The sequence below is a fragment of the Amycolatopsis sp. NPDC114478 genome (assembly GCF_055633805.1).
Map to the genome: position 1 here is coordinate 57672 of NZ_JBVKDO010000018.1, position 55423 is coordinate 113094.

Sequence of the window (55423 nt, forward strand, 5' to 3'; positions counted from 1 at the left end):
AAGCTGCCCAGGAACTCCTTGGCCTCGGCGTAGGGGCCGTCGGTGATCACCGGCGTCCCGTCGGTGACCCGGACCATCTTGGTGTTCACCTCGTCGGCGACGCCGTAGGCGCCGATCAGCTCGCCGGACTCGTACAGCTCCTGGTTGAGGGCGTCGGTCTCGCGGATGATTTCGGCGAGGGTTTCCGCGCCCACCGAGGTGAAGGCTTCTTCGTTGCCGTAGATCAGCAGCATGTACTTCACGGGTCGTTCCTCTCTCACTGCCCGGCCGACGCGACCAGGTCGCCGCTGGCGCCGCGGTCGTCCAGCACCAGCTTCGACCGCCCGCTGACGGTATAGCGGATGTGGGTGACCCCGGGCGCCTCGACGACCCGAGCCGGGACCAGCTCGATGCCGTCGTCCGCGCCGAGCCGGAGGCTCGAGTCGAACAGGCGCTGGCCCTCACCCAGCAGCACCGGGCTGATGTGCAGCTCGAGCTGGTCGAGCAGCCCGGCGGCCAGCACCTGGCGCAGCAGCTCCCCGCCACCGGCCACCGCCACATCCTTGCCGCCGGCGGCGTCCCGGGCCAGTTCGACGGCCCGTTCGACGCCCTTGGTGACGAAGGTGAAGGAGGTGCCACCCGCACGTTCGAGCACCTCCCGCGGGCGGTGGGTGACGACGAACACCGGGGCCTGGAACGGCGGCTCGTCGCCCCAGGGGACCTCGCCGGCGTCGAACATGCGCCGGCCCATGACGTAGGCCCCGGCGGCCGCGAACGTCTCCGCGACGATCTCGGAGTCGACCGAGCGCTCACCGCCGGCGAAGCCCTGCCGCTCGCGCCAGGCCATGGCGTCGACGGCCCAGCGGGTGACCCGGAAGAACCCGGGTGCTTCGGGGCCCCGCATCCAGCCGCTCATGTCGTCGGGGGCGTGCCTGTCCCGCGGTCCGGTGTAGAAGCCGTCGAGGGACACCGACATCTGCGCGGTCACCTTGGTCATCGTTCGTGCTCCAGTCGTGCCGGGCGGCCCCTTTCGGCCGCCGATGCCCCTCAGTCGGAGCCGACCGTCCGTTCTCGACACACGCGGGGAAACCTGTTTTTTCGTCAGCGGGCCGATGAGCGCTCGTCGTACTCGTTCTGCGCGGCCACGACGTCGCCGCTGTGCTCGATCGTCCACCTGAGCAGGCAGATGAACGGCCCGCGGAAAGACTCGCCCAGGGGCGTGAGGGAGTACTCCACGCCGACCGGCGACGTCTCGAGCACCCGGCGCCGGATCAGGCCGTTGCGTTCCAGGCGGCGCAGCGTCTGGGTGAGCACCCGCTGCGTCACGCCGTCCAGCTGCCGCTTGATCTCGTTGAACCGCGTCGACTGTTCCAGCACCTCCATGGTCATCATCGACCACTTGTCCGAGATCTGGTCGAGGATCGGGCGGCTCGGGCAGTCGGCGCTGAACCGCGGCGCTTCGGGGGGCGAGGTGGTGTCCATGGGGATCCTTGGTTCTCCAAAAGTGCGTTATTGATCATTCTCGACGCCTGGACCAGTGTGGGTATGCATCGCAAACCTACTGGCTCATCGACAACCTTGGGGACCCCCGTGGACCTGGACACGTACTCGACGCTCGCCGTCACCATCGACGCGGGCGTCGCCTGGATCGTGCTGGACAACCCTCCCGTCAACGTCCTCGGCGGGACGTTGATCCGCGAACTGCACGAGGTGCTCGGCGCGCTGCGCGACGACCGGCGGGTCCGCGTCGTCGTGTTCTCCAGCGCCAACCCGGAGTTCTTCCTGGCCCACGTCGACATCCACATCCTCGACGAGATGGATCAGCTACAGGAGATCGCGGACCGGAACCCGGACGCCAACCTGTTCCAGGGTGTCGGTGAACTGCTCCGGCACCAGCCGCAGGTCACGATCGTCAAGCTCGCCGGCAAGGCCCGTGCCGGCGGCGCCGAGTTCGTCGCGGCGGCCGATCTGACCTTCGCCGCGAGGGAGACCGCGGGCCTCGGTCAGACCGAGGTGCTGATGGGCATCGTCCCGGGTGGCGGGGGAACGCAGTACCTGCGCGACCGGGTCGGCCGCAACCGCGCTCTCGAACTGCTGCTCACCGGGGACCTGGTGGACGCCGACACGGCCGCCGCCTACGGCTGGATCAACCGCGTTGTGCCCGCGGCCGAGCTCGACGAAGTCGTCGACCAGGTGGCGAAGAAGATCGCCGCGCTCTCCCCGGAGCTCATCGCCGCGGCGAAGCGGCTGGTCCCGCCGACGGACCTGGCGGACGGCCTGAAGGCGGAGCACGACGCGTGGGCCGAGCTGGTGAGCGGGCCGCTGCCCGCCCAGCTCATGACGCGCGCCCTGGAACGCGGCGTGCAGACACCGGAAGGCGAGCGCGACCTCGAGTCGGTCATGCGCGGCATCAGCGCCACTCTCCAGCCCACCTCGGAGACCACGAAGCAATGAAGGCAGCTTTCTTCACCACCAACGGCCCCGCGAAAACCGTGCTGCGGGTGCTCGACGTCGCACGGCCGGAACCCGGCCCCGGCGAGGTGCGTGTCCGCGTCACGCTCTCGGCGATCAACCCCGGCGACATGTGGATGCGGACGAACTCCGCACCGGAGGACTTCGGCGCCGTCGGCGAGCACCGCGGCCGCATCCCGCACCAGGACGGAACGGGCGTGGTCGACGCCGTCGGCGCGGGCGTCGGCCCGAGCCGGATCGGCGAACGCGTGTGGCTCTGGATGGCCGGTTCCGGCACGCCGTGGGGCACCGCCGCCGAGTGGACCGTGGTGCCGTCCGACCAGGCGGTCCGGTTGCCGGAGGGGACGTCCGACGAACTGGGCGCCAGTCTGGGCATTCCGGCGATGACCGCGCACTGGTGCCTGCACGCCGACGGCTCACCGAAAGACCGCACCGTGCTCGTCGCGGCCGGAGCGGGCGCCGTCGGCCACTACGCGATCGAACTCGGCAAGCTCGCCGGCGCGCGGATCGTGACCACCGTCAGCGGACCCGGGAAGGCGGCGCTCGCCCGTGCCGCGGGCGCGGACCTCGTCGTGAACTACCGCGACGCCGACGCCGCCCGGCAGATCCTCGACGGAGCCGGTCCCGTCGACCGGATCGTCGAGGTCGCCCTGACCGACAACCTCGAGCTGGACCTGGCCGTCGCTGCCCCGGGGGCGACGATCGTGACCTACGCGGCGCAGCCGGTGGACCCGACCCTGCCGGTGTTCCGGCTGATGTGGCCGAACCTCGTGCTGAGGTTCGCGTTGTTCCTCACCGAACCGCGGGAGGCACTCCTGCGCGCGGCCACGGAGATCACCGCGGCGCTGGAACAGAAGCTGCTCTCGCCCCTGCCCGTGCACTCCTTCGCCCTCGACGACGTGGCGGCCGCGCACGAAGCGGTCGAGAGCGGCATCACCGGCAAGGTCGTGCTCGACCTGCGCTGACGATCCTTTCCACACCAAGCAGGTCTCAGAAAGCGGTGAAGTCCAGGACGAGACGGCCGCGGACGCCGCCCTCGGCCAGCCGGCGGTGGGCGTCCGCGGCCCGGTCGGCCGGCAGCACGTCGGCCACCCGCAGCGTCAGCTCCCCCGCCGCTGCCTGATCGCGCAGCCGAAGCAAGCGGGTGTGATCGGTCGCCGCATCGGCGACGAAGACCTTGCGCAGCCGGACATCGCGGCCGACCGGGCCGTCCCAGCCGCGGACGACGGCCAGCCCGCCGCCGTCGCGGACCGCCGCGACGATCAGTTGGTGCTGCGCCGCGCCGTCGATCACGGCGTCCACGCCGTCGGGCGCGAGCGCGCGAAACCGGGCGGCGGCGTCGTCGCCCCGGGGCACGACCTCGTCGGCGCCCAATTTCCGCACCAGCCCGACGTCGGCCTCCGAGGCGTCCGCGAACACCCGCAGTCCCTCGGTCTTGGCCAGCTGCACCGCGTACCCGCCGAGGGCGCCGGCCGCTCCGGTCACCGCGACGGTGCCGCCGGCCGGCACGGCGACCGAATCCAGCGCGAGCCGGGCGGCCAGGGCGTTCATCAATAGCGTGCACGCGGCGGGGAAGTCCACGCAGGAGGGCATCGGGACCACCGATTCCACCGGCGCCACGACGAGTTCGGCGTAGGCGCCGCCGCGGGGACCGTAGGCCTGCACGATCGCGATCACCGGCTCCCCGGCCCGGAGCGAGGTGTCGGTGTCCGGGCCGATCGCGTCGACCACGCCGGCCGCGTCCATACCGGGCACGTAGGGGCCGGGGCGGCCCTCGAACCAGGCTTTCACGACACCGGCGCGCAGCATGGTGTCGGTGGGGTTGACCGCCGCGGCGTGCACGCGGACGCGCACCTCACCGGGGCCCGGGACAGGGTCGGGCAAGTCGATCACCCGCAGCACCTCGGGGCCGCCGAACTCGGTCAGGCCGATCGCCCGCATGAGCAGTCCTCAATTCCCGATCGCGGTTGCGGCGGGGATCCTGGCGGCCGCGGGATTGCCCACCGACCAGCGCGAGCTGACCCGGTTGCGGCGGACCAGCCAGACGTGGTCGTGATCGCGGACGAGCTCGGTCTCGAACCGGTTGCCCAGCAGGAGGTGGTCCTGGAACTCGACCGACGGCCCTTCGCCGCTCCGGTGGTGCTGCCCGATCAGGTAGCAGGTCAGCGCGGCGGTGTCGCCGTCCACCCACACCCGGATGTTGGCCAAGGCGTGGAAGGTGTCCATCGCGGTTCCCACGGTCCGCATCAGCGTCTCGACGACCTGTTCGCGGCCGACGTAGGGCTCGAACACGTGGATGCTGTGGTCGATGCCCCCGAGGTCGAACACGGCGTCCTCGGTGAAGGCGGACCGCAGCAGCTCCTCGTCGCCGAAGTCGATTCCCTCGACGATCCGCGTGACCGCGTCCACGACGCCGTCCCGGTCGGTGTAAGCCGTCGCTTCACTCGGCTTCATCGGCAGTCTCCTGTCTCGCATTGCGCCAACGCCAACGTTGGTGTTGGTTCTAACGTAACACCGCGCTGTCGCCAACGGCAACGTTGGCGTCGGTGTTAACCTCCGGGCATGAAGCGAACCGTCGACGACACGCGCCGCCTGCTGCGGGAAGCCGCGATGGTCGAGTTCGCCGCGCACGGGTCCGACGGCACCACCGTGACCCGCATCGCCGCCCGCGCCGGCGTCAACAAGGAACGGCTCTACGCCTACTTCGGCGACAAGGACGCCCTCTTCGACGAGGTGCTCACCGAAGCGCTGGAGGAACTTTCCCGCGTCGTCACGCCGGAGGGCGTGGATTTCGGCGACATGGGCGAAGTCGCCGGACGCACCTTCGACTACTACGGCAGCCACCCCGAACTGGCGCGCCTGCTGCTGTGGGAAGGTCTGCGCGGCGCGCCGCCGGTCAACGCCACCGCGCGCGTCGAGCACTACAGCCGCAAGGTCGCCGCCACCGCCCAGGCCCAAGCCGACGGGTCCGTCGCCGGCGGCATCGACGCCGGCCACCTCATGTTCATGGTCATCGGGCTCGCGGCGTGGTGGTTCAGCGTCCCGCAGCTCGCCACCATGCTGACCGGCGCCGAGGCCGACGACCCCGACGAGCGAGCCCGCAGGCGAGCCTTCGTCGTGGAGGCGGCACGGCGCCTGACCCGGTCACAGACCGACGTCACGGCTCCCTGAGGGAGGTTCGGCCGGGTCCACGAGCGTGACCTCCTCGATCGTCTCGAACCTGCCGTCCGGCGCGAACTTGCCGAACACATAGGACTCCCGCACCTGCCGGGTACCGTCGCGCATCTCGATCGTGAGCACGTGGCGGTCGGCGTAGGCGGCTCCGCGGACCACCTCGTCCAGCAGGTCGATCTTCACCGAGCGAACCATCGTGCGGACGTGCGCGAGGTTCCGCGCGATCGCCGGCCACTCGGCCCAGACACCGCCGGTCCGCTGCCGGTAGGCGGGGGTGAAATGCCTGGCCATCACCTCTTCCACCGGAGTGTCCCGCTCGTTGAGCAGCTCCTCGAGCACGATCGCCATGCTCCTCATCGGTTTCCTCCCTCGGTGGTGCACGCCGGACCTGACGACTGAACCACCGCCGGACGCGCAGGACCATTCGCGATCGGCTCGGTTCCATACGCGTCCGGGCCGAATCGGGTCCCAAGTCCCGCTGAAAGGACCTGCGCTTCCGACTGCGGAAGTACCCGGTCGCCGAGATCCGCAGGGTGTTCGAGGATGGGCCGCATGACCCGGACTGGCTCGCCGACGAGACCGGCTCACTCCCGGGACTCGTCCACGGCCGCGAACACGATCCGGTCGACCAGGCCCCAGTACGCGTCGGCGACGTCCGTCCGGTCGGCCGGCACGCCGCTCGTGACCTCCATCTCGGGACCGAACTCCGACAGGGTCGCCGTGAGGCTGACCATCATGTAGTGGAAGAGGATCGGCTCGACCTCGGGCAGCAGGCCGTGGTCCTGGGCGGCCGCGATCTGCGGCAGTAGCCGGTCGAGCAGGGGCTTGAGGACCGTGTCGGCGGCCCACCGCAGGCGCGGGTTGTGGGTGGACGCCTCCTGACGCATGAAGCGGTGGAAATCAGGGAACCGGACCGTGTGGCGGAACAGCACCCCGTACTCCGCGCGCAGTCGCTCCAGCGGGTCCAGGCCCGCGTCGCGGACGGCCTGTTCGTCCCACTCTTGCCTGATCCGCGCGAAGGTCGCCTCGGCCGTCGCGCGCCACAGGAGGTCCTTGCTCGGGAAGTGGTACGTGATCAACGGGTGCTGCACGCCCGCGCGGTCGGCGATGCCGCGGATGCTGGCCGTCTCGAAGCCCTTCTCGGCGAACTCGGCGAAGGCCGCGGAGAGGATCGTCTCGCGCGTGGCCTGCGATCGCTGCTGCTCCGCGCGCCGGCGCGGTCGTCCGGCCTCCGTCGAAGCGCCCTGCTCCGGCCGCTTCCCGGCGGCGGACGTGCTTCTCGATGCCATGCCGAACCCTAACACCGCGGGCCCGGTGGCCCGGGGCGCGAGTTCGTCGCCGTCGACCATTGTGGACACACCCAGGAGCGACCTTTCCGTTGTCCCGGCACCTACCTGCCGGCGAACTCGATCTCGGGTGGCTCGACGCCGGCGTCGAAAGCCTGGGCCGTGTTCACGAAACCGCGCTGGACGTCCGCGCCGTCGTACAGCTCCATGGCCACGTCGAGAACCACTTCGTCAGCGGCCGCGACACCCCCGCCGGACCAGACCTTGAGCAACGTCCGGGTGGCGACGTACGAGCGCGTCGGCCCGACGGCGAGGCGTCGCACGAGTGCGTCGGCCTCGGCGTCGAGCCGCGGCTCGGGGACCACGTGGGTGGCGATCCCGAGCTCCCCCGCCGAGGTCCCGGGGATGGGCTCGCCGAGGGTGGCGAAGCGGTGGGCACGCGCCCGGCCCACGCGTTCGGCCAGCCGCTGGACGCCGCCGGCGACCGGCAGCATGCCCGTGGTGACTTCCACGCACCGGAACACCGCGGTGTCGGCGGCCACGAGGAAGTCGCAGGCGAGCGCCAGCTCGAAGCCGCCGCCGAACGCGAGGCCCCGCACGACCGCCACGGTCGGCACGCGTAAGGCCTCGATCGCCCGGTACGACGTGGCGACCTCGCGGACGAACGTGCGGAACCAGTTGCCGTCCTTGCCCGGCCACTCGCGGACGTCACCGCCCAGGCTGAAGTTCGGTCCTTCCGCGACGACGGCGAGCACGCGGATATCGCTCTCACCGGCGGCGTGCACGGCGTCGCGCAGGTCGGTGGCGTACCGGGTTCCGACGCGGTTGTGGGGCGGATCCGCGAGCAGGATCCGGCCGATGCCGCCCTGCTGCTCGAATCGAACGCTGCCCATGCTGCTCTCCTTCACTGGGTTCTCAGGCCGCTTCGGGAATGACGGGGAGCAGGAGGTGCGACGGCCGGTCGGCGTCGTGGTAGATGCGGTGGGTCACGGTCTCGCTGCTGGTGACGTGGTAGGGGATGTACTCCACGCCGCTCATGGCGCCGGTTCCGGTCGGGACGTCCGCGCTGGTGATCTCCAGGCAGATCCGGTGCCCGGTCCGGAACGTGTTGGCGGTCGCGAGGATCTGGATCCGGTACTCGGTGACTGCTCCCGGTTCGACCGGGGCGATGGAGTCGCGGGTCAGTTCGTGGAAAGGCTCCCAGGGCGTGGACCTTTCCTCGTCCAGCGCGCGGTACGACGCCTTGAGCCAGCCGCGGGTGAGCTCCCGTTCGGGGAGATCGGCGGGCAGGTCGCGTTCCCCTTCACGCGCCGTCCGCACGGACACGTCCGGACCCACGTCCTTCAGGACGACGATCCAGTTCGTGTCGGGCTTGTCGATCTCGGCGTGGAGGGTGAGGCTGATCGGACCCACCACCGTCAGGTCGTGCGGCAGCGGCTCGCTGAGGTAGCGCAGGCGTTCGACCGTCTTCGTCCTGGTGAGCGGCATCTGCGTGAAGACGTCGGGCTTCCGCGCGGACTCGCCCGTCTCGGCGGCGGGCCGCGGGGGCTCGACGCTCAGGGACTCCCAGGCGCCGAGGTGGAACTTCGTCCACTCCGTCCGCGGCAGCGGCCAGTCCTCACCGGTGCGCCACTCGTTGCGGCCCATGAGCCAGTAGCGCACCGGCGGTTCGGACATGATGCCGGTGTCGACGCCCTTGAGCCAGTGGTCGTACCACCGGATGATCTCGTCGTGGTACTGGTGGAACGGCCGCTCGACGTGGGCCGGTCCGGTGAAGATCAGCTTCTTCGGCTGGTCGACGTTCCGGAAGTAGTGCTGTGCGCCCAGCCAGTGGAGCTTGTACGTGTACGCGTAGGCCCCTGAGCCGGTGTAGAACGGGATTTTGATCTTCTCGAAGATTTCCTCGGCCTGCTCGACCACGCCGTCCGCCTCCCACGGATGGGTCAGGGCGTGGTACATGACGAAAGTGCGCTGGCCCTTCTGGGTCAGGATGTTGTACAGGTTGACGTACTGCTTGAAGTCGGGGTTCGCCATGGCCTTCCGCCACAGCGCCTCCTCTTCGTCCGGCAGTGGGCCGGGCCGGTCCCGCGGCTCGTGCACGGTGCTGAACACGTCGAGCAGGTACGGGAACGTGTGCAGCACCCCGCCGGGGTGCAGGTCGCGGAACCCGAACATCCCGCCGTACGCACTGCAGGCGTCGTAAGGGAAAATGGCCTTGAGCGCGGGATGACCCTGCGCCGCGGCGCGCCACTGCTCCCCCGCGTAGCCGGAGATACCGACCATCCCGACGTTGCCGTCGGACCACGGCTGCTGCGTGATCCACTCGATCAGGTCGTAGTGGTCGGTGTCCTCGTCGCCGTAGTGCCCCTCGGACTTCGCCGATCCGCGCGGCTGCGCGATGACGTGCACGTAGCCGTCGGCGACGAACCGCCGCGTGTCCCCGGCCTCGATCGGCCCGAACCACAGGGGCGCGTGCGCCGGCTGGGGCGGAAGCACGTCCGCGACGTCGGGACCTTGGATGTCCTTGTTGTGCAACGCACTCGCGTAGAGAACGGGGTGCCCGCCCGGCGCGTCCGGGCGGTAGACGTCCACCGCCAGCCGCGTGCCGTCCCGCATGGTGACCAGGATGTCGCGTTCCTCGATCATGCTCCGAATTCCCTTCAGCGGGGCGCCGACGCAGGTCGTTAACCTTTACGGTCGTAAAGTATATGACCGCGACCGGGTCCGCAAGGGGCGCACCCCGCGTCCCGCCGGAGCCTCAGCCCCCGTCGTGGATGCGGGCGACCAGGCCGGTTTCGATCTTGCGCAGAGTGGCGATCGCGGCGTCGACCTCGCCATCGTCGGCAACGGTCCCCTCGAGCAGCTGGCTCCAGGCGGTACGCAACCGCCGCAGGTTCTCCCCTGCTTTCTCGGTGGGGTAAAGGCGAACGCGCCGGGCGTCGTGCCGGTCGACGTCCCGCCGCACGAGACCTGCCGCCTCGAGTCCGCGCACCGCCCGGCTGAAGTTGCTCGAGATCAGCTGAGTGGCCTCGGCGGCCGCACTGGCCGTGGTTCCCGGGTTGCGGTCGATGTAGCGCATCACCGCTCCCTGGAGCGGGGTTCCCGACTCGATCTCGGCCCCCTTGGCCGCCGCGATGTGCCGGCCCACGGCGAGGACCAGGTCGGCGAGTTCGAACAGCCTCGACGCTTGCTCGTCGTCCATCCCGTCAGAACCTCCGGTCGCGGTGGATCGCTGTCACATGAATGCTATCACTTGACAGGTAACTGCTTGAGTCGTAGCTTTGCTGTCATCTGATAGGCATCCGTGCGGCCTTGCCGGACAAGGCCCTGACCTGCGCAAAGGATCGACCGTGACTCTCGTCGCCATCGAGGAGCATTGGATCTCCCCGGCTCTCACCACCGCGCTCGAAGCCATGCCGCACCCGGACGAGAGCCTGGCCTTCAACGAGCTGGGCGACCATTCGCAGCGCCTGACGGACCTGGACGAGGGCCGCATCGCCGCCATGGACGCCCAAGGCATCGACGTCTCCGTCCTCGCCCTGACCCCTCCGGGAACCCAGTCGCTACCGCCCGGGGAAGCCGTGCGGTTGAGCCGCACCGCGAACGACCTCGCCGCGGCGGCCGTCGGCAGGAATCCGGCGCGATTCCGGGCGCTGTCGACCCTGCCCATGTCCTCTCCGGAGCACGTCGTCGACGAACTCGTGCGGGCGAAGAGCCTCGGCCACGTCGGGACCATGGTCTACGGCCGCTCCGGCAAGCGCTTTCTCGACGATCCGGCCTACGACGAGTTCTTCGCCGCGGCGGCCGACCTCGGCCAGCCGGTGTTCATCCACCCCCAGATTCCCTCGGACAGCGTCCGCGACGCCTCTTACCGAGGTCTTGGCGACCTGACCGATCTCGCGCTGGCCACCTTCGGGTGGGGCTGGCACGTCGACACCGCGACCGCGGCACTCCGGCTCATCCTGCGCGGCACCTTCGACCGCCACCCCGCGCTGCAGGTCGTACTGGGTCACTGGGGAGAGATGCTGCTGTTCTGGCTGGACCGCGCAGACAGCCTCGCGCGCGTCGCCGACCTTCAGCATCCGGTCTCGCACTACATCCGGACGAACTTCCACATCACCGCCTCCGGCATGCTCAACCCGGCTTTGCTGCGCCACGCCCTCTCCGTGACGACCGTCGACCGGGTGCTCTTCTCCACCGACTACCCCTTCCAGCACCCGAGCCGGGACGAGATCGGCTCCTTCCTCGACCACTTCGACTCCGACGAAGACCGGCGAAAGTTCTCCTCCGCCAACGCGGCGGCGCTCTACGGCCTCGCGCTCTGAATCCCTCCCCTCAAGGACGAAATGGCTTCCTCACGGTTTGGTTCACCCACGCGCTCCCTGGTGCTCGGCGGAGGCGGCGCCGTCGGCGTCGGTTGGCAGATCGGCTTTCTGACGGGACTGCGCAAGTCCGGTATCGACTTGGCCGGAGCCGAGACGATCGTGGGCACTTCCGCCGGCGCTCTCGTCGGCGCGCTCCTGGCCGGCGGCCGCGAGGTCACCGACGCCCTCGCCGGCCTCGCCGCACTCGGGCAGGGCGTCGCCCCCGACCTCCTCGCGTCGGGCAACGCGGCTTTCTTGAACGCGTTGCGCCAAGCGAACTTCGGGAACGATCCGCGGCAGGCGCTCAGGCTCATCGGCCGTGCGGCGCAGGAGGCGAACACGCTCTCCCGCGATGCCTACAACGCGCTGTTCAGCTCGCTGGACGACATCACGTGGCCGGCCGGCTTCCGATGCACGTCGATCGACATCGAGACCGGCGATCTCTTTGTGTGGGGCCAAGAATCCGGGGTCGCGCTGCGGAATGCCGTGGCCGCCAGCTGTTCCGTACCCTTGCTGTTCCCCACCGTCGTCATCGAGGGACGCCACCACATGGACGGTGGCGTTCTCAGCCACCTGAACCTCCCGGCCGCCCCGCCGTCCGATGTGGTCGTCGTGCTTTCGTGTCACCCACTGGGGTCGCCGGGTGACAGCGCTCTGGCCACCTCCATCGCCGGGGCGAACGAGGAACTGGCCCGGCTGCGTGACACCGCGCGGGTGCTGGCGATCGAAGCGGACTTCAGTGAAATCGAAGCTCCGGCGGACATGTTGATGGACCCGAACCTCGCCGTGTACGCCCTTCAGATCGGTGAGCGGCAGGCTTCGCGCGAGTTCGAGACGATCCGGTCCGCCTGGAACTCCTGAGCCCGTCCCCTCTTCCTATGCGCGGCTGTGAAGTGTGACGGCGTAACCATCGGGATCACGGAAGGTGAACATCGGCCCGAATGGACTGAGCGACGGCGGCGCCACGATCGGCACCCCGGACTCGGCGAGCCGATCATGAGCCTGCTGGACGTCGTCGACTTCCAACCACAGCACCACACCCGCTCCCGGCGACGGCTGGGCAGCCGCCGGGTCGAAGCCGGGAAGCGGTTCCCTGACCGCGAAGGGAAGGGGTGAGGTGTCGAAGACGACGGCGTGCGGTGGCCCGCCGCCGGCCCGGACGAGACCGAGCCGGTCCTCGTAGAAAGCGGCCGACGCCTGGAGATCCGCGACCTGAAGTGCGATGAAGCTGGGGCCGGTGGCGCGCATGCTGTTCTCCGTCTCTGTATATCAGGACCCTGATATAGCCAGCCTATGTCAGGATCCTGATATCGTGCAAGAGGTGAGCGGGAAACCCTTGAACGACGACCTCGGCTACGTGCTGAAGCAGGCGCAGACGGCACTGAACGCCGCGATGGACAGCGCCCTGCGGCCCTGCGGGCTGACGGTGCCGCAGTACTCGTGCCTGGAACTCCTCCACCGCGAACCGGCGCAGACGAACGCGCAGCTCGCGAGGGGCGTGTTCGTGACGGCGCAGTCGATGAACGACGTGCTGCGCGGGCTGCAGCGCCGGGGTCTCGTGGAGCGGTCCGCCACCGCCACGAGTGGACGGGCCCGTCCGGCTCACCTCACGGAGCGCGGAGAGCAAGCGGTTCTCGAGGCACGGCGATCGCTCGAGCCGGTCCAGTTCGCCATGGAAGCGATCGCGAAAGCTCCCGAGCACTCGCAGCTGCTCAACAGCCTGCACGCGATCGTCGACACCCTCGAGGGCGAGGACTGACCACGCAACCCCGCCCCCGGCGCGGCAATCTCCACGGTACTGATCCGGGCGCATTTCCGCCGTCCGTGTCGGCTGTCGTGCGCTACCCTTCACGGGTAATCACATGACGCCACAAGAAAGGCATTCTCGTGATTCTGATCACAGGCGCGGGCGGTAACGTGGGATCCGCTCTCGTCACCGAACTGACCGCCGCGGGTGTTCCGTTTCGCGCCGCGTACCACTCGCCGGAAGCGGCTCGCAAAGCGGCCGCCGACGGCATCGACGCGGTCACCGTCGAGCTGGCCGACCCGGACAGCATCGCTGCCGCTTTGCCTGGCGTGTCAAGGGTTTTCCTGCTCGGCGCGATGAGTCCGGAGCAGACCCGGCAGGAGTCGAACGTCGTCCGGGCCGCCGTCGACGCGGGGGTCGACCACATCGTCAAGCAGTCGTTGTGGCGGGCGGACGAAGAATTGACGCCGATCGCCCGACTGCACCGCCCGGTCGAACGCATGCTGGAAGAATCCCCGGTCGACTGGACCTTCCTGCGCGCGAATTTCTACATGCAGACCTTCTCGCGAAACTGGGCCGTAAGCATCCGTTCGGCGAATTCGTTCGCCAGTCCACTCATCCGCGGTCCGATCGCTTTCGTCGACGTCCGCGACGTGGCCCGCGTCGCCGTGCGCGCGCTCACCGAAGACGGCCACGCCGGCCAGGCCTACGCCCTCACCGGCCCGGAGGCGCTGACCTACGAGGACGCGGCGGGGGTGCTGTCGGACGTGCTCGGGCGGCCGATCACCTACACCGGCCTGTCCAACGAACAGGCGCTCACCCTGCTCCCCCAGTTCGGCGTGCCGGCCTTCGAGGCCGAAGCCCTCGTCGGGGTGTGCAACTTCTACCTCGACGGCGGCGCCGAGACCGTGACACCGACGGTCGAGACGCTCACCGGACGACCGCCCGTCAGCTTCCGCGAGTTCGCCGTCGACCATCGCGAGGTCTTCGGCTGACGACTCCCGGGGTGGCCCCGCCGCCGGGGCCACCCCGGCGGAGGAAAAGCCGCACAAAGTGCGCAGGAAAAAACTCCGGCGAACACCGGACGACGATTCTCTCGGACCGCAACGAGGTGTCGACGAATCGACCGTTCCGCGAATCTCCGGTGGTGATCACCCGACCCACGTTTGCGGCGCGGACAATAGCAGCTTTCAAAGCGGTTCATCGCCGGACAATCGACGTTGCGTGAACGTACGCCGCACTGTGCACTTTCGGCCCGAAATTCGGGTCGATTCACGGCACGGCCGAAAAGGCAGGACAGGGCCGGAAATCACCCCGGGTCGCATGCAGCGCCCGAAGTGCCCGAGGCGCTCTCGAGCGGACCGGATCACCTCCATGCGTTCGATTACCGAACCAATGTTGTCTCTTGTGACAAGACTATAGCGGTGCGGCCGCCCCGGCAAGGTGGTGACCGGGCTCAGCCGACGTACATCTCCACGGCCTCCTCCTGGAGGAGCGAGGGCAGCTTCGCCGCCGTCGACTCGTCGGCGGGCATGCAGGTGAACAGGCGGATTTCGGGCGAGTCCAGCGCGGCCATGCGCACGTAGTCCACGGTCAGCAGCCCCAGCCGCGGGTGGTCGAACTCCCACCGGGTGGACCCGAAACCGCCGACGTCGTGGCTGTCCCACATCGCGCGGAAGATCTCGCTGGTCGCGCACAGCTCGTTGCTGAGCTGGTCGAACCGCGGATCGCCGACGTACTTGCCCGCGTCCACGCGGAACTGCCCGAGCAGGCTCGCCGCCTGCACGCGCCAGTTCACCAGGAGCCGGCGCAGCGAGGTGTCGGCGAACATCATCCGGATGATGTTGCGCTCGGCCTCCGGGAGCCGTTCCGGGTCGCCGATCAGGCCGACCTCGGCGTCGTTCCAGGCCAGCAGGTCCCAACTCGGGCTGACCAGGTAGGCCGGGTGGGGGTTCAGGACCTCGAGCAGCCGGCGCAGGCTGGCGCTCGGTGAAGTCGTTTGCTGGCTCAGCGGAAGCGGGGTCGCGGCCAGGGCGAACAGGTGCTGACGCTCGACTTCGTCGAGCTGGAGGCCGGTGGCGAGGCTGTCGAGGACCTGGCGGCTGACGGTGATGTTGCGCGCCTGCTCGAGCCAGGTGTACCAGGTCACGCTCACGCCGGTGAGCTGCGAGACCTCCTCCCTCCGAAGCCCCGGTGTGCGCCGCCGCCCGCCACTCGGGATGCCGACGTCGGCCGGCTTGAGGCGGTTGCGGCGGGCCCGCAAGAACGCCGCGAGCTCCTGTCGGTGCGCCTGGTCTGCCATCGCTGCCCCTCGATCGAAAACCATGAGTTCGTGTCCGTTTTACGCCCGATAACCGCGTCGCCCATTAGCCGCGAAGCCTTGAGGTTAACTGTTGCCGTACGTCGGATGGATTCACCGCCCCGCGCGGTGATTCGGTGTGACGAATGCGGACGATGTGGCTAGCTAACATGGTGCTGCGAGAACCAGCATAACTTCTTCCATATTCCGCCGCGTTCACTCCTGTAAGAATGCTCGGGTAGGCGCAGCAAGTTGGTTCCAATGGCGGGACTGGCCCCACCTCGGATCCGGCCTCGGGCGACCACTCACCCGCGCCGCCGCCCCCGAACCGGCGAACGCGCCTTCCACCCGGCAACCACCGCCACGCCGCGCGGACACTGCCGATCGGACACGGGAGCCCTGATTGCGAACGTTGCTTCTGGACAACCACGACTCGTACACCTTCAACCTCTTCCAGCTGATCGCCGAGGTCAACGGCACCGAGCCGACGGTCGTCGTCAACGACGACCCGGCGCTGGCCAGCTTGCGGCTGGCGGACTTCGACAACGTCGTCATCTCGCCCGGACCGGGCCGGCCGCAGAACCCGCGGGACGTCGGGCTCGTCGCCGACCTCCTGCGCCGCACCACGCTGCCGGTCCTCGGCGTGTGCCTCGGGCACCAGATCATCGGCCACGTGGCCGGCGCCGACGTCGTCGCCGCGCCCGAGCCGCGGCACGGTCACCTGGCCAAGATCACGCACACCGGAGACGACCTGTTCGCCGGGATCCCGGCCGAGTTCGTCGCCGTCCGCTACCACTCGCTGTGCGTGGCCGAGCCCCTGCCGCCGGAACTGGACGTCACCGCCACCGCCGACGACGGCGTCGTGATGGCGATGCGGCACCGGACCCGGCCGCGCTGGGGCGTGCAGTTCCACCCCGAGTCGATCGCCTCCGGCTTCGGACGCGAGCTCGTCCGCAACTTCGCCGAGCTGACCCGCCGCCACCGCACGACGGCCACCCCGGCCGGCACCGAAGCCGCCCGGGCCGCGGTCGAACCGGACGGCGCCCCGGTGGCGGACCTCCGCCTGCTGAGCACGGTCGTCCCGACCGAGGCCGACGCGGAAGCGATCTTCGGCGCGCTGTTCGCGGACTCGCCGAACTGCTACTGGCTCGACAGCAGCCGGGTGGAACCCGGGCTGTCCCGGTTCTCCTTCCTGGGCGACACCTCGGGCCCGCTCAGCGAAGTCCTGACCTACCGGCTCGGCTCCGGCGCGGTCAAGGTGCGCGACGCCGACGGCGTCCGGGTCGCCGCCGGCACCATCTTCGACGTCCTGGAAGACCGCCTGCGGCTCCGCCGGCTGCCCGAGACCCACCTGCCGTTCGACCTGACGGGCGGTTACGTCGGTTACTTCGGTTACGAGCTGAAGGCGGAGTGCGGCGGCAACGTCCGGCACACGGCGCCGACCCCGGACGCCGCCTGGATCTTCGCCGACCGGCTGGTGGCGATCGACCACGAGGAAGGCATCACCTACGTCGTGGCCGTGCACGACCAGGCGGGCCGCGACGACGCGGTGGCCTGGCTGGACCGGACCGCGGCGCGCCTGATCGACCTGCCGGCCGCCGCCGCGCCCGAGCCGGCCGAGGTGACCACCGGGGAGACCGAAGCCGCCGACCACCTCGTGCGCGGGCAGGACCGGTACGAAGCGGACATCGAGGAGTGCCGCCGCCAGCTGATCCGGGGCGAGAGCTACGAAATCTGCCTCACCAACCAGCTCACGGTCCCCTTCAACGAGGACGACGCGTCGTTCTACCGCAGGCTGCGACGCGTGAACCCGGCGCCCTACTCGGCGTTCCTGCGCGTGGAAGACGTCTCCGTCTTCTGCTCCTCGCCCGAGCGCTTCCTCAAGATCGAGCGGGATCGCAATGTGCAGAGCAAGCCGATCAAGGGCACCGCGCCGCGGCACCCGGACCCGGAGCAGGACGCCCGGATCGCCGCCGAGCTCGCCGCGAGCGCCAAGACGCAGGCCGAGAACCTGATGATCGTGGACCTGCTGCGCAACGACCTCGGCCAGGTGTGCGAGATCGGCACGGTGCACGTCGACCCGTTCATGGCGGTGGAGAGCTACCAGACGGTGCACCAGCTCGTCTCGACCGTGCGCGGGGTGCTCAAGCCGGACGTCACGCCGATGGCGACCGTGCGGCACTGCTTCCCCGGCGGCTCGATGACGGGGGCGCCGAAGCAGCGCACGATGGAGATCATCGACCGGCTGGAGACCGAGGCCCGGGGCGTCTACTCGGGCACGCTCGGGTTCTTCGGGCTCACCGGCGGGACGGACCTCAACATCGTCATCCGCACCGCGGTCCGCCAGGGCGACCGGCTGACCATCGGCGCGGGCGGGGCGATCGTGCTGGATTCCGACACCCGCGAGGAGTACGAGGAAATGCTCCTCAAGGCGATGGCGCCGCTGCGGGCCTACCGGGCACCCGCCGTGTCGTCGGACCCCGGGACCACCTCGTGACCAGCACCTGGCGGTGGCTGCCCGGACCCGGTCGGCTGACGCCCACCGACCGGCCGGCCGAGGTCGAAGTCGTCGACTCCTGGCTGGTCGAGGACGGCCGGGCACGCGGTCTCGCCGAGCACCGGCGGCGGTTCTCCGCGTCCTGCCGGCGGTTCGGGCCGTCGGACGGCGACGTCGGCCGGTTCTTCGACGCCGCCGTCCGGACGATCCCGTACCCCGGCCGCTGGTTCCCGCGCGTGGAACTCGTCCGGGAAAACGGCGAACCCGGTTTCCGCCTGCTCGTGCGGCAGGCGCCGCCGCGCACCGCCGTGGTGCGCCTGTGGGCGTGCGCCGACCGGCGGCGGGAGCCGGGCGTCAAGGGTCCCGACCTGCCGTGGCTGGCCGAGGTGCGCGTGGCCGCGCGAGCCGCGGGCGCGGACGAAGCGGCGCTCGTCTCGCCGTCGGGCCACGTGCTCGAAGGCGGCACGACCAGCCTCGTCTGGTGGCGGGCGGACACGCTCTGCGTGCCGCCCGCGGAAACCGTGCTGCCCGGGGTGACCCGGCGGCTGCTGGTGGCCGCCGCCGAGGCGGCGGGGACCCCCGTGGCGGAGGCGGAGGCCACGCCCGCGGAGCTGGCGGACCTCCCGGTCTGGGCGGTCAACGCCCTGCACGGCATCCGGCCGGTGACCGGCTGGGCCGGGCTCGCCGAAGCGCCACCGGTCCGGCCGCCGGGCCGGTGGCAGCGGCACCTGGACGACCTCTCTGTCCCCCTGACCGAAGGAAGCGGTACCGATGCCCATCGAGTCCACCACTGAGCGCCCCGCGTTCGAACGCGACCTGCTCGGCGAGCTGGCCCGGCGCTGGAGCCGCCGGGTCGCGGTGAAGAAGGACGAACTCGACCTCGACGGCCACTTCGACCCCGGGATGCCGGACTTCCCGGAGCACCTCGTCCCGGTGCTCGACCTGCCCGGCGCCGAGAAGCTCGAGCACGACGACCGGCGCCGGATCCTGGCCGCCTCCTGGATCGCCTACAACGCGAAGACCGCGGCGATCGAGGACGAGGTCATCCTCCCGGCCTGCCGGCTCATGCTGACCGGGCGCCTGCCCGTGCGCGGCGACGACAACGCGGTCGCGGCCCTGCACCAGACGATCATCGACGAGCACTACCACATCCTGATGTGCCACAACGCCGTCGGCGTGACGCGCCGCCGCCGTGACCTCGAGGACCTCGAGTTCGACCCGAAGAGCTGGTCGGTGGTCCGCGGCCTCGAAGAAGCGCGGGCCGGCACGTCCGGGTTCGAGCGGGACCTCGTCGAGATCGCCTTCTCGCTGGCGGCCGAGACGACGATCAGCGGGTTCCTCTCGACGCTGGCGTCGGCCGAGGACATCCAGCCGATGAACCGGATCACCACCGACCTGCACCGGCGGGACGAGAGCGGGCACGCGGTCGTGTTCCGCGAACTGTGCGGCTCGCTCTACCGCGGTCTCGACGCGGCCGACCAGGACCTGTTCCGGGACGCGCTGGTGCGCGGCCTGACGGCCTTCCGCGCGGCGGACTTCGAGCCGTGGGTGCTGGTCGCCGCCGAGGGCGGGCTCGGCATCGGCCCGGACGACCTGGCCGCCTGGGCCGCGGACCGCCCGGCACCGGCCCGCGACACCGGGCCGCTGCAGCTGCTCCTGAACGACCTCGGGATCAGCGACGACCTCGTGGACCTGACCCGCCAGCGGAAGCAGCCCGGCGATGCCCGTGCTCACTGACGACCAGCTGGCGATCGCCAGGACCGCGGAGCAGTTCGCCGCCGAATACCTCGCGCCGCAGGCGGTCGAGTGGGACGAGCACCACACGTTCCCGGTCGACGTCCTGCGCAAGGCGGCCCAGCTGGGCATGGGCGGGATCTACGTCCGCGAAGACGCGGGCGGCAGCGGACTGTCCAGGATGGACGGTCTGCTCGTCTTCGAGGCGCTCGCCGCGGGCTGTCCGTCCGTCGCCGCCTACCTGTCCATCCACAACATGGTCGCCTGGGTCGTCGACGCCTACGGCGACCGCGCCCAGCGCGACCGCTACCTGCCGCACCTGTGCTCGATGCAGTTCCTGTCGAGCTACTGCCTCACCGAACCCGGGGCGGGCTCGGACGCGGCGGCCCTGCGCACCTCCGCCCGCCGCGACGGCGACCACTACGTCCTCAACGGCACCAAGCAGTTCATCTCCGGGGCCGGCACGTCGGACGTCTACCTCGTCATGGCCCGCACCGGCGCTCCCGGTCCCGGCGGGATCTCCGCCGTGCTCGTCGAACGCGACGACCCGGGGCTGTCCTTCGGGCCGGAAGAACGCAAGATGGGCTGGAAGGCCCAGCCGACGCGGCAGGTGGTCTTCGAGGACGTCCGGGTGCCGGTCACCCGGCGGCTCGGGCCGGAGGGCGCCGGGTTCCGGATCGCGATGAGCGGGCTCAACGGCGGCCGGCTCAACATCGGAGCCTGCTCGCTGGGCGGCGGCGCGGAAGCGCTGCGCCGGACCGTCGCCTACCTGACCGACCGCAGTGCCTTCGGGCACCCGCTGATCGAGGCGCAGGCACTGCAGTTCCGGCTGGCGGACATGGCCACCGAGCTGGAGTCCGCGCGCTCGCTGCTGTGGCGGGCGGCGCGCGCCCTCGACGACGGGGACGAGGACGCGCTCCGGTTGTGCGCCATGGCCAAGCGGGTGGCCACCGACGCGGGGTTCGCCGTCGCCGACGGCGCGCTCCAGCTGCACGGCGGCTACGGCTACCTGGCCGAGTACGGCATCGAGAAGATCGTCCGGGACCTGCGCGTGCACCGGATCCTCGAAGGCACGAACGAGATCATGCGCCTGATCGTGGCCCGCACCCTCCGGGAGGGAACCCGATGAGAACCGTCATCTTCGACAGCGGCTCCGAACACGAGCAGGTCGTGTTCTGCCAAGACGTCCGCAGCGGCCTCAAGGCCATCATCGCCGTCCACTCGACGACGCTCGGCCCGGCGCTGGGCGGCACCCGGTTCCACCCCTACGAGTCCGAAGAGGACGCGCTGGCCGACGTTCTCGCACTCTCGCGCGGGATGGCCTACAAGAGCGCGCTGGCCGGCCTCGACCTCGGCGGCGGCAAGGCCGTCATCATCGGGGATCCGGCGAAGGACAAGTCCGAAGCGCTGCTGCGCGCCTACGGCGCCTTCGTCGCCAGCCTCGGCGGGCGCTACATCACCGCCTGCGACGTCGGGACGTTCCCCGCGGACATGGACGTCGTGGCGCGGGAGTGCGCCTACGTGACCGGCCGGTCGCCGGAGTTCGGCGGCGCCGGCGACTCCTCGATCCTCACGGCGTACGGCGTCCTGCAGGCACTGTTCGCCGCGGCCGAACACCGGTGGGGCAACCCCGCCCTCTACGGCCGCCGCGTCGGCGTCGAAGGCGTCGGCAAGGTCGGCGCCCGGCTGGTCGGCCTGCTCGTGGAAAACGGGGCGACCGTCGTCGTGTCCGATGTGGACAGTGCGGCGCTCGAGCGGGTGCAGGCCGCCCACCCGGGCGTCGAAGCCGTGGCGGGACGCGCCGAGCTGGCCGCCGCCGATCTCGACGTCTACGCGCCCTGCGCGCTCGGCGGCGTGCTGACGCCGGCGCTCGTGGAAGCGCTGTCGGCGTCCGTCGTGTGCGGCGCGGCCAACAACCAGCTCGCCGACGACGGCGTGGCGAAGCTCCTCCACGACCGCGGAATCCTCTACGCGCCCGACTACGTCGTCAACTCCGGCGGTCTGGTCCAGGTGGCGGACGAGCTGTCCGGGTTCGACTTCACCCGGGCCGAAGCGCGGGTCCGCGGCATCCGCGACACGACCTCGCGGATCTTCCGGATCGCCGGCGAACGGGCGGTCCCGCCGGCGACCGCCGCGGACCTGCTCGCCGAGGAGCGGATGCGGGAGGTCGGCGCGGTCCGGTCCCTGCGCTCCCGGCTGGCGACGCCGGTGACCACGACGGGCGGTGCCCGGTGACCAAGTCCCTCCAGCTCCCCGGACCGGCGCTGCAGCAACCGGACTGGCCCGACGGCGACCTGCTCGCGGCCGTGCTCGACGACCTCGGCGAGGTACCGGGCCTGGTGGCGCCGGGCGAATGCGACCAGCTGACCGGCCGGCTCGCCGCGGTGGCCCGCGGGGAGGCGTTCCTGCTGCAGGGCGGCGACTGCGCCGAGCGGTTCGGCAGCTCGTCGGCCGGTGACGTGCACCGGAAGATGCGGCTGCTGCTGCAGATGGCCGTGATCCTCACCTACGCGTCGGCGCTGCCGGTGGTCAAGGTCGGCCGGATCGCCGGGCAGTACGCCAAGCCGCGGTCGAAACCCACCGAGACGCGGAACGGGGTGACCCTGCCCGCCTACCGCGGCGACGCGGTCAACGGCTTCGAGTTCACCGAAGCCGCCCGGACGCCCGACCCGCGGCGGCTGCGGCGGATGTACGACTGCTCGGCGGAAACGCTGCGGGCGCTGCGCTCGTTCGCCGACGGCGGCGGCGCGGACCTGGCGCGGGCCCACGAGTCGAACCGCGACTTCGTCTTCCGCTCCCCCGCCGGGCGGCGCTACGAGCACCTCGCGCGCCGGATCGACCAGGCGATGTCGTTCATGCACGCCTGCGGCGTCGACCCGGCGGAGCTGCACAGCACCCAGCTGTTCGCCAGCCACGAAGGACTGCTGCTCGACTACGAGAAGGCGCTCACCCGCCGGGACCCGCGGACCGGCCGCGACTACGCCGGCAGCGGGCACATGCTGTGGATCGGCGAGCGGACCCGGGACGTCGACGGCGCGCACGTGGCCTACTTCTCCTCGATCGCCAACCCGATCGGCGTCAAGCTCGGGCCGGCGACCACGCCCGAAACGGCGCTGCGGCTCATCGACCGGCTCGACCCCGACCGCCGGCCGGGCCGGCTGACCTTCATCGTCCGGATGGGGGCCGGCCGCGTCCGCGACCGGCTGCCCGACCTCGTGGAGCGGGTGACCGGCACCGGCGCGCAGGTCGTGTGGACGTGCGATCCCATGCACGGCAACACCTTCGAGGCACCGAGCGGGCACAAGACCCGGCGGTTCACCGACATCCTCGACGAGGTGTCCGGCTTCTTCGAGGTGCACAAGGCGCTGGGGACCCACCCCGGCGGCATCCACGTCGAACTCACCGGCGACGACGTGACCGAGTGCCTCGGCGGCGGGGACGAGCTGGGCTTCGACGACCTGCTGAAGAGCTACGAGTCCGCCTGCGACCCGCGGCTCAGCCGGAGCCAGGCGCTCGACCTCGCGTTCCTGGTGGCCGAGATGATCCACCCGGAACCGGTGCCCGCGGGGCGGCGGAAGCCGTGGTGAGCCCGGCCGTGCCGCTGTCCTTCGACCCGATCGCGCGGGCCGCCGAGCTCTGGGGCGGCCGGATCGGCGACCCGACGGCGATGGCGGCGGTCACCAACGTGATGCGCGTCCAGCAGATCCTGCAGCGCGAGGTGGACGCGGCCCTGGCCCGCCACGGCATCACCTTCGCCCGGTACGAGGCGCTGGTCCTGCTGTCCTTCGCCCGCACCGGCCGGCTCGCCATGTCGGTGATGGGGCGGCGGCTGCAGCTGCACCCGACCAGCGTCACCAACATCGTCGACCGGCTGGAGGGCGACGACCTGGTCCGGCGCGTCCCCGACGCCGGCGACCGGCGCACCACGCTGGTCGAACTGACCGCGGCGGGCCACGACGTCCTGGCCGCCGCGACCACCACCGTGATCGGCATCCGGTTCGGTCTCGCGGGTCTCACGCCCGCGCAGGCCCGGACGCTGACCGACCTGCTCACCAAGGTGCGCAGGGCCGCCGGCGACTTCCGGCCGGCACCCACCCACGACCACCACCACCAGGAGGAAAGGCGCAATGTCGCTCGCTGCTGATGTGACGGAGATCCTCGACCACCCCGCCGACCGCGTCCCGGGCGCCGACGAGTACGTGCAGGCCGCGATGCAGTGGCACTTCGGCCCGGAGACGGGGTCGCCCTACTGGCTCGAAAAGGCCAAGTCCCTGGAGTTCGACCCGCGCACGGACGTCCGCGGCGTCGCCGACCTGACGCTGTTCCCCAACGTCGTCAACGAGCTGCGCGACGTACCGGTCGAGGAGCTGGTGCCCCGCGGGTACGGCGAGGGCGTCAAGCCGTTCGGCGTGTACGAGAGCGGCGGCACCACGGGCGCCCCGAAGCGGGTCGTCTGCATGGCCGACTGGATGGACCGCTGGGTCGCGTTCTGGACGGCGAAGATGGCCGAGCGCGGCTGCCCGGCCGACGCGAACATCCTGGCCGTCATGCCCACCGGCCCGCACATCTACGGCACCGTGATGCAGCTGTGGGCCCAGCGCAACCGCGGCACGCTGTTCACCGTGGACATGGACCCGCGCTGGGTCAAGAAGTGCATCGCCCAAGGCCGCGCCGACGAGGCCGGCCGCTACGCCGAGCACCTCATCGGCCAGGCGGAGTTCGTCCTGCGCACCCAGGACGTCGGCGTGCTCGTCGCGACGCCGCCGCTGCTGGAGCGGATCAGCCGCAACGACGAGCTGGTCGCGCTGATCAACGAGAAGGTGCGGTTCATCCAGTGGGGCGGCGCCCACATGGACGCCGACACGCGGCACCTCTTCCGCACCGAGATCTTCCCCGGCGCGAAGCTCCAGGGGTCCTACGGCAGCACGATGATCCTCTGCGGCACGGTCGAGCGGACGGGGCTCGGCGAGGACGACTGCGTCTTCGACACCTTCGCCCCGCACGTCTCGTTCTCGGTCGTCGATCCGGCGACCCGTGAACCCGTTCCGTACGGCCGGCGCGGCCAGGTGGTCATGAACCACGTCAGCAAGGGCATGCTGCTGCCGAACAACCTCGAGCGCGACATGGCCACGCGGCTGGCGGCGCCCGAGGGGCACCCCGGCGACTCGGTCGCGGCGATCGGGCCGGTCGAGACGTTCGAGGACGAGACCGTCATCGAAGGCGTCTACTGATGCGGCTGATCCCGGCGCTCGGCCCGCGCGGGCCGTTCGCCGCCCGCAACCGCCAGGACGTCCCGGACGTGACCGGGGCGGCGGTGGCCGAACTGAGCCTGGTGCCCGGGCTGTACGTCCACCGCGCGACGACGGCGTTGCGCAAGGCGGCCCCGCTCGCCCCGGAAGACCGTGCGGACGCCCTGGCCCGGGCCGCCGAGCTGTTCGCCTCCGGCACCTTCGGCGAGCTGACGCACGAGGAGTACCTCCGTTCGGTCAGCCGGGTCTCGGGCATGCCGATCACCTACGTCCGGGCCGCCGCTTCGGTGATCACGTCGGCGGCCGCCGACGCCCCGAAGACCGTCGAGCACGCCCGGCCGCTGGGCGCCGTCACGCGGTGGCGGGACCCGGTGGTCCGGCAGGGGCACGCCTTGTGGGCGCGCCGCGGTGACGTGTTCGCCGTGCACGCGGCCGGCAACCACCCGGGGATCCACGCGGTGTGGCTGGAGGCGCTCGCGCTCGGCTACCGGGTCGCCGTCCGCCCGTCGCGCCGCGAGCCGTTCACGCCGTTCCGGCTCGTCTCGGCGCTGCGCGCGGCCGGGTTCGGGGACGACCACGTCGTCTTCCTGCCCACCGAGCACGCGGTCGCGGGCGACGTCATCGCGGGCGCCGACCTGGCGATGGTCTACGGCGGCGACGACGTCGTCGCCAAGTACGGCACCAGCACCGACGTGCTGCCCCAGGGACCGGGCCGGTCGAAGATCCTGCTGGCCGACGGCGAGGACCACCTCGACACGGTGCTCAGCTCGATCAGCTCCGAGGGCGGGATGGCCTGCGTGAACACCACCGCGGTGTTCGTCCGGGGCGATCCCCGGCCGGTCGCCGAGGCCATCGCCGAGCGGCTGGCCGCGTTGCCGAGCGTGCCGCCGGACGACGAGACCGCCCGGTTGCCGGTGCTGCAGCTGGCGGCCGCGCAGAGGATCGAGCGCGCGGTCACCGCCGCGGCGCGCGGGGCCGAGACCCTGACGGGCGGAATCGCGGACCTGGGCGACGGCAGCGCGGTGCTCCGGCCCGCGGTGCACGTGCTCGACCGGGCGGACGCGCCGCAGGCCGCGGTGGAGATGGGCTTCCCCTGCGTCTGGGTCGCCCCGTGGACCCCCGAGGACGGGGTCGCCCCGCTGCGCGACACGCTGGTGCTGACCGCCTTCACCGACGACGAGGCGCTGGTGGACCGGCTGGTGGAGGAGCCGTCGATCAGCAACGTCTACGTCGGCGAGCACCCCACGCACTGGATGCGTCCGCACGTCCCGCACGACGGGTTCCTCGCGGAGTTCCTGATGCGGACCAAGGGCGTGGTGCGGGACTGAGCCGGGGCCGCCGGTGCGGGAACCGATCCCGCACCGGCGGCCCCGAATGTATGATTACCGAACTTCTGTTCGCCCGAGTGCCGGAAGGACTCTGTTGCCGAGGCTCAACCCCGACGACGCCGCGCGCCGCGAAGAGCGCACCCTCACCTCCGGCGCCAACCCCGCCGACTTCTCGGAGGCGCTGGCCCGCGGCATCTCCGTCCTCCGCGCGTTCACCGCGGACCGGCGGGAGATGACGCTCGCCGACGTGGCCCGCGAAGTCGGGCTTTCGCGTGCGACCGTGCGGCGCTCACTGACCACCCTGGTCCACCTCGGCTACCTCGAGCTGCGCGGCCGCCAGTACACGCTGACGGTCCGCGTGCTCGAGCTGGCGTCCGCCTACCTGGGGGCGAGCCCGACCGGGGTGGTCGCGCAGTCGTTGTGCGAACGCCTGTGCCGCGAGACGCACCTCGCGTGCAGCACGGCCGTGCTCGACGACGACCACGCGGTGATGGTCGCCCGCGCGGCACCGCAGCAGGTCTTCTACTACGGCGCCGGCGTCGGGTTCCGCCTCCCGGCGTGGCACACCGCGCTCGGCCGGGTCCTGCTGGCCGCGCTGCCCGACGACGAGCTGGACGCCCGGCTGGACAAGCTCGACCTCGTCCGGCACACGGAGCATTCGACGGCGGCCAAGAAGGAGCTGCGCGAGCACATCCTGACGGCCCGGTCGGACGGTTACGCCTACGTCGTCCAGGAAGCGGACTCGACGATCCATTCGGTCGCGGTGCCGCTGCGCCGCTGGGACGGCCAGGTGGTGGCGGCCGTCAACGCGGGCGCGCAGATCGGCGCCACCGACGCCACGACGATGACCGGGCCGGTCCTGGAACGACTCCGCGCGGCGGCGCGGGACACCGCACCGCTGTTGGTCTGACTGGGCAGGACTGCGCCGCCGTCGGCAACACGCGAGGTCCGCGGCAAGCCCCGGTCAGAGCCGCGGCCGCGAGCACCAGCCGCCAGCGACACGCGAACTCCGCCGCCCCCGGTCAGAGCCGCGCGACCGCGAGCACCGGCCGCCAGCACCACCCGAACTCCGCCGCCAGCCCCCGTCAGAGCCGCGCAGTCGCCGCACCGACCGCCCGCAACACGCCAGCTCCACCGCAAGCCCCGGTCAGAGCCGCGCGGTCGCCGCACCGGCCGCCAGCAGCGCCGCGATCTCCTCCTCGGTCTTCCCCAGCACCCGCCGCAGCACTTCGGCCGTGTCGGCGCCCAGGCAGGGGGCCGGCCGGTGCACCCGGCCGGGTGTCGCCGACAGCCGGTAGGGCAGGCCCTGGTAGCGGCGCTTGCCGACCTCCGGGTGGTCGAGGGTCTGGTAGAAACCGATCGCCTCCAGGTGCGGGTCGTCCGCGAGGTCCGCGCCCGAACACACCGGCGCCGCGGCGATCCCGTTCTCCTGCAACACATCCGCGGCTTCGCGCTTGTCCGGCTGCCGGCTCCACGCCGCGACGGCGGCCTCCAGCTCCGCCCGGTGCCGGAGCCGGCCGTCGAGCGTCGCCAGCTCCGGGCGGTCGCCGACGCCGATGACCGCGCGCAGCCGCGCCCACTGCTCGTCGTCGTAGGCCGCGACGGCGAGCCACTCGTCCGTTCCCGCGGCGGGGAAGATCCCGTGCGGACACGCTCGCGGCGCCGGCTCGGCCGGGTCGCCCCGCAGGAACTCGCCGAGCAGCTGCAGGCCGACGCCGCGCAGGTTCAGCTCCAGGTGGTGCCCGCGTCCGGTCGCGAGAGCGGCGAGGACGAGCCCGGTGCCCAGCAGGCCGGAAAGCGGATCGAGGTACGCGCTGCCGCTGTTGTACGGCACGCCGTCGCCGTAGCCGATCAGGGACATCGCGCCGGTCGTCGCCTCCACCGTGGGACCGACCCCGACGTGGGAAGCCAGCGGGCTGGTGACGCCGAACCCGTTGATCTCCAGGAAAACGAGGTCGGGCCGCAAGGACCGCAGCGTGGTGTAGTCCAGGCCGAGCCGGTGCAGCGCGCCGGGCGCGAGGTTGCAGACGAAGACGTCGCTGGCCGCGACCAGCTCGTGCATCGCGGCCATCCCGGCCGGGTGCTTGAGGTCGAGCTCGACCGAGAGCTTGTCGCTGTTCTCGGTGTTGAACCACGAGCTCCGGTTGTAGGGCCGGTCGCCCGGCGTGAGGTCGGGGTACCGGCGGACGTCGCCGCCGGTGGTCGCGCCGCGCCACGAGTCGATGTTGCGGAACGACTCGACCTTGATCACCTCGGCGCCGAGGAAACCCAGTGACCGCCCGGTCAACGGGCCGGCCCACGCGGTCGTCATCTCCAGCACCCGTTTGCCCGCCAGGGGCCGCCGGCGCGGTTCGGCGGGAGCCGGGAGCACGGCGACCGGCACGGGTCCGGAGCGCGGCAGCGGACCGGGAGCCAGCGCGCCGTCGATCTCCTCCGCCCAGAAACCGGCGTTCCCCCGGTTCGGGTCGGCGGCGAGGGTGGGCAGGTCGAGGACGGCTTCCACGGCGAGGCGGTGTTCCTCGCCCATGCCGACGACGGAAGCGACGTCGAGTTCCCGGAGCCGGCCCGCGAGGAGCGCGGACGCCGCGGCCCAGTTGCGGTTGAGCGCCTTCGGGGTGGCGAACCGTTCGTCATCCACCAGGGCGTCGAGACCGAGCGCGGCGCACGTCGCCTGCCACCGTCCACTGAGGACGAACATGACCACCCAGCCGTCCCGGCAGCGGTAGGTGTCGACCAGGCCGGGGTACGCGCCGCGCCGCGGGTAGGTGCCGTTGTAGTCGTACTGCGCGATGAGGCTGGGGCTGGTCGTGGCCGCCACTTCGTCGACCGCGACCCCGACCCGCTGCCCGAGCCCCGAGCGCTGCCGCTCCACGACGGCGGCCATCGCCGTCGCGAACGCCGCCGCGCCGGCGGCGTAGTAGGCGCGGTGCCCGAACCCGTAAAGCGGCGGTCTGTCCGCCGCGCCGGTCGCGTGCGCCAGGCCGGACAAGGCCTGGTGCACCAGTTCGCCGCCGTGCCAGCCGGCCCGCGGCCCGGCGGCGCCGAACTCGGTCACCCGGCACAGCACGGTGCGCGCGGTCACCGGCGGGTCCGCGTCTTCCCCGTCGGTGACGACGACATCGGCGCGGCGGACCAGGTCGCCGACGGCTTCACCGCCGATCGGCCGCTTGCCCGCGTCCAGGTGGGCCGCCAGGCCCGGTGCCCAGCCGGGATCCGGGACCGCCAGGACGACGTCCGCGCCGTGGTCGGCGAAGCGGCGGGCGCAGAACCGGCCCGCCGGCGATCGCGAGAGGTCCGCGACGGTGAGGAAGCCGAGGTCGAGCACGGCGGGCGCTCAGACCGCGACGTTGCCGGGGAACATGCCTTCCCGCCAGTAGCGGAACAGGACTTCCGCCACGCACGCGGGCTTTTCCCGGCCTTCGAGCTCGAACGTCGCGGTGTAGGCGACCAGTTCCCCGTCGTCGAATTCCTTCACCGACGCGACTTCCAGCCCGAGCCGGATCCGGCCGCCTTCGGCCGGCACCGGGGACGTGATCCGGACTTTGTTCATCCCGTAGAACAGCAAGAGCGATTTCTGATCCACGACGACGATCTGGTTCCAGAAGTGCATGAACAGGGAAAGAACGAAAAAACCGTGCGCGACGGTGCCGCCGATCGGGCTGTTCCGCGACCGCTCGACGTCGACGTGCGGCCAGCCGTGGTCGTCGGTCAGATCCGCGAACTGGTCGGTCTTCGCTTGGGTGAACTCGAACCAGTCGCTGAAGCCGAGGTGCTGCCCGAGGTGGTCGGCGAACTTTCCCACAGTGATGGTAGTCGGCATGGGAAGAACCCTAAGCGCACCAAGGGAGAAGAAGGTGGTGCAACTGGCACCAGGCTATCCGACCGGGATTCCGGCAGAATCGATCGGAGTAGCCGTGGATTACGGGAACAGGTGCGCAGTGAGTTTTCTGACCGAATCCGACTGGTCCGGGAACATCCATCTCGGCGGCGGCTGGGTCCCGGGTTCCGCGGCGCCATTTCCGGTCCGGGAACCGGCGACCGGCAAGGAGCTCGGCGTGCTCGGCGCGGCGGGTCCCGAAGACGTCGCCCGGGCCACCGGACAGGCCGTCGCCGCGCAACGCGCGTGGGCGGCAGCGGGGTACCAGCAGCGCGCCGCCGTGCTGCGGCGAGCCGGCGACCGGTGGCTCGACCACGCCGGCGAGATCGAAGACTGGATCGTCCGCGAATCCGGTTCGGTGCGGGCGAAAGCGCGTTCGGAAGTCGAGCGCGCGGCCGACGAATGCTACGAAGCCGCCGCTCTCGCCTCGGAACCGGTCGGTGAGGTGCTCCGGACGGCGTCGCCGCGGCTGAGCTACTCGCGGCAGGTCCCGGCCGGCGTGGTGGGCGTGATCTCCCCGTTCAACTTCCCGGTGATCCTCGCGATCCGCTCGGTCGCCCCGGCGCTGGCGCTCGGCAACGCCGTCGTCCTCAAGCCCGACACGCGCACGGCCGTCTGCGGCGGCGTGGTGCTGGCCCGCGTCTTCGAGGAGGCCGGGCTGCCGCCGGGGGTGCTTTCGGTGCTGCCGGGCGACGCGGCCGTCGGCGAGGCGATCGTCACCGACCCCGCGGTCCGGGTGATCGCGTTCACCGGGTCCACGCGAGCCGGCCGGCGCGTCGGCCAGCTGGCCGGGGCGCACCTCAAACGCGCGCACCTCGAACTGGGCGGGAACTCCGCGCTCGTCGTGCTGCCCGGGGTCGACGTCGCCCGCGCGGCCGAGGCCGGCGCGTTCGGGTCGTTCCACCACCAGGGCCAGATCTGCATGGCGACCGGCCGGCACCTGGTCGCGGCCGAGATCGCCGACGAGTACGTGGCGGCGCTGGCCGAGCGGGCGGCCGGCCTCGTCGTCGGCGACCCGGCCGCCGACGACGTCGCGCTCGGCCCGCTCATCGACGAACGGCAGCGCGACCGGGTCCACTCCCTCGTCACGGCTTCGGTGGCCGCGGGCGCCGAGCTGGCGTGCGGCGGGAACTACACCGGGTTGTTCTACACGCCGACGGTCCTGGCCGGCGCGAGCTCGGCCGCGCCGGCGTACGCGCAGGAGGTGTTCGGCCCGGTCGCGCCGGTGACCCGGTTCTCCTCCCCCGAGGAAGCCGTCGCGCTGGCCACAGCCGGCGACTACGGCCTGTCGCTGGGTGTCCTGACCACCGACGGGCTGGCCGCGCTCGAGCTGTTCCGCGATGTGCCGGCGGGGAAGCTGCACATCAACGACCAGACGGTCGTGGACGAGTCGCCGAGCCCGTTCGGCGGGATGGGGATCTCCGGCAACGGCACGAGGATGGGCGGCACGCGCGCCAACATCGAGGCCTACACCGAAACCCAGTGGGTCACCGCGCAGAGCCGGTTCTCCGCGATGGCCGGCCGGTGAGCGGGCCGGCGGCCCTGCGGGCGCCGCGCTACGCCGGCGATCTGCGGGCCGACCTGATCCGGGCGTCGTTGTCCCTGATCGCGGACGAGGGCCCGCACGGCTTCTCCGTCGCCAAGGTGGCCAAGAACCTGAGTGTCTCCTCCGCGGCGCCGTACCGGCACTTCGCCGACCGGGCCGAGTTGCTCGCCGCGGTCGCGGCGGAGGCGGCCGCGCTCCTGCGCACCGAAATGACGCGCGCGGCGCACGGCGTGGCCGACCCCGCGAAGGCGCTGGCCGCGTCGGCCGGATCGGCGACCCTGTTCCTGATCGAGCACCGCGTCGACCTCGCCCTGATCTTCACGATCGCGCCGCACGGCCTGGAGAGCCAGCGGCGCCTGCTGCTCGCGGACTCGCTGACCCGGTGCCGCCGGGTGGCGGCCGACCCCGAGCGGGCCCGCCGGCTGCTGGGGCGGCTGGCCGCGCACGTGAGCGGCACGGCGTCCCTGTTCCTGTCCGGGCTCCGGACGCCCGGCCACGCGACGGCGGCCGCCGCGGCCCGCAGCGCGGCGAGCACCACCCACGCCCTGATCGAAGCGACTTCCGGCCCCGAGGAGCAAGGATGAACTCCCCCGTCGCCGCCCTGTTCGAAAGCCACCGGCCCGGCACGTCCGCCGCGTCGATCGCCGACGCGGCGGACGTACCGCTCCGCTACCTCCAAGCCTGGCTCGCGCCCGAAACGGCCGGGCGGCCCGCGTCGCCGCCGCCGCGCGGAACGCTCGTCCGCCTCGCGGCCGCACTCGGTGCGGAGCTCCCGGCGGTCCACCGGGCGTTCGCCGCCACCCTCGACGGCGGCTACTGGAGCCACTTCACCGCCGGGGACCAGGTGCTCGTGTTCGGCGAGCCGGACCCGCAGACCGGGCGCTCGCTCGTCCGGCGGGCCACGGTGGCGGCCATCTCCGGCGACCGGATCGGCGTGGACTTCGGCGCCGGCGACGAGGCGGAGTTCACGCCGGCCGACGGCGTTCGGCTGAGCCACGCGAACGGGTCGTGCCGGAGTGTCGTGGCGCTTCCCCAGCTGTGATGCCCAGGGACGTTGTCCCGAGTTGAGGTGACCACTGGCGACCTGTCGTGCAGACAGGTGAAGGCCTCCGGATGTGAACCGGAAGCCTTCGTGTCCCATTCCGCCCCCACGCACCCGACTATGGCCACCCCCGGGGCCCGCCGAAATCCACACCGACGAAACCCAGCGTCCCCGGACGGTTCAGCCCCGTGCCGCGGGGACGGGCTCCGGTGCCACCTCGGAAGCCGCCAGGTCGCGGCCCCGGGTTTCCTTCGCCGACCACACCGCGACCGCGCTGGCCAAGCACGCGGCCGCCATGTACACCGCGACGAGCACCGGGTTTCCGCCACCCAGCGAAAGCAGGCTGACGCCGATCAGCGGGGCCAGCCCGCCCCCGAGCACCGCCGCGACCTGGTACCCGGCGGACACCCCGGTGTAGCGCACGGTGGTGTCGAAGGATTCGGCCAGCAACGCCGCCGAGGGGGCCAGCAGCGCCCCCATGGGCGGGGACGCGAGCAGGCCGAGCGCGATCCACAGCAGCACCGGGTCGCCCGTGCCGATCATCGCGAACACCGGGTAGGCCACCGCCGCGAGCAGCAACGCGGCACCGATGAGCGTGCGGCGCCGGCCGATCCGGTCGGAAAGCGCGGTGGCGACCAGCATCGCGATGGCCGCGCCGGTCCCGTTGAAGACCTGTCCGATGAGGATGTCCGTGCGGCCGATGCCGACGCCGGTCGCGTAGGTCACGGTGAACGCGCTCGTCAGCGCCTGGGTCACGGTGGCACCGAAGACGAAGAAGCACGCTCGCAGCAGCTGGACGGGCCGGCGCAGCAACTCGATCAGCGGTGCCCGCCGGTACTCGGCGGCGGCGCGGCTGTCCAGGAAGACCTGGCTCTCCACGACCCGGGACCGGACGAACAGGCCCAGCGCCAAGAGCACCGCGCTGATCAGGAACGGAATCCGCCAGCCCCAGGTCAGGAAGTCTTCGTCGGGCATCAGGGAAACCAGGCCGAGGACCGCGGTGGACAGGATCGACCCGACGGGACCGCCGAGCTGCACGATCCCGGTGAGCAGCCCCCGGCGGGCGGGCGGCGCGTGTTCCGCGGCGAGCAACGTGGACCCGCCCCACTCGCCACCGACGGCGATTCCCTGGCACAGCCGCAGGAAAACCAGCAGTATCGGCGCCCAGCTCCCGGCGCCGGCGTACGTGGGCAGCACGCCGATCAGCGTGCTCGCCACCCCCATCAGGACCATCGAGGCCAGCAGCATCACCTTGCGGCCGTACCGGTCGCCGAGGTGCCCGAAGATCAAACCGCCGGCGGGCCGGGCGAAGTAGCCGACGGCGAACGTCGTGAACGAGGCGAACGTCGCCACCGCCGGGGACAGGCCGGCGAAGAAGAGCCGGTTGAAGACGAGCGCGGAAACCGTGCCGTACAAGAGAAAGTCGTAGTACTCGATGACGCCGCCGAGCAGGCCCGAGAAGAGGACCCGCCGCAGCCGGTCCCGGTCCGGCACTGGTGTTTCCTCGTTCACGGTGCAGCCCTTCCTGTGCTGGGTCGGCCGGTCATCGCGCGAACGATTCGCCGTGGTGAAGTGGGTTTGTTGCGCGGAAATTGCGCCATCCGGATCGACACACACGTTACACGAGGAAATCAGGAATGGCGTCGACGCTCGCCCGGCAAACAATGGGGCATCCGAATTTCGCACCACCGACGTAAGATCGGCCAACCGGGTGCGGACGCGTCCGGTCAGCCGAAGCGACCGTGGACGTAGTCGGCCGTGCGGGGGTCCGCGGGCTCGTCGAACATCGCGGCCGTGGGACCGGCCTCCACGATCAGCCCCGGGACACCCTCTTCCGCCAGGAAGAACGCGCACTGCGCCGATACCCGCGCCGCCTGCTGCATGTTGTGCGTGACGATCACGATCGTGACTTCGCCGCTGAGGTCCGCGATCGTCTCCTCGATCCGGCGGGTCGACGTCGGGTCCAGGGCCGAGCACGGCTCGTCCATCAGCAGCACCTTGGGGCGGACGGCGAGCGCGCGGGCGATGCACAGCCGTTGCTGCTGGCCGCCGGAGAGTGCGCCGCCGGGCTGGCGGAGCCGGTCGCGGACCTCCTTCCACAGACCGGCTTTCAACAGGCATTCGGCGACGAGGTCGTCGCGGTCGGCCGGCTTGACCTTGGTGCCGGTCAGTCTCAGTCCGGCCGTGACGTTGTCGTAGATGGACATCGCGGGGAACGGGTTCGGTTTCTGGAACACCATCCCGATGCGGCGGCGGGCCTCGGTCAGCTTCCACGACGGGGCGTAGATGTCGTCCCCGGCGAGCAGCACCTCACCCGCCAGCGTCGCGCCGGGCACCAGCTCGTGCATCCGGTTGAGGATGCGCAGGAACGTCGACTTGCCGCAGCCCGACGGGCCGATCAGCGCGGTGACCGACGACGACGGCATGTGCAGCGAGACGCGGTCGAGGACCTTCCGGTCGCCGAACCACGCCGACACCTCCCGGGCCTCGATCGCGGTGGCCTCCTCGACCGAAGGCAGCAGCATCGTCACAGCAGTCTCCTCACACCAGGTTCGGCAGCAGGGACGCCGCCTGATCGGCCACGGTCACCCCGAGCGCCCCCAGCACGGGCACCCCGATCACCCACGCGTGCCACCGGCCGACGCGCTGGTGCACGAACACCACCCCGGCCGCGGCGAGCGCGAGCAGCAAACCCCAGATCACCAGCGGGACCAACGCCGTGGCATCGCCTTCGAGCGCCTGCTCCCGGCCGGGCAGCGCGTACCCGGGCAGGGCACCCGCGGCCGGCACGGCGGGGGTGAGCAGCCGGGCGTCGACGCGGAGGACGTCGCTGGGCAGGTACGGCGGGCCGTCGGCGGTGAGCAGCGTCAGCCGGCCCTGCCCCTTCGCGGGCGCGATGGGCTGCGGGTCGTTCGCACGGCGGACGCCCATCACCTCGTACTGGTGCTTGCCCTGCCCGGTGACCACGGTGATCAAGTCGCCGTGGGCGAGCGAGCGCAGGTCGGAGAACGGGCCGCCGTAGCCGGCCCGCCGGCCCATGACCACGCTCACCCCCGGCTGCCCGGGCAGGACGGTGTCGCGCCGGTGCCCCGGCCCGGACTTCAGCACCGTCGCCGACGAACCCTCGCCGACGACCTCGCGCAGGCCGATCCGCGGGATCAGCAGCACGGCGACCGGAGTTCCCAGCTCGAGCGGGTGCCCGTCGCGGTCGACGCCGCCCGCCGGCGCCGTCGCGTTGGCGAGCTGGTCGCGGAAGGCGGCGTAGGCGCGGTCCTGGTCGCGGTTGTGCGCCAGCGCGCCGACCAGGCCGAACTGGGCCACCAGGCACAGCATCAGCGCCGCGAGGATCGACAGCGCTTGCCCGGCCGGCCGCGCCACCGCGGGTGGGACGGTCTCGACGGTCACCGCGACGCCCGGCGCCGCCGGGTCAGCACCAGCGCCGCGCCGCCCCCACCGAGGAGCACGAACGCGAGCAGCAGGAGGACGCCCACGTCGACGCCGGTGTTGGCCAGCCGCCGCTGCGGGACTTCGGTGCCGACCGACTGCGCCGCCTGCCCCCCGGTGCCACCGGGGGTGTCACCACCCGGGCCGGCCGCACTGTCGCTTGTGGACGGCAGCGTGCTCGTCGTCGAGCTGGTGCTGGTGATCGTGCCGATCGTGGTCGAGCTGGTGCTGGTACTCGTGCTTGTGCTCGTGCCGGTCGTCGGACGGCTGGTGGTCGTGCTCGGCGAAGTCGACGACGGCGTGGTCGTGGTCGTGGTTGTCGAGGCCGGCGTCGTGGAACCGGTCGAAGGGGAGGTGGTGGTCGACGTGGACGGCCGGGTCGTCGTGGTCGACGTGACCGGCGTGGTGGTCGCGGTCGTCGGAGTCGTGCTCGTCGTGGGAGCGGTCGTCGAAGTAGCCGGCCGGGTCGTCGCGGTGGTCGGCGTCGTCGGTGGCCGCGACGTGCTGACCGACGTCGGTGTGGTGGCCGTCGTGGTCGGCGGCGGCCCGGCCGGGTCGGTCGACTGGTAGTGGCCCGGGTCGGTGAAGTACATGTTCGTCGTGAACGTGCCGGTGGTCGTCTGGGAAAACGAGTCCACACAGGACACTCGCACGACGTACGTCCCGGCGGTGACGGTCGTGTTGTTGTCCGTCGCGATGTCGGTCATGCTCTTCGTGAACTGCACCGGGAAGCTCTGCGTCGTCGAGAAGTTGACGTCCTGCAGCCCGAACGTCGCGACGAGCCCGCTCGCGAAGCCGCCCGGCCCGAAGACGTGCGCTATGTAGGAGTCGGAGTCCGTGGTGCAGCCCTGCGAGGTCCGCACCACGGGCGCGGTCGCCCCGGTCCCGGCCGGCGGTTCGATCGCCAATGTGCCGAGGCTGCCCGGCGGCGGGAGCGCGGCCGACGCCGACGACGTCACCAGCGCGACCACGACACACGCCGCCGCGGCCGCCGAGCCGGCGGCCGCGGCCAGTTGACGCTTGCGCATGAAGACCCTTCCTTTTCCCTTACTGGACACGACGCCTGCGCACCACCCAGGCCGCGAGCGCCACCACGGCGGCGACCAGGCCCACGGCCCCGACGAGGCCGAACACCGCGGCGAGCGACCCGGACGCGGCGGGTGCCGGGTTCCGGTCCGCCACCTCGGTGCGGCCGGGTTCCGGTGCGGGGGTGACCGCGGCCGGTGGTTCCGGCGCGGCCGTTCCGGCCACCGGCCCGGCTTCCGCGCGCGGCGCCTGCGAGGTGGCGACCGGCGTCTCGGGCACGCGCGAGGGACCCTTCGCGGCCCCGACGGCCGCGTACCTCACGGGCGTGTCGAACTTCAGCGACGCGGTGAACTCGCCCTTGCTCTGCTGGCTGAACGAGTCGATGCAGTGCACGGCGAGGTCGTACCGCCCGGACAGCGTCGTCTTGTTGTCCGCGGCGAAGTCCCGCAGCGTCTGGGCGAGGAACACGTCGAACCCGCTCGCGTGCGATAGCCCGACATCGGTGTTGGCGACGACGATCTGGCCGTCGGCGGGCATCCCTTTGCCGCGCAGGGTGGCGAAGTAGGCGTCGGCGTCGGCCGGGCAGCCGCCGCTGGTGTGCATCCGGATGGACGCGGCGTCCTGCCCCTCGCCGGGGGTGATGACCAGGCCGCCGAGCGGCGCGGCTTCCGCGGGCGTCGCGAGCAGCCCGAAGGCGCAGACCGCGAGCAGGATCTCACTGCGCCGCCGCATGTTCGGGCACCTCCTCCACCGGCTCGGCAGTCGCTTTCGCGTGCCGCCGCCGTCGCGCGAACAGCACGGCGAACAAACCCAGCAGCAGCACGGTGAGCGCGCCGAGGGCGGCCCAGGGCACCGCGCTCAGCGTCACGGACTCTTCGGCGGGCCGGACGGAGTCGGTGAACCCGGTCGCGGGCACGGGGTCGACGTGCGCGGTGGCGTCGAGCCAGCCCGCGGGCAGCAGGCCACGCACGGTCGTGGTCACCTTGACCAGCCCGCCCGGCAGCAGCTCCGGGACCGGCGGCAGCGCGTCGGAGTCCACTGTGGACCCCCACGGCGTGCTCACGCTGACGCGCTGCTTGCCCGACAGCCGGGTGTTGCCGGTGTTGCGGACGGTGTAGCTGACCGTCGCGTCCCCGCGTCCGAACGGCGTCGCCGCGTACGAACCGGTGAGGCCGGTGATCGCCAGCCGCGGGGTGAGGTCGCCGGTGACGCGCAGGTAGACGCGCGCGCCGACGCGCTGCTCGACCGCGACCTTCTGCCCGTTCGCGCCCGTCTGCTCGGTCGTCAGCGCCGCGACGATGCCCGCCGCGTGGTCACCGGGGGTCGCGTTCGCGGGGATGGTCAGGGTGAACGGCACGATCGAAACCGACCGCGGCGCCAGGGAAACGCTCGTCTTGTCCGGCTTGGTCCACGCGCCGGCGTCGACCGAAGGCTTGCCCGCGGCGAGCAGGTCGAAGCCGCCTTCGGGGGTGTTGAAGGCGTCGCTGGCGTAGATCTTCAGCGTCACGGGGTTGGCGCCGACGTTGGACACGGCGACGAAGTCCTTGACGACGGCGCCGGGAGTGGCGCCGTAGCCGAAGCTCGCCCGGTTGTCCGGCGCGGTCGCCGTGGCCGGGCGGACCCCGAACGTCACCCGCTGGTCGCCCGGGCCCGGTGCCTGGGCCGGGGGCGGGGCGGCGGGCTGGGCGGCGGCCGACGGCGCGAACGCGAGCAGGAACGCGGCGGCCAGGGCGGCGAGGCGCATCGGGATCCCTTCGGGAAGCAGGGGTGGAACCGGGTCTCCGGCGGGGTCGGGAAAACCCGCCGGAGACCCGGGTGCTCAGATGGCGGTGAGGGTCAGGACCGAGGTGTAGGTGCCGGCGACGGTCGACGTCGGCACGTTGAGCGAAAGCCCGGCGGTCAGGTGCGCCGTGCCGTTGCCGCCGTTCGCGGCGGCGGTGGCCAGGGTGCGGGACCCCGCGAGGCCCGCGCCCGCCGGAGCGGCCGTGCCCGGGGCGATCGCCGCGGCCGGGTTCACGGCCGGGCCCGCGGTGATGTTCTGCGCCGCGACCTTGTCCACGATCGACGGCGTCCAGCCGAGGTTGCCGGCGTTGATCGCGTGCGAAGCGCCGTCACCGAAGTCGGTCGCCTGGCCGGAGACGTTCCAGCCGGGGTTGCCCGCCCGGGTGTCGGTGACGGTGACCGGGTTCAGGTTGCCCGAGGTCTGCAGCATCGAGGCGTCGGGCAGCATGACCGGCGACGGCAGCGTGACGTTCTGGTTGGCCACGCTGATGAGCAGCTCACCGGCGGTGACGGTGGTGGTGATGTTCTCCGAGGTGGCGACCCCGGCGAACGCCGTCACGGTCAGCGGCACGCCCGCCGACGCCGACGCCGCGAACGCGGCGGAGTTCGCGGGCACGAACTTCGCAGTGAACGTGTGCGCGCCGACCGGAAGCGCCGACGTTGACAGCGAAGCCGTGCCGCCGGACAGCGCGACCGGGTTGCCCAGGTTCGCGCCGCCGTCGGTGAACTGGATCGAGCCCGCCGCGCCCGCGGGCGTGACCGACGCGTTCAGCGTCACCGAGCTGTACTGCGCCGCCGTGCCGCTCGGGGTGACCGAGAGCGCGGTGCTGGTCGGCGTCGCGACCGGCGCGGTGACCTGGAAGGCCACCGCCTGCGACGTCGAGCCGGAGACGTTCGCCGAGCCGCCGGTGAAGACCGCGGTCAGCGAGTGGCTGCCGGTGCTCAGCGCCGACGTGGTGAGCGCCGCGGTGCCGCCGGAGACGGTGACCGGGGTGCCCAGGTTCGCCGCGCCGTCCTTGAACTGCACCGTGCCGCCCGCCGAAGCCGGCGTGACCGTCGCGGTGAGCGTGACCGGCGAGCCCTGCGTGACCGGGGAAGCCGGGGAGACCGCGAGCGACGTCGCCGTGGTGACCGCCGCGTTCGGGTCGGTGCTCTGGTAGTGCGTGGCGTCGGTGAACCAGATGTCCTTGGTGAAGGTGCCCATGACCTGCTGCGAGAACGAGTCGACGCAGCTGGCCACCAGGGTGTACTGGCCCGGCTGGACGGTCGTGCTGTTGTCCAGCGCGATGTCCTTGAAGGACAGGCCCTGCTGGATCGGGAAGCCCGCCGTGGTGGAGAAGTTGACGCTGCTGGTGGTCGTGGCGATGAGGCCGCCGCCGAAGCCGCCGGGCCCGTAGACGTACATGTAGTACGCGTCCGAGGTGGCCGGGCAGCCCGCCGACGTGGTCGCCACACCCGCGGTGGTGTCGAAGCCCGTGGCCGGGCTCAGGGTCAGGGTGCCGAGGGTGCCCGGCGGGACGGCGGCCGAGGCCGGCGCGATCGAGCCGAACATCGCCGCGAGGGCGGTGCCGACGACGGCCGCACCGATGGCGATCCGGCGCGCGAAGGGTCTGGAGCTCATGAGTGCGTTGCCTTTCCGGGCGTTCACGGCGTGACGATGGCGGTGTCGCCGCAGTTGGCGGCCTGGCCGAAGCCGTACTTCTTGATCAGGTCGGCGTTCTGGCAGATCGCCGAGCCGCTGCCGACGAACACGGTGCTGTACGGCGCGTTGCCCACCTGGGCACTCGGGATGACGTTGTAGACGTCCCGCTTGAACGACGAGCTGGTGTTCAGCGCGGTCGGCGAGATGCCGTTGAGCGTGGCCAGCACCGCCTTGCCCTGCACCGCCGGGATCACGCCGTTGACCTGCGCCTGGTAGGAGGCGATGGAGTACGGCGCGACGTTGGCCGGCTCGATGAGGAACGTGCCGGTGTTCTCCTCGATCGGGGTGTTCGCCGCGTCGACGTCCTTCACGCACGAGAAGGTCGTGGTGAAGTTCGCCGCGTCGGTCAGCCCCAGCTGGGACAGGAAGAACGACCGGGTGCCCGAGCCGAAGTGCGGCAGCAGCGGCTTGTACGTCGTGCCGACCCCGGGCGCCGTGCAGTTGAAGATGCTCTTCAGCTGCGCGGTCGTGAGCTTCTTGGAGATGGAGCTGTCGGCCCGGACCGCGTAGGTGACCGCGTCGACCGCGAACGGGACGTAGGTGAGGTTCTTGCCCGCGTAGTTCGCCGAGTTGTTCGACGACGACCGCGCGAACTGCACGCAGCCGGTGTTGCCGTCGAGCGAGGCCACGAGCGCGTTGACGCCGTTGCCCGAGCCCGCCGGCCGCGGGATCGTGCAGTTGGCGTTGACCGCGGGGTCCTTCGTGGTGATGTTCGCGGACCCGACCGCGTCGTAGGACCCGAGGACCTTGACGCCGCCGACGGTGATCGCGTCGGCGAGGCCGTTCACCACGCCCTGGGTGGTGTCCGAGCCGACGCCGGCGAGGTCGCGGAAGGTGGGGGCGCCGGCCGGGTCGGCCTGGGCGGCGCCACCCAGCACGAGCAGCATGGCCGCCGAGGCGACCGTGACGAGAGCGTGTCTCTTACGCACTTCAGGTATCCTTTTCGCAGCAGGAATGCCCGGGCTCGTGCCCGGACGTGCCGGTGTCGTCGTCTTCGCGGCCACGACACCGGGCTTGCTGGGTTCACCCGGCTCGTCGGGCGGTGGAGTGGCAGCTCCCCGCGCGGCGGGCCGCGGACATCACCTCCTCACCCGGCTGCCCCAGCGCGTCAGCGCCGGGCCGGACGCGGCGGCCACAGCACCGGCCGCGAGCAGGATGAGCAGCACGTACCGCACGAACCCGGCCGGCGTGGCCGGCGTCGGGCGCGTCTGCGCCACGGGCTGCTGGGCCGCCGTGCTCGGCGGCGGCGTGGCGACGGCCTTGACCGGCAGCGGCGCGGAAGCCGGCGCCGAGGCCGGCGTGGGCTCGCCGCCGGTGCCGTTCGCGAGCGGCTGGTCACCCGGGCCCGATCCGCCGACCGGCAGCCCGGCCTCCGGGGTGGGCTCCGGCGTCGTCGGCGGCGGTGTGAGGGCCTTGCCCGCGTCCGCGGCGATCTTGTCCGCGGCCGTGACGGCCTGGGCGCGCAACGCCGGCGGTAGCGGGACGTACCCGGCAGGCAGCTGCCCGAAGGCGATGCCGGGCTGCTGGCCGTCCCCGACCGCGTACTTGAGGAACGCGGCGTAGTCGGCACCCGCCTTGGTGTCCAAAGCGGACGGTGCGGTCGCCGCGTAGGCCAGGTTCGTCAGCGGGTAGGCGTCTTTCGCTTGGGTCAGCGGGTCGACCGCGAGGACGTCGCCGACGGCCCCGGGCTTGGCGGCCGCGACGGCGGCGAGCATCGACGTATCGGTCGGTGCGACGAAGGCGCCGGAGGCGTTGCGCAGCTTCGCCGTCGGCAGGCCGTAGCGCGCCGCGGTCGGGGTGTCGACGACCGCCAGCAGGCTGCGCTGTCCCTGCGGCTCGCGGTCGACGGCCTTGAGCTGCGGTTTCCCGTCCGCGGTCGCGAAGCCGGTCGGCGCCTTGCCCAGCGTGTCGCCGCGGCTGATCGCGCGGCCGGCCTCGTGCATGTCCCCGGCCAGCGGCCGCAGGTCGAGCGCGCAGCTGGCGAGCAGCCCGGTGCCGGTGCAGGTCAGGTCGGCCTTCGGGAAGTTCGACACCGGCAGCTTCAGACCTTTGAAGTTCGGGTTGACCTTCATGCCGTTCGGGTCCGGGACGCCGTCGAGGAAGTCCGCCGCGTCCTTGTCCGCGGCGACCCACTTCCACAGCGCCGTGGTCGCGTCCATGTCCACCGTGGGCACCAGTGCGTCCACAATGGACATCAGCCGGCCGGAGTCCTTGAACTCCGGGTTGAGCGCGACGAACTCCGGGTCGGCGGTCAGCGAGTCCGGGTTGCCCTTGAGGTAGTCCTGGCGGACCGGCAGCGAAAGCACGTACGACTGGGTGAGCAGCTTCGCGACCAGCCGCGGGGTGAGGTCGAGGTCGGTGATCTGCTCGCCGTCGCGCTGCCAGATCGCCGGCGGTACCACGCCCTCCCCCGCCGACTGCCGTTCGGTGATGAACGCGATGCTCAACCCGGACACCGTGATCGGCGCGTAGACCAGGGGCCGTGTCGCCTGCTCGGGTGGCACCGGGTCGCGCAGGAACGCGAGCCCGGGGGTGTCCGAGAGCACCGTCTGGCGGGCGACGCCGTCCGGGACCTGGGTGAAGCCGAAGACGGTTCCGCCGCCGGCGCACAGCTTCGGCTGCCAGCGCAGGACGGCGTCGGACAGGAACTCGTCCCCCGACGTCGGCCGCTCGGCCGCGCCGATCGGGCAGGCCGCGCCGACCGGCTGGAACTTCAGCGGGATGGCCAGGTGGTTCGCCCAGTTGGACGCGCTGAGCGGGGACGAGTCGAGCTGGGGACGGTTGTCGCCGCCGACCGTCGAGCCGTCGACCTCCTTGGTCCCGCGCGGGACCACGACCAGCCAGCACGAGCGCGGGCTGCCGTTCACCACGGTGCCGCAGCCGAGGCCGTAGGACTCGAGCGCGGTCTGCACCTCGAAGTCGACCTCGCCGCCGCCGTCGAGCCGGGTCTTGGCCAGCGGGAGCTCGTTCGTGGTGCCCGCGGTGAAGAAGTCGCCGGTCGACGTCGTCGTCACGCCGGTGACCGCGCGGAACGGCACGACGGCCTGCTGGCCCGGTGCCGACGGCTTCAGCGTCTCGAGCGGATCGACCAAAGTGGACCCGTAGCTGACCTGCCGCCGCCGGGCCCAGGCGCCCGCGACCGGCGAGCCCTGCGCCGCGAGGCCGCCGTACTGGCACTGCTCGCGCGCCGGCCCGGCCGGGTCGTCGCCCCAGCACTGCATCAGCTGCAGGTAGTTGGTGGCGAAGTTGCCCGACGGGCCGGTCGGCGCGCCGCCGGTCCAGCTGACGTGGACGGTCTGGTTGATCAGGTCGGTCGTCTGGTCCACGGTGACCTTCAGGGCCGAGAACGCGCCGGTGCCGGACACCGTCGCCGACGAACCGGCGGCGTCTTCGGCGTTCCCGGTATCGACGACGGCGACGGCGAGCGCGGCCACCGCCAGCACGGCGGCGAGCAGCAGGCGGGCGAGCTTCATCACTCCTCCTCCTTGCGCAGGCGGCGGGCCAGCATCGGCGGGCCGATGACCAGGCCGAGCAGGAGCGCGACGGCCAGCGCGGTGAGCAGCGCGGCGGTCGCGTTGTCGCGCTGGTCGAGCGACACCGGGACCGCGGACCCGCCCGCGGCGAGGTTCTGGCCGTTGACCGGCAGCCCGGTGTCGGGGTCGATCGCGCCGGTGGCCGGGCCGGTGGTGCCGTCCGCGCCGGGCGTCGCGCTCGTGCCGCCAGGGCCGTTGGTGCCGTTCGGGCCCGTCGCGGACTGCCCGCCGGGGCCCGTCCCGGTCCCGCCGGTCACCGGGGTCGGGGCCCGGGCGCCGCCGGTGCCCTCCGCGCACTGCGTCACGCCGATCTTGTCGCACGGTGACGGCTGCGGCGCGTTCTTGGCCAGGAGGTTGGTGCCGTCCGGGGAGAACGTCGGGTTGTTGCACTTCGAGATGTCGGTGGGTTTCTTCGTCGAGCCGGGGATCCGCGCCACCTGGTCGAGCCCGGCCTGCACGAGGTTCTTCGGCAGCGGTGAGTAGCCGAGCTGGTCGGCCTGTTGCTGGCCTTCGCACAGGAAGTAGTAGGCGAAGTCCGACAGCGTCTTGCCCTTGTCGGTGTTGAACGGTGACGTCGGGGTCGTCGGCAGGATCATGTAGCTGTAGCTCGACAGCGGATAGGTGCGCGCGTCCGGGTTGTTGTAGACGCCGCCCAGGTCCTGGGTGAGGTCGGGCCGGATGGCCGCGGCCAGCAGCGCGACGGCGACGCTGGTCGCCTTCGGCTCGATGTAGTACCCGGCCTTGTTGAGCACCTTGGCGATCGGGAAACCCGCGTTGCGCGCGTAGGAGTACTCGACGTAGGTGATCGCGCCCTCACTCTGGTCCTGGCGCACGTAGTTGGTCACGCCGAGGGAGCCGGACTGCCCGACCACCGGCGGCACCAGCGGGTAGTTGGAGGTGAACCCGCACGGCGTCGCGCGGCCGGCCTTGCGGCAGAACGCGTCCCACGCCCCGCCGTACTGGCTCGCCATGTAGGCGGTGAACTGCGCGCTGGTGCCCGAGCCGTCGGACCGCACGACCGGGATGATCTTGCGGGCGGGCAGGGTCAGCCCGGGGTTGTCGGTCTTGACGGCCGGGTCGGCCCAGTTCGTGATGGCGCCGGTGAAGATCCCGGTGAGCGTCGGCCCGGACAGCCGCAGGTTCGTCACGCGCGTGGCGCCGATGTGCAGGTTGTACATGAACGACGTCCCGCCGGCGACGATCGGCATGTACGCGTAGCCGCGGTCGGTCGGCGGGTTGTCGGTGACGCCGGCGTCGGTCAGTCCATAGGGGATTTCCGACACGGCGAAGTCGACCTGGCCGGCCTTGAACTGGTTGCGGCCGTCGGTGGACCCGGTGGCCGCGTAGCTGATCCGCATGCCGTACTGGCCGACGTTCTTGCGCCACTGGTCCAGCGCGTTGGAGCTCCACGTCGAGCCGGCCCCGCTGATCGGCACGTAACCCTGCGCGAACGCCGTCGACTGGCTCAGCAGGACCAGCACCAGCGCCCCGGCGATCCACCGCAGCACCCGGAAGTTCCTCACGACTGTCCCCCCATCCGGTCGCGGTCGGCGGCCGAGGCCCGCGCGCGGCGCCGGAGCGCACCCCGCGACAGCTCCCCGGCCGGGCGGCCGCCCGCGATCCGCGCGACCACGAACAACACGAGCACGAGCAGCATCAGCACCGCGGCGGCCCCGAACCCGCGGGCCTTCATCGCCTCCTCGGGCGAGGTGACGAGCGAGAAGGTGGCCAGCGGCAAGGAGATCTGCGGCCCGGACAGCGGGTCCGCGTTGAGGTAGGCGGTGAAGCCGGCGGTGATCAGCACCGGCGACGTCTCCCCGATCCCGCGCGCGGTGCCGAGCAGGATCGCCGTCGTCAGGCCGGACCGCGCGGTCGGCAGCACGACGTGCCACACCGTCCGCAGCCGGCCCGCGCCCAGGGCCAGCGACGCCTCCCGCAGGTTGCCCGGCACCAGCCGGATCACGACGTCGGCGGCGCGGATGACGATCGGCAGCATCATCACGCTGATCGCGCACCCCGCGGCGAGCCCGGACTTCTCCAGGCCCAGCGCGACGATCAGGGCGGCGTAGACGAACAGGCCGGCCACGATGGACGGGAGCGCGGTCATCGCGTCGACGATCGTGCGGACCAGCCGCGAGAACGCGCCGCGGACCTCGTTGAGGTACACCGCGCAGGTCAGTCCCAAGGGGACGGTGACGGTCAGCGCGATCGCGATCTGCTCCAGCGTGCCGACGACGGCGTGCAGGACACCGCCCTGCGCCAGCGGGTCCAGCGGCCCGGCGTTCGCCATGTCCTCGGTGAAGAAGTTCAGGTGGGTCAACGCGCCGACGCCCCGCACCAGCGGGTAGGCGACGATCGTGACCAGCGCCAGCAACGCGAACACCGCGAGGCTGTGCACGACGGCCGAGACGAGCCGGTCCCGGACCGTCAGCGCGTTCTCCGTCAGCGACACGAGCAGCGCGTAGAGGCCGAGGAACACCAGCCAGGCGAGCACGGCGAACCCGATCACCCCGCCGAAGGGCGCCAGCTGGGCGAACACGAGGGCGGTCAGCGCGACGGCCGCGACGAGCGCGCCGAGCACGGTGACCCGGTCGAGGAGCCGGCCGGGCTTGGTGACCCGCCGGCTTTCCGGTCTGCCGCTCATGCTTCGCTGCCCTGGCCGGACCGGCTGCGCGCGATGATCGCGGACGCGCCGAAGTTCACCAGCAGGGTCAAGGCGAAGAGCGCGAGACCGGCGGCCATCAGCGCCGACAGCCCGAACGGGCTGGCCGCGGCCCACTGCTGCGCGATCAGCGCGGACACCGAGTTCGCCCCGCTCTGCAGGACGTGCGGCTGGATGGTGAAGACCGGGGCGATGATCATGTAGACCGCGATCGTCTCGCCCAGCGCGCGGCCGAGGCCGAGCATGGTGCCGCCGATCATCCCGCCGCGGCCGTAGGGCAGCACGACGCTGCGGATCATGCCCCAGCGCGTCGCGCCGAGCGCGAAGGCGCTCTCACGTTCTCCGGGCGGTGCTTGGGAAAACGACTCGCGCATCACCGAGCAGGTGATCGGCATGACCATCATCCCGACGATCACCCCGGCGAAGAAGGTCGAGCTCGCGAACACCGTCTGGCTGCTCAGCGGGTCGTTCGCGTCGTAACCGTCCACTGTGAACAGCGGGAACCAGCCGAGGTGCACCGAAAGCCAGCGCGGCACGTCGAGGGCGTTCCACTGCAGGAAGACCGCGCCGAAGAGGCCGTACACCACGCTCGGGACGGCGGCCATCAGGTCGACCAGGCTGATCAGCACCCGCTTGAGCCGAGCGGGGGCGTACTCGGAGATGTAGAGCGCCACGCCGAAAGCGAGCGGAAAGGCCACGCAGAGCGCGGTGCCGGCGATCAGCAGCGTGCCGACCAGCACGGCGGCGATGCCGAAGTTCCCCGAGTCCGGCTGCCAGGTCTGCGTGGTGAGGAACGAAAATCCGGCGAGGTCCAGCGCCTGGGCGCCGTTCTTGACCAGGAACCCGCCGACGGTGGCCATGATCGCGAGCACGATCACGCCCGCCCCCAGGAGCACGGCGAGGAACGCGCGGTCGGCCCCACCCGGGGCCCCGGTTCTTCGCCGCACCTCCGTCCGCGGCGGCCCGGTCAGCACACTGGTCATTGCGCACTCCCCTGTCTCGTCGGGACGCAGCCTCACCCGGCGATCTGGACTCCTCCGGGACGGAGCGTGAACTACGGACGAACACGAGCGTCGGAAACCGCGGGACTGCCTTCCGCCAGTTCCCGAAAAGAATTCCCCGAATTGACCGCGTGCAGGCGCCGCTGATAACTGCGCGCCGACACACCGACGGCGACACCTTCGATCTTGACGTGCCAGAGCCACTTGCCCTGCGTGTCGCGCACGGTCACGACTTCCGCCGCCGACAGCCACTTCCTCAGCACGCGCACGGCGTCGGCGCAGGCGGCCGCGTCCGGAAAGGATGTTGCCGATTGCGCGAGGCTGCGGTTGTTGGCGGAAAGAAACCGCCACACGACACTTCCCGTCGCATTGCCGTATCCCCGGCCGCGCAACCGCTCCGGAGAGATGTGCACCAATTCGAAGCGAGGCACGGCCATGGTCGTTCCTTTTCGCACGATCCCCCGGGTGCTGCGCGCTCAGGCTCGACCATCCCGGTGTACGGCAGCGGAACAAGGGACCTCGCTCCGGTACTGACGGCGTTCACTAGGGATGAAGCGGACCGCCGTCGATCCGAAAAGGACGCTCGCGCACCGGCAGCCGGTTACGGCAATCAGGTGACGGCTGTAACCGCGCCTCGGGATCCGGCGAGTTCTCGAGTAGCGGGCGCGCCTGATCCGGTTCCCGCCGCGCGGAGGCCCGGGAGGCGTCATGGTCGTCATCGGCACGTGGAACCTGGAAAACCTGTTCCGCCCCGGTGGCGACGGACCTGGGGACCAGGCGGCTTACGACACCAAGCTGGACGCCTTGCGCGACACCATCACGGCGTTCGCTCCCGATGTGCTGGCCGTCCAGGAGGTCGGCGACCCCGCCGCGCTGGACGACCTGGCCGGCCGGCTGCCCGGACCGTGGCACACCACGTGCTCGGGACACCCCGACGCACGCGGGATCCGCGTCGGCTTCCTCTCCCGCTTGCCGCTGACGGTGGTCGCCGACACCGCGGCCCTGCCACCGAAGCTGGCGCCGGTCCAGGTCGCCGACCCGCCCGCCGCGCGCAGTGACGAGCTCGGCCGCGGTGCGCTGGCGGTGACCGTGGAGGACGCGCCCGGCACCACGCTCACCCTGATCACCTGCCACCTGAAGTCCAAGCTGCTGTCCTACCCCGGCGGCCGGTTCGCGCCCCACGGCGAAGACGAACGCGCCCGATACGGCGCCTACGCCCTCTACCGCCGCACCGCCGAAGCCGCCGCGGTCCGGGACCTCGCCACCACACTGCTGCAACCCGGCGAGCAGGAACGGCTCATCGTGCTCGGCGACCTCAACGACGAAGCCACCGCCGCCACCACGCAGATCCTGCTGGGTCCGCCCGGCTCCGAGATCGGCACCACCGGCTTCGACCGCCCCGACGGCGGCGACCGCTGGCGTCTCTGGAACCTCGCGGCGCTCATCCCCGCCGAGCGGCGCTACTCCCGCGTCAACAACGGCCGCCGCGAGCTCATCGACCACGTGCTCGTCAGTCACGCGCTGGTCAAGCCCTTCCCCGGCGTCGACGTCGTCCACGAGGGGAAACTCCCGTCGGTGACCGATCGCCCGTCGGCGCACGTCAGCGCGTCGGGCTCCGATCACGCCCCGGTCGTCGTCACCTTCCCGCCGGCCGGGTAGGCGGCACGGGCCGGTACTCCGAGGCCCGCGGTTACCATCCCGGCATGGCGGTGAACGACGAACTCGCCCAGGAGTTCTTCGCGGTCGACACGACCGCGCTCTGCGATGCCGACAAAACCACTCGCGTGCTGCACAGCGCGATCCGCGCCCGCTCCGCCCGCACGCGGATGTTCGGGCCCGCCTTCACGGTCCGGTGCCGCGACGACTTCCTCGGCGTGCTCCGGGCGGTCGAAGCCGCCGAGCCGGGCGACGTGATCGTCGTCGACGGAGGCGCGCGCGAGATCGCCCTCGGCGGCGAACTGTTCGCCCGCGGCGCCCTCGCGCGCTCCCTCGGCGGCATCGTCGTCGACGCCGGCTACCGCGACCTGGCCTACGTCTCCGACTGCGACCTGCCCGTCTACAGCCGGTTCGTCACCCCGCTCTCCGGCACGGCGGCGAAGCTCGGCGAGCTGCAGGTCCCGGTCACCTGCGGCGGCGTCACGGTGAACCCCGGCGACCTCGTCCTGGCCGACGGCGAAGGCCTCGTCGTCGTGGCCCCGGACCGGATCCGCGACCTCCTCACCGCCGCGCACGCCATCAAGAAGGCCGAGATCGCGATCATCGACCGGCTCGACGCGGGAGCCACCCTGAGCGACGCCTTCGCCCTCGCCGAACACGTCGAGGCCCTGAAGCGGGGCGAGCCGTCGGCGCTCCGGCCCCGCACCGCGCTCTGAACCGCCGCTCAGAAGACGAACTGCTGCCCACCGTCGATGTCGTAGGTCGCGCCGGTCAGCGCGGTGTTGGTCATCAGGTGGACGGCCAGCGCGGCGACGTCGGCCGGCCCCACCACGCGGCCGATCGGGAGCTTCTCCCGCAGCTCGGCGCGGCGGTCTTCGAGCTTGTCCCCGAGCAGCGCCGCCGACAACGGCGTGTCGACGAACCCGGCGGCGATCAAGTTGACGCGCACGGGCGCGAGTTCGAGCGCGAGCGCGGCGGTGAACGGCGGCAACGCGGCGGTCGCGGCCGAGACGATGCCCAGGCCGTGCCCGATGCGCCGGCCCCCGGTGCCGCCCATCAGCAGGATCGCCCCACCGGGCCGCATCTTCGGCGCGGCGTGGCGGGCGATCTCGAGCGAGACGACGATGTGGTCGCTGAGGGCCGTCCGCACGTCCTCGGCGCTCATTTCGAGCAACGGCCCGTAGTGCGGGCCGCCCGCGGTGACCAGGACGTGGTCGATCGTCCCGGGCAAGTCCGCGAAGAAGCCCGCGACCGCGGCCGCGTCGGAAGCGTCGAACGCGGCGGTGCTGCGCGCGTCGACGGACTCGGCTGCGCGCGCGAGTTTGTCGGGATCGCGGCCGGTGAGCACGACCTCGGCGCCTTCGGCCCGCGCCAGGCGCGCCGTCTCGAACCCGATGCCGGCGCTGCCGCCGATCAGCACGACCGTCTGCCCGTCGAGTTTCGTCATGCCGGCAGCGTCCTCCACGGCCCCGGGTGTTGTCACGCGCGGCGCCGGCGGGCCGGCTTGGCCTGGCGGCGCGGCTTGGGGATGTACGGGATGTCCGCGAACCGCAGCGTCGCCTGCAACGCGCGCACCGCCCGGTCGAGCCGCAGCAGCGACACCTGCGTCAGCGTGAAGAGCTCGTCGACGTTCCACGTGCGGCCGGCCGCCGCGAGCACGACCGTGCGCGGCACCCGCTCGACCACCCGGTCCGCGGCGGCCTTCGAAGCGAGCTGCGCCAGCGCTTCCGGTTCGTGGGCCAGCGCCTCCGCCGAAACCAGCGCCTGCGTGCTCAGGTGGCTGGCCGCCGTGGCGCGGCCGAGCCACTTGACGTGGACCAGCTCGTCACCCGGCCCGAGCAGGTCGCACAGCTCGAACCGCGGGTGCAGCGGCGTGCTCGCGAAATCCCGGTCCAGGCACAGGAATCCGGGCACCTCGGCCACCCGCCGGCAGTACTCGTGCTCGTCGTCGGGCGTGCCGGTCGGGACCCACGGCACGGGCGGCCAGTCGAACCGGCGGGCGAGCATCGCCGTGACCTGCTCGCGCATCTGCCGGACGTAGGTCTCGCCGATGCGGTACCAGCGGCCCTGGTGGAAGACGTACCGGACGTGGTCGATCGTCGTCTCGAACACCAGCCAGCGCGCCACCGGGATCGACGCGCCCGCCTCCTCCTTGCCCGCGTCGTCCGCGCAGGGCACGATCCGCCCGGCCCGCACGGCCTTCAGCCGGTCACCGGCGTCGACGCGGGCGAGCCGGTCGGTCAAGTGCCCGAGCTCCAGCCGGCCGGGAACCGTGAACGGGCCGCCGGGCCCCAAGCCGGTGATCCGGAAGGAACCGGCCCGCTCGGCGTCGTGCACCGCGCTCGCCGGCCACGCGAGCCCGAGCGCGCCGTCGTCGCCTTCGACGCTCTCGGCCAGGCGGCGCTCGAGCACCGGCAGCAGCCGGTCGTGGCGGTCCATCGGCCGGGTCTGGGCGACGAACCGCAGGGCCGAGTGCGCGTCCGGCTCGTCGACGACCGCGCCGACGGCGTCGAGGTCGGCCAGGAACGCCGCGGGGTCCTTGGCCAGCGGCAGCCACACGGCGTTGCCGGCGCGGATGCGGTGGCGGCGGCCGGTGACCCGCCCGTAGGTGAGGTCGGTCAGGTCCGCCGTGCCGGCCAGTCGGTTGACCAGCTCGCCGTAGGGCTCCAGCCGGAACGCCGAAAGGTCGCCGCCGCCGGGGATCGACGTCTGCGTGGCGCGTGCCGAGGTGTCCAGCGCGGCGCTCGCGACCAGCCCGAGGTCGAACGGGTCGAGCCGCCGGATCCCGAACAGCAGCCCGAAACCCTGCTCGACGTGCTCGTCGTTCAGCACCAGGTGCCCGGCGCCCCAGGTCACCGCGTACGTCCACGGTGGCCGCGGGACGAGCAGCACCGCGAACGGCAGTTCGGAGGACAGCGCGAGCTCGGTGCCGGTCAGCGACGCCGCGTGCGGCAGCCACTGCGGTGCCTCGGTGCGGAACCGGCCGGCCACCAGCCGCGCCCGGGTCCCGGACAGGTCGACGGCCGCGTCGGTGGTCACCTGGCCGTCCTTCAGCGGCACGAGCAGCTCGGTTTCGGCAGCGGTGCCGTCGAGCCGGAACAACGACACGGGCTTGCTCGGGGCGGACGTCGAAGCCATGCGCTCACCGCCTCCCGGAAAACAACCTCCGTTCAGCATAATGCGCGACCGTGCCCGACCGGTTACATTCGCCTTAACAAGCGATCACCGTCATCGTCGCTGGTCAGGAGTCCGGCGAGTGATCAGCGAGTGACCTGCGCAAGGCCGGGGAATTGCGCCGGAAAGAATTGTGGAAATGCACTCCAACGGCCGCATTCCGCTTACCTCCTGCTCTGTTCGGGTCGGCCGGCGGAAATCGGCGCACGGATCGTGACCGTCCACACCGGATCGCACGGGCGGGGAATGGTCCGACCGGGCGGGGGAGATCACTCCGCGGCGGTTCGCGCTGCGCGCAGTGGCGCACTACCCTGGGCTGGTCGATTCCCGTCCGGCCCGACGCTGGGGGCAGCATGGAGACCGTCCCGATGTTCGCACACGGAGACCGTCTCACCCGTCGGGACCTGGAGCTGATCACCGATGAGCGCCGCCGTTACGAACTGGTGGACGGGACACTCCTAGTGAGCCCCTCCCCGCGTCCGCTGCACCAGAGGGTGGTCGCGCGCCTGCTCGCCGCGCTCACCCCGCTCTGCCCTGCGGACTGCGAGGTCCTCCCCGCTCCCCTGGACGTCGTGCTCGACGAGCACACGGTCCTCATCCCGGACGTCGTCGTCGGCCGCCGGGACACGTTCACCGACCGGGCGCTCGTCGGCGTGCCGGTGCTCGCTGTCGAAGTGGTGTCGCCCTCGAGCGAGCACATCGACCGGTACCTCAAGCCCGCCCGGCTCGCCGCGGCCGGCTGCCCGTTCTACTGGGTGATCGACCCCCGCGTCCCGAGCGTGAGCTGCTTCCGCCTCGACGCCGGCGCGTACGTCCTCGACGGCGAAGGCCGCGACGACGAACCGGTGACCCTCACCGCCCCTTACGCGCTGACGCTGCGCGCGGCCGACCTCGTCTCGCCCCACTGACCACGGCCACCGAGTCCACCGGCCGGAGAATGGTGACGACTTCGACTCCCGTCGAACCGGTCGCGTACCCCTTAGCCGAGGAACCCGCTGCCCGAGGCGTTCGCCGCGGCCCGGGACGCGCCCGGCTTGACGCGGATCGAGCTGCCTACGGGGAATCGGCTGTACGGCTCGTGCGGGGCGACCGGCGGTTCAGCCGGGCCATGGCCACCGAAGCCGACGTGCCGAGGATGACGGCCGTCAAACAGGACCCGGGCGTGATCATGGCCCTGGACCCGCCCGAGCACACCCGGTTGCGCACGCTGGTCCACGTACTGCTGGAACACCTGAGCCAGCTGTCCGAACTGCGTGCCGACCCGGACCTGGTGCCGGCCGCCGTCGAGGAGCTGATGCGGTTCATGCCGCCGCAGTTCGGGCCCGGCGACGAGCTGCGCTTCGACCGCGGTGACAACCCGTAGCTCGGTTTCGGGCACGGTTCCCACTTCTGCCTCGGCGCGCCACTGGCGAGAATCGAGCTGCCGGCGCACGGACCGTCGCCCTCCCGATCACCTGGTGGCAGCTCACCGCGCCGCAGCCACGTCGAAGGCGGCTTCGCGCAGCTGGCGTCGTGAGCTGATCCCGAGCTTGCCGAAAACCTTGCGCAGGTGCCATTCGACGGTGCGCGGGCTGAGGAAGAGCCTCGTCCCGATCTCCGGGTTGGACAGTCCTTCGCGCGCCAGGCGGGCGATCTGGAACTCCTGCGGGGTCAGCTCCTCGGTGGTCCCGGCGGTGCGTTTGCGCGCCGTCTCGCCGGTGGCCAGCAGCTCTCGGCGCGCGCGGTCGGCGAATGCTTCGAGGCCCATCTCCGACGTCATGACGTGGGCGGTGCGCAGGTGCTCCCGGGCGTCGACGCGGCGTCCCTCGCGCCGGAGCCATTCGCCGAACAGCAGGTGGCTCCGGGCCAGCTCGACCCGCAACGGAGTCCCGGCGAGCAACGCGATCGACTCGGCGTAGCACTCGCCGGGTGTGACGCCCGCCAGCGCCCGCAGGCGAGCTTCGAGGGCTCGGGTCCACGCCGTCGGGGTGACCCGGGCGCGTTCGGACATCTTGTCCAGCGCCGCGGCGACGAGGTCGCCGTCGCCGGTTCGCGACGCGGCCTCCGCCAGCTCCGCCGTCGCCAGGGCCTGGTGGCCCATCGTGTCGCGCTCGAACACCCGGTGAGCCGCGTCGCGGGCGGCCTCGTGGTGGCCGAGGCCGTTGGCGAGCACGGCGTGCGCGTAGTCGGCGAACCGCACGACCCGGCCCTGGCCCCGCTCGGCCGCCGCCGTCGCAGCGGCCGCGATCTCCGCGGCGCCGTCCCGGCCGCGCAAGGCGGTGAGCAGGATCGCGCTGTACCCGACCGGGCGGCCGCCGGTGGCTTCGGCGAGGAGCCGGTCCTCTTCGACGAGCGCCCGGGCCGCGGTCAGGTCGCCGGCCAGCAGCTCGTGGTTGGCGAGGAAGTTGAGGGCGAACTGCAGCTGGACGAGCGCGCCCGTGTCGCGGGCCAGCCGCACCTGACGCTCGGCGAGCTCGCGGCCGGTGGCGAAGTCGAGCAGCTCGGTCGCGAGGGTGCCGGCGGCCCGGTTGCCCAGCAGCCACAGCACGCGCCCGGTGTCCTCGCCACCGGTGCCGAGCGCGCGGACGACGCCGACCGCCTCGGTCATCTGCGCGGCCGCGGCCGCGTAGCCGTCGGTGAGCCGGGTCGCGAGCGCGTCGAGGACGACGTCGACGGCGGTCGGTGGCACCGGGGCCGCCGGCGCCGCCCGGGTCCGCCGCGCGGCCTCGACGACGTCGGATTCGGCCCACACGGCGGCGCCGAGCGCCTCCAAGTACGTCTCGCGGGCCTCGTCGCCGTCGAGGCATCCGGCGGCGCGCAGCAGCAGCTCCACCGCGTCCCGCCCGCGCCGCTGGTCGAACGCGATCTGC

At 71.8% G+C, this 55423-nt stretch carries 54 protein-coding genes (2 of these 54 only partly in view); 24 read left to right on the forward strand and 30 right to left on the reverse strand.

Features of this window, described 5'->3' with window-relative positions; genetic code table 11:
* The 3 genes from ACZ7OH_RS37850 to ACZ7OH_RS37860 all read right to left on the reverse strand — a co-directional run.
* Positions 1 to 233, reverse strand: partial view of a YciI family protein gene (locus ACZ7OH_RS37850; RefSeq protein WP_470285441.1) — the 5' portion only. Its footprint begins 121 nt before the window's first position; the window shows 233 of its 354 coding nt (coding positions 1-233); the start codon lies at positions 231 to 233; its stop codon lies beyond the left edge, outside the window.
* Positions 234 to 256: 23 nt separating this feature from the next.
* The gene (locus ACZ7OH_RS37855; protein ID WP_470285270.1) at positions 257 to 976 is read right to left on the reverse strand and encodes a dihydrofolate reductase family protein; all 720 of its coding nucleotides are present in this window, start codon (positions 974 to 976) and stop codon (positions 257 to 259) included.
* A 104-nt stretch (positions 977 to 1080) separates the two neighbouring features.
* On the reverse strand, positions 1081 to 1461 hold the full coding sequence (locus ACZ7OH_RS37860; protein WP_470285271.1) for a winged helix-turn-helix transcriptional regulator: 381 nt from the start codon (positions 1459 to 1461) through the stop codon (positions 1081 to 1083).
* 108 nt (positions 1462 to 1569) lie between these two features.
* Here ACZ7OH_RS37860 and ACZ7OH_RS37865 point away from each other — a divergent pair, with 108 nt between their 5' ends.
* Both ACZ7OH_RS37865 and ACZ7OH_RS37870 read left to right on the forward strand, forming a co-directional pair.
* Positions 1570 to 2433 carry an enoyl-CoA hydratase/isomerase family protein gene (locus ACZ7OH_RS37865; protein WP_470285272.1) on the forward strand — a complete coding sequence of 288 codons (864 nt, stop codon included), beginning with the start codon at positions 1570 to 1572 and terminating at the stop codon, positions 2431 to 2433.
* Positions 2430 to 3416: an NADPH:quinone reductase gene (locus ACZ7OH_RS37870; RefSeq protein ID WP_470285273.1), complete on the forward strand. Its 987-nt coding sequence runs from the start codon at positions 2430 to 2432 to the stop codon at positions 3414 to 3416. Before ACZ7OH_RS37865 ends, ACZ7OH_RS37870 begins: the two co-directional genes overlap by 4 nt.
* 25 nt (positions 3417 to 3441) lie before the next feature.
* Here the strand turns inward: ACZ7OH_RS37870 and ACZ7OH_RS37875 are convergent, their stop codons facing one another.
* Together ACZ7OH_RS37875 and ACZ7OH_RS37880 are read right to left on the reverse strand one after the other, a co-directional pair.
* Positions 3442 to 4392 carry an NADP-dependent oxidoreductase gene (locus ACZ7OH_RS37875; RefSeq protein ID WP_470285274.1) on the reverse strand — a complete coding sequence of 317 codons (951 nt, stop codon included), beginning with the start codon at positions 4390 to 4392 and terminating at the stop codon, positions 3442 to 3444.
* Between the two features lie 9 nt (positions 4393 to 4401).
* Complete coding sequence (locus ACZ7OH_RS37880; RefSeq protein WP_470285275.1) at positions 4402 to 4905, reverse strand: nuclear transport factor 2 family protein; 504 nt, start codon at positions 4903 to 4905, stop codon at positions 4402 to 4404.
* Positions 4906 to 5013: 108 nt separating this feature from the next.
* Here ACZ7OH_RS37880 and ACZ7OH_RS37885 point away from each other — a divergent pair, with 108 nt between their 5' ends.
* On the forward strand, positions 5014 to 5622 hold the full coding sequence (locus ACZ7OH_RS37885) for a TetR/AcrR family transcriptional regulator (RefSeq protein ID WP_470285276.1): 609 nt from the start codon (positions 5014 to 5016) through the stop codon (positions 5620 to 5622).
* Here ACZ7OH_RS37885 and ACZ7OH_RS37890 read toward each other — a convergent pair.
* From ACZ7OH_RS37890 to ACZ7OH_RS37910, 5 genes are all read right to left on the reverse strand, one after another.
* Complete coding sequence (locus tag ACZ7OH_RS37890) at positions 5596 to 5982, reverse strand: hypothetical protein (RefSeq protein WP_470285277.1); 387 nt, start codon at positions 5980 to 5982, stop codon at positions 5596 to 5598. The genes ACZ7OH_RS37885 and ACZ7OH_RS37890 overlap by 27 nt on opposite strands.
* A 227-nt stretch (positions 5983 to 6209) precedes the next feature.
* Positions 6210 to 6914: a TetR/AcrR family transcriptional regulator gene (locus ACZ7OH_RS37895; RefSeq protein WP_470285278.1), complete on the reverse strand. Its 705-nt coding sequence runs from the start codon at positions 6912 to 6914 to the stop codon at positions 6210 to 6212.
* Positions 6915 to 7015: 101 nt separating this feature from the next.
* On the reverse strand, positions 7016 to 7804 hold the full coding sequence (locus tag ACZ7OH_RS37900) for an enoyl-CoA hydratase/isomerase family protein (protein ID WP_470285279.1): 789 nt from the start codon (positions 7802 to 7804) through the stop codon (positions 7016 to 7018).
* 22 nt (positions 7805 to 7826) lie between these two features.
* Complete coding sequence (locus ACZ7OH_RS37905; RefSeq protein ID WP_470285280.1) at positions 7827 to 9557, reverse strand: CocE/NonD family hydrolase; 1731 nt, start codon at positions 9555 to 9557, stop codon at positions 7827 to 7829.
* Positions 9558 to 9669: 112 nt separating this feature from the next.
* On the reverse strand, positions 9670 to 10113 hold the full coding sequence (locus tag ACZ7OH_RS37910; protein ID WP_470285281.1) for a MarR family winged helix-turn-helix transcriptional regulator: 444 nt from the start codon (positions 10111 to 10113) through the stop codon (positions 9670 to 9672).
* Positions 10114 to 10261: 148 nt separating this feature from the next.
* Between ACZ7OH_RS37910 and ACZ7OH_RS37915 the strand changes: the two genes are divergently transcribed.
* Both ACZ7OH_RS37915 and ACZ7OH_RS37920 read left to right on the forward strand, forming a co-directional pair.
* Positions 10262 to 11236 (forward strand): amidohydrolase family protein, encoded by a 975-nt coding sequence (locus tag ACZ7OH_RS37915; RefSeq protein WP_470285282.1) that lies wholly within the window; start codon positions 10262 to 10264, stop codon positions 11234 to 11236.
* 21 nt (positions 11237 to 11257) lie between these two features.
* The gene (locus ACZ7OH_RS37920) at positions 11258 to 12136 is read left to right on the forward strand and encodes a patatin-like phospholipase family protein (protein WP_470285283.1); all 879 of its coding nucleotides are present in this window, start codon (positions 11258 to 11260) and stop codon (positions 12134 to 12136) included.
* Positions 12137 to 12151: 15 nt separating this feature from the next.
* Here ACZ7OH_RS37920 and ACZ7OH_RS37925 read toward each other — a convergent pair whose 3' ends face one another.
* Positions 12152 to 12523: a VOC family protein gene (locus ACZ7OH_RS37925; protein ID WP_470285284.1), complete on the reverse strand. Its 372-nt coding sequence runs from the start codon at positions 12521 to 12523 to the stop codon at positions 12152 to 12154.
* A 73-nt stretch (positions 12524 to 12596) separates the two neighbouring features.
* Between ACZ7OH_RS37925 and ACZ7OH_RS37930 the strand changes: the two genes are divergently transcribed.
* A complete protein-coding gene (locus ACZ7OH_RS37930) occupies positions 12597 to 13034 on the forward strand; it encodes a MarR family winged helix-turn-helix transcriptional regulator (RefSeq protein ID WP_470285285.1) in 438 nt (145 codons plus the stop codon).
* Between the two features lie 128 nt (positions 13035 to 13162).
* On the forward strand, positions 13163 to 14017 hold the full coding sequence (locus tag ACZ7OH_RS37935) for an SDR family oxidoreductase (RefSeq protein ID WP_470285286.1): 855 nt from the start codon (positions 13163 to 13165) through the stop codon (positions 14015 to 14017).
* A gap of 461 nt (positions 14018 to 14478) precedes the next feature.
* On the opposite strand, the gene ACZ7OH_RS37940 is transcribed toward ACZ7OH_RS37935, so the two are convergent.
* Positions 14479 to 15324, reverse strand: coding sequence for a helix-turn-helix transcriptional regulator (locus tag ACZ7OH_RS37940; RefSeq protein WP_470285287.1), 846 nt, complete (start codon positions 15322 to 15324; stop codon positions 14479 to 14481).
* 400 nt (positions 15325 to 15724) lie between these two features.
* Here ACZ7OH_RS37940 and pabB point away from each other — a divergent pair, with 400 nt between their 5' ends.
* The 10 genes from pabB to ACZ7OH_RS37990 all read left to right on the forward strand — a co-directional run bounded on the left by pabB (position 15725) and on the right by ACZ7OH_RS37990 (position 27039).
* Positions 15725 to 17818, forward strand: coding sequence for an aminodeoxychorismate synthase component I (pabB, locus tag ACZ7OH_RS37945; protein WP_470285288.1), 2094 nt, complete (start codon positions 15725 to 15727; stop codon positions 17816 to 17818).
* On the forward strand, positions 17815 to 18612 hold the full coding sequence (locus ACZ7OH_RS37950; RefSeq protein ID WP_470285289.1) for an aminotransferase class IV: 798 nt from the start codon (positions 17815 to 17817) through the stop codon (positions 18610 to 18612). The genes pabB and ACZ7OH_RS37950 overlap by 4 nt, the downstream gene beginning before the upstream one ends.
* Positions 18590 to 19555 (forward strand): diiron oxygenase, encoded by a 966-nt coding sequence (locus ACZ7OH_RS37955; RefSeq protein WP_470285290.1) that lies wholly within the window; start codon positions 18590 to 18592, stop codon positions 19553 to 19555. The genes ACZ7OH_RS37950 and ACZ7OH_RS37955 overlap by 23 nt, the downstream gene beginning before the upstream one ends.
* Complete coding sequence (locus ACZ7OH_RS37960; protein WP_470285291.1) at positions 19539 to 20681, forward strand: acyl-CoA dehydrogenase family protein; 1143 nt, start codon at positions 19539 to 19541, stop codon at positions 20679 to 20681. The genes ACZ7OH_RS37955 and ACZ7OH_RS37960 overlap by 17 nt, the downstream gene beginning before the upstream one ends.
* The gene (locus ACZ7OH_RS37965; RefSeq protein ID WP_470285292.1) at positions 20678 to 21787 is read left to right on the forward strand and encodes a Glu/Leu/Phe/Val family dehydrogenase; all 1110 of its coding nucleotides are present in this window, start codon (positions 20678 to 20680) and stop codon (positions 21785 to 21787) included. Before ACZ7OH_RS37960 ends, ACZ7OH_RS37965 begins: the two co-directional genes overlap by 4 nt.
* A complete protein-coding gene (locus ACZ7OH_RS37970) occupies positions 21784 to 23139 on the forward strand; it encodes a class II 3-deoxy-7-phosphoheptulonate synthase (protein WP_470285293.1) in 1356 nt (451 codons plus the stop codon). Before ACZ7OH_RS37965 ends, ACZ7OH_RS37970 begins: the two co-directional genes overlap by 4 nt.
* Positions 23136 to 23696 (forward strand): MarR family winged helix-turn-helix transcriptional regulator, encoded by a 561-nt coding sequence (locus ACZ7OH_RS37975; RefSeq protein ID WP_470285294.1) that lies wholly within the window; start codon positions 23136 to 23138, stop codon positions 23694 to 23696. The genes ACZ7OH_RS37970 and ACZ7OH_RS37975 overlap by 4 nt, the downstream gene beginning before the upstream one ends.
* Complete coding sequence (locus ACZ7OH_RS37980; RefSeq protein WP_470285295.1) at positions 23680 to 24783, forward strand: phenazine antibiotic biosynthesis protein; 1104 nt, start codon at positions 23680 to 23682, stop codon at positions 24781 to 24783. Before ACZ7OH_RS37975 ends, ACZ7OH_RS37980 begins: the two co-directional genes overlap by 17 nt.
* Positions 24783 to 26129, forward strand: coding sequence for an aldehyde dehydrogenase family protein (locus tag ACZ7OH_RS37985; RefSeq protein WP_470285296.1), 1347 nt, complete (start codon positions 24783 to 24785; stop codon positions 26127 to 26129). The genes ACZ7OH_RS37980 and ACZ7OH_RS37985 overlap by 1 nt, the downstream gene beginning before the upstream one ends.
* 94 nt (positions 26130 to 26223) lie before the next feature.
* Positions 26224 to 27039, forward strand: coding sequence for an IclR family transcriptional regulator domain-containing protein (locus tag ACZ7OH_RS37990; RefSeq protein ID WP_470285297.1), 816 nt, complete (start codon positions 26224 to 26226; stop codon positions 27037 to 27039).
* 237 nt (positions 27040 to 27276) lie between these two features.
* On the opposite strand, the gene ACZ7OH_RS37995 is transcribed toward ACZ7OH_RS37990, so the two are convergent.
* Both ACZ7OH_RS37995 and ACZ7OH_RS38000 read right to left on the reverse strand, forming a co-directional pair.
* Positions 27277 to 29454 carry a CaiB/BaiF CoA-transferase family protein gene (locus tag ACZ7OH_RS37995; protein ID WP_470285298.1) on the reverse strand — a complete coding sequence of 726 codons (2178 nt, stop codon included), beginning with the start codon at positions 29452 to 29454 and terminating at the stop codon, positions 27277 to 27279.
* A gap of 9 nt (positions 29455 to 29463) precedes the next feature.
* On the reverse strand, positions 29464 to 29949 hold the full coding sequence (locus ACZ7OH_RS38000) for a MaoC family dehydratase (protein ID WP_470285299.1): 486 nt from the start codon (positions 29947 to 29949) through the stop codon (positions 29464 to 29466).
* Between the two features lie 118 nt (positions 29950 to 30067).
* Here ACZ7OH_RS38000 and ACZ7OH_RS38005 point away from each other — a divergent pair, with 118 nt between their 5' ends.
* The 3 genes from ACZ7OH_RS38005 to ACZ7OH_RS38015 are packed head-to-tail and all read left to right on the forward strand — an operon-like array spanning position 30068 to position 32594.
* Positions 30068 to 31534, forward strand: a complete 1467-nt coding sequence (locus ACZ7OH_RS38005) for an aldehyde dehydrogenase family protein (protein WP_470285300.1) — start codon at positions 30068 to 30070, stop codon at positions 31532 to 31534.
* Positions 31531 to 32136, forward strand: coding sequence for a TetR/AcrR family transcriptional regulator (locus tag ACZ7OH_RS38010; protein ID WP_470285301.1), 606 nt, complete (start codon positions 31531 to 31533; stop codon positions 32134 to 32136). The genes ACZ7OH_RS38005 and ACZ7OH_RS38010 overlap by 4 nt, the downstream gene beginning before the upstream one ends.
* On the forward strand, positions 32133 to 32594 hold the full coding sequence (locus ACZ7OH_RS38015; protein WP_470285302.1) for a hypothetical protein: 462 nt from the start codon (positions 32133 to 32135) through the stop codon (positions 32592 to 32594). The genes ACZ7OH_RS38010 and ACZ7OH_RS38015 overlap by 4 nt, the downstream gene beginning before the upstream one ends.
* 180 nt (positions 32595 to 32774) lie before the next feature.
* On the opposite strand, the gene ACZ7OH_RS38020 is transcribed toward ACZ7OH_RS38015, so the two are convergent.
* The 13 genes from ACZ7OH_RS38020 to ACZ7OH_RS38080 form a co-directional block, all read right to left on the reverse strand.
* Positions 32775 to 34088 (reverse strand): MFS transporter, encoded by a 1314-nt coding sequence (locus tag ACZ7OH_RS38020; RefSeq protein ID WP_470285303.1) that lies wholly within the window; start codon positions 34086 to 34088, stop codon positions 32775 to 32777.
* A 233-nt stretch (positions 34089 to 34321) separates the two neighbouring features.
* On the reverse strand, positions 34322 to 35119 hold the full coding sequence (locus tag ACZ7OH_RS38025) for a phosphate ABC transporter ATP-binding protein (RefSeq protein ID WP_470285442.1): 798 nt from the start codon (positions 35117 to 35119) through the stop codon (positions 34322 to 34324).
* 16 nt (positions 35120 to 35135) lie between these two features.
* Positions 35136 to 35999, reverse strand: coding sequence for a sortase (locus ACZ7OH_RS38030; RefSeq protein ID WP_470285304.1), 864 nt, complete (start codon positions 35997 to 35999; stop codon positions 35136 to 35138).
* On the reverse strand, positions 35996 to 37066 hold the full coding sequence (locus tag ACZ7OH_RS38035) for a hypothetical protein (protein ID WP_470285305.1): 1071 nt from the start codon (positions 37064 to 37066) through the stop codon (positions 35996 to 35998). Before ACZ7OH_RS38035 ends, ACZ7OH_RS38030 begins: the two co-directional genes overlap by 4 nt.
* 19 nt (positions 37067 to 37085) lie before the next feature.
* Entirely contained in the window at positions 37086 to 37796 is a 711-nt protein-coding gene (locus tag ACZ7OH_RS38040) for a hypothetical protein (RefSeq protein WP_470285306.1), read from the reverse strand.
* Positions 37780 to 38808, reverse strand: a complete 1029-nt coding sequence (locus tag ACZ7OH_RS38045; protein ID WP_470285307.1) for a DUF916 domain-containing protein — start codon at positions 38806 to 38808, stop codon at positions 37780 to 37782. Before ACZ7OH_RS38045 ends, ACZ7OH_RS38040 begins: the two co-directional genes overlap by 17 nt.
* 75 nt (positions 38809 to 38883) lie before the next feature.
* Positions 38884 to 40467: an Ig-like domain-containing protein gene (locus ACZ7OH_RS38050; RefSeq protein WP_470285308.1), complete on the reverse strand. Its 1584-nt coding sequence runs from the start codon at positions 40465 to 40467 to the stop codon at positions 38884 to 38886.
* 23 nt (positions 40468 to 40490) lie between these two features.
* On the reverse strand, positions 40491 to 41477 hold the full coding sequence (locus ACZ7OH_RS38055; protein ID WP_470285309.1) for a hypothetical protein: 987 nt from the start codon (positions 41475 to 41477) through the stop codon (positions 40491 to 40493).
* A 150-nt stretch (positions 41478 to 41627) separates the two neighbouring features.
* Complete coding sequence (locus tag ACZ7OH_RS38060) at positions 41628 to 44021, reverse strand: type 2 periplasmic-binding domain-containing protein (protein ID WP_470285310.1); 2394 nt, start codon at positions 44019 to 44021, stop codon at positions 41628 to 41630.
* Positions 44021 to 45604, reverse strand: coding sequence for a phosphate ABC transporter substrate-binding protein PstS (pstS, locus tag ACZ7OH_RS38065; protein WP_470285311.1), 1584 nt, complete (start codon positions 45602 to 45604; stop codon positions 44021 to 44023). The genes ACZ7OH_RS38060 and pstS overlap by 1 nt, the downstream gene beginning before the upstream one ends.
* Entirely contained in the window at positions 45601 to 46725 is a 1125-nt protein-coding gene (gene pstA / locus ACZ7OH_RS38070) for a phosphate ABC transporter permease PstA (protein ID WP_470285312.1), read from the reverse strand. Before pstA ends, pstS begins: the two co-directional genes overlap by 4 nt.
* Positions 46722 to 47726, reverse strand: coding sequence for a phosphate ABC transporter permease subunit PstC (gene pstC / locus ACZ7OH_RS38075; RefSeq protein ID WP_470285313.1), 1005 nt, complete (start codon positions 47724 to 47726; stop codon positions 46722 to 46724). The genes pstA and pstC overlap by 4 nt, the downstream gene beginning before the upstream one ends.
* 71 nt (positions 47727 to 47797) lie before the next feature.
* Entirely contained in the window at positions 47798 to 48181 is a 384-nt protein-coding gene (locus tag ACZ7OH_RS38080; RefSeq protein WP_470285314.1) for a hypothetical protein, read from the reverse strand.
* Between the two features lie 271 nt (positions 48182 to 48452).
* Here ACZ7OH_RS38080 and ACZ7OH_RS38085 point away from each other — a divergent pair, with 271 nt between their 5' ends.
* Positions 48453 to 49403, forward strand: coding sequence for an endonuclease/exonuclease/phosphatase family protein (locus ACZ7OH_RS38085; RefSeq protein ID WP_470285315.1), 951 nt, complete (start codon positions 48453 to 48455; stop codon positions 49401 to 49403).
* A 44-nt stretch (positions 49404 to 49447) separates the two neighbouring features.
* Complete coding sequence (locus ACZ7OH_RS38090; protein ID WP_470285316.1) at positions 49448 to 50116, forward strand: RraA family protein; 669 nt, start codon at positions 49448 to 49450, stop codon at positions 50114 to 50116.
* Between the two features lie 8 nt (positions 50117 to 50124).
* On the opposite strand, the gene ACZ7OH_RS38095 is transcribed toward ACZ7OH_RS38090, so the two are convergent.
* The gene (locus tag ACZ7OH_RS38095) at positions 50125 to 50847 is read right to left on the reverse strand and encodes an SDR family NAD(P)-dependent oxidoreductase (protein WP_470285317.1); all 723 of its coding nucleotides are present in this window, start codon (positions 50845 to 50847) and stop codon (positions 50125 to 50127) included.
* 32 nt (positions 50848 to 50879) lie between these two features.
* Positions 50880 to 52538, reverse strand: a complete 1659-nt coding sequence (locus tag ACZ7OH_RS38100) for a TIGR04141 family sporadically distributed protein (protein WP_470285318.1) — start codon at positions 52536 to 52538, stop codon at positions 50880 to 50882.
* 404 nt (positions 52539 to 52942) lie between these two features.
* On the opposite strand from ACZ7OH_RS38100, the gene ACZ7OH_RS38105 reads away from it, so the two are divergent.
* A complete protein-coding gene (locus tag ACZ7OH_RS38105; RefSeq protein WP_470285319.1) occupies positions 52943 to 53482 on the forward strand; it encodes a Uma2 family endonuclease in 540 nt (179 codons plus the stop codon).
* Between the two features lie 200 nt (positions 53483 to 53682).
* Complete coding sequence (locus tag ACZ7OH_RS38110) at positions 53683 to 53937, forward strand: hypothetical protein (protein ID WP_470285320.1); 255 nt, start codon at positions 53683 to 53685, stop codon at positions 53935 to 53937.
* 102 nt (positions 53938 to 54039) lie between these two features.
* On the opposite strand, the gene ACZ7OH_RS38115 is transcribed toward ACZ7OH_RS38110, so the two are convergent.
* A protein-coding gene (locus tag ACZ7OH_RS38115) for an ATP-binding protein (protein WP_470285321.1) crosses the window boundary here: on the reverse strand, positions 54040 to 55423 show its 3' portion. Its footprint extends 1346 nt past the window's final position; 1384 of the gene's 2730 nt are visible here — the last part of the coding sequence; its start codon lies off the right edge, out of view — the gene reads right to left on this strand; its stop codon occupies positions 54040 to 54042.

Coding starts and splice junctions, on each gene's coding strand:
- ACZ7OH_RS37855 (WP_470285270.1), bottom strand. CDS start 976: ATGACCAAGGTGACCGCGCAGATGTCGGTGTCCCTCGACGGCTTCTAC.
- ACZ7OH_RS37860 (WP_470285271.1), bottom strand. CDS start 1,461: ATGGACACCACCTCGCCCCCCGAAGCGCCGCGGTTCAGCGCCGACTGC.
- ACZ7OH_RS37870 (WP_470285273.1), top strand. CDS start 2,430: ATGAAGGCAGCTTTCTTCACCACCAACGGCCCCGCGAAAACCGTGCTG.
- ACZ7OH_RS37875 (WP_470285274.1), bottom strand. CDS start 4,392: ATGCGGGCGATCGGCCTGACCGAGTTCGGCGGCCCCGAGGTGCTGCGG.
- ACZ7OH_RS37880 (WP_470285275.1), bottom strand. CDS start 4,905: ATGAAGCCGAGTGAAGCGACGGCTTACACCGACCGGGACGGCGTCGTG.
- ACZ7OH_RS37885 (WP_470285276.1), top strand. CDS start 5,014: ATGAAGCGAACCGTCGACGACACGCGCCGCCTGCTGCGGGAAGCCGCG.
- ACZ7OH_RS37890 (WP_470285277.1), bottom strand. CDS start 5,982: ATGAGGAGCATGGCGATCGTGCTCGAGGAGCTGCTCAACGAGCGGGAC.
- ACZ7OH_RS37895 (WP_470285278.1), bottom strand. CDS start 6,914: ATGGCATCGAGAAGCACGTCCGCCGCCGGGAAGCGGCCGGAGCAGGGC.
- ACZ7OH_RS37900 (WP_470285279.1), bottom strand. CDS start 7,804: ATGGGCAGCGTTCGATTCGAGCAGCAGGGCGGCATCGGCCGGATCCTG.
- ACZ7OH_RS37905 (WP_470285280.1), bottom strand. CDS start 9,557: ATGATCGAGGAACGCGACATCCTGGTCACCATGCGGGACGGCACGCGG.
- ACZ7OH_RS37910 (WP_470285281.1), bottom strand. CDS start 10,113: ATGGACGACGAGCAAGCGTCGAGGCTGTTCGAACTCGCCGACCTGGTC.
- ACZ7OH_RS37920 (WP_470285283.1), top strand. CDS start 11,258: ATGGCTTCCTCACGGTTTGGTTCACCCACGCGCTCCCTGGTGCTCGGC.
- ACZ7OH_RS37925 (WP_470285284.1), bottom strand. CDS start 12,523: ATGCGCGCCACCGGCCCCAGCTTCATCGCACTTCAGGTCGCGGATCTC.
- ACZ7OH_RS37940 (WP_470285287.1), bottom strand. CDS start 15,324: ATGGCAGACCAGGCGCACCGACAGGAGCTCGCGGCGTTCTTGCGGGCC.
- ACZ7OH_RS37955 (WP_470285290.1), top strand. CDS start 18,590: ATGCCCATCGAGTCCACCACTGAGCGCCCCGCGTTCGAACGCGACCTG.
- ACZ7OH_RS37960 (WP_470285291.1), top strand. CDS start 19,539: ATGCCCGTGCTCACTGACGACCAGCTGGCGATCGCCAGGACCGCGGAG.
- ACZ7OH_RS37965 (WP_470285292.1), top strand. CDS start 20,678: ATGAGAACCGTCATCTTCGACAGCGGCTCCGAACACGAGCAGGTCGTG.
- ACZ7OH_RS37980 (WP_470285295.1), top strand. CDS start 23,680: ATGTCGCTCGCTGCTGATGTGACGGAGATCCTCGACCACCCCGCCGAC.
- ACZ7OH_RS37985 (WP_470285296.1), top strand. CDS start 24,783: ATGCGGCTGATCCCGGCGCTCGGCCCGCGCGGGCCGTTCGCCGCCCGC.
- ACZ7OH_RS38000 (WP_470285299.1), bottom strand. CDS start 29,949: ATGCCGACTACCATCACTGTGGGAAAGTTCGCCGACCACCTCGGGCAG.
- ACZ7OH_RS38015 (WP_470285302.1), top strand. CDS start 32,133: ATGAACTCCCCCGTCGCCGCCCTGTTCGAAAGCCACCGGCCCGGCACG.
- ACZ7OH_RS38025 (WP_470285442.1), bottom strand. CDS start 35,119: ATGCTGCTGCCTTCGGTCGAGGAGGCCACCGCGATCGAGGCCCGGGAG.
- ACZ7OH_RS38035 (WP_470285305.1), bottom strand. CDS start 37,066: ATGCGCAAGCGTCAACTGGCCGCGGCCGCCGGCTCGGCGGCCGCGGCG.
- ACZ7OH_RS38040 (WP_470285306.1), bottom strand. CDS start 37,796: ATGCGGCGGCGCAGTGAGATCCTGCTCGCGGTCTGCGCCTTCGGGCTG.
- ACZ7OH_RS38045 (WP_470285307.1), bottom strand. CDS start 38,808: ATGCGCCTCGCCGCCCTGGCCGCCGCGTTCCTGCTCGCGTTCGCGCCG.
- ACZ7OH_RS38050 (WP_470285308.1), bottom strand. CDS start 40,467: ATGAGCTCCAGACCCTTCGCGCGCCGGATCGCCATCGGTGCGGCCGTC.
- ACZ7OH_RS38060 (WP_470285310.1), bottom strand. CDS start 44,021: ATGAAGCTCGCCCGCCTGCTGCTCGCCGCCGTGCTGGCGGTGGCCGCG.
- pstA (WP_470285312.1), bottom strand. CDS start 46,725: ATGAGCGGCAGACCGGAAAGCCGGCGGGTCACCAAGCCCGGCCGGCTC.
- pstC (WP_470285313.1), bottom strand. CDS start 47,726: ATGACCAGTGTGCTGACCGGGCCGCCGCGGACGGAGGTGCGGCGAAGA.
- ACZ7OH_RS38080 (WP_470285314.1), bottom strand. CDS start 48,181: ATGGCCGTGCCTCGCTTCGAATTGGTGCACATCTCTCCGGAGCGGTTG.
- ACZ7OH_RS38085 (WP_470285315.1), top strand. CDS start 48,453: ATGGTCGTCATCGGCACGTGGAACCTGGAAAACCTGTTCCGCCCCGGT.
- ACZ7OH_RS38090 (WP_470285316.1), top strand. CDS start 49,448: ATGGCGGTGAACGACGAACTCGCCCAGGAGTTCTTCGCGGTCGACACG.
- ACZ7OH_RS38095 (WP_470285317.1), bottom strand. CDS start 50,847: ATGACGAAACTCGACGGGCAGACGGTCGTGCTGATCGGCGGCAGCGCC.
- ACZ7OH_RS38100 (WP_470285318.1), bottom strand. CDS start 52,538: ATGGCTTCGACGTCCGCCCCGAGCAAGCCCGTGTCGTTGTTCCGGCTC.
- ACZ7OH_RS38105 (WP_470285319.1), top strand. CDS start 52,943: ATGTTCGCACACGGAGACCGTCTCACCCGTCGGGACCTGGAGCTGATC.
- ACZ7OH_RS38110 (WP_470285320.1), top strand. CDS start 53,683: ATGGCCACCGAAGCCGACGTGCCGAGGATGACGGCCGTCAAACAGGAC.